52 protein-coding genes (1 of these 52 running past the window's edge) are annotated in these 57,671 nt (G+C 53.2%); 7 read left to right on the plus strand and 45 right to left on the minus strand.

All coding sequences use genetic code 11. The features are described 5' to 3' along the window. Positions 1-87 precede the first annotated feature (87 nt). The 8 genes from DFP90_RS20630 to DFP90_RS20665 all read right to left on the minus strand — a co-directional run bounded on the left by DFP90_RS20630 (position 88) and on the right by DFP90_RS20665 (position 10,520). Entirely contained in the window at positions 88-330 is a 243-nt protein-coding gene (locus DFP90_RS20630) for a type 2 periplasmic-binding domain-containing protein (protein ID WP_147301077.1), read from the minus strand. Between the two features lie 170 nt (positions 331-500). Then, positions 501-1,829: a glycerate kinase type-2 family protein gene (locus tag DFP90_RS20635; RefSeq protein WP_115939052.1), complete on the minus strand. Its 1,329-nt coding sequence runs from the start codon at positions 1,827-1,829 to the stop codon at positions 501-503. Positions 1,830-1,880: 51 nt separating this feature from the next. Beyond that, complete coding sequence (locus DFP90_RS20640; protein WP_218044768.1) at positions 1,881-4,634, minus strand: phosphoenolpyruvate carboxylase; 2,754 nt, start codon at positions 4,632-4,634, stop codon at positions 1,881-1,883. Between the two features lie 143 nt (positions 4,635-4,777). Further along, positions 4,778-5,677 (minus strand): succinate--CoA ligase subunit alpha, encoded by a 900-nt coding sequence (sucD, locus tag DFP90_RS20645; RefSeq protein ID WP_115939054.1) that lies wholly within the window; start codon positions 5,675-5,677, stop codon positions 4,778-4,780. Between the two features lie 25 nt (positions 5,678-5,702). Next, positions 5,703-6,878 (minus strand): malate--CoA ligase subunit beta, encoded by a 1,176-nt coding sequence (locus DFP90_RS20650; protein ID WP_115939056.1) that lies wholly within the window; start codon positions 6,876-6,878, stop codon positions 5,703-5,705. Positions 6,879-6,910: 32 nt separating this feature from the next. After that, entirely contained in the window at positions 6,911-7,855 is a 945-nt protein-coding gene (locus tag DFP90_RS20655) for an HpcH/HpaI aldolase/citrate lyase family protein (RefSeq protein ID WP_115939058.1), read from the minus strand. A gap of 103 nt (positions 7,856-7,958) precedes the next feature. After that, a complete protein-coding gene (locus DFP90_RS20660) occupies positions 7,959-9,155 on the minus strand; it encodes an aminotransferase class V-fold PLP-dependent enzyme (protein WP_115939060.1) in 1,197 nt (398 codons plus the stop codon). 516 nt (positions 9,156-9,671) lie between these two features. Next, on the minus strand, positions 9,672-10,520 hold the full coding sequence (locus tag DFP90_RS20665) for a LysR substrate-binding domain-containing protein (RefSeq protein ID WP_115939062.1): 849 nt from the start codon (positions 10,518-10,520) through the stop codon (positions 9,672-9,674). A 141-nt stretch (positions 10,521-10,661) separates the two neighbouring features. Here DFP90_RS20665 and dddP point away from each other — a divergent pair, with 141 nt between their 5' ends. Then, complete coding sequence (gene dddP / locus DFP90_RS20670) at positions 10,662-12,008, plus strand: dimethylsulfonioproprionate lyase DddP (RefSeq protein ID WP_115939064.1); 1,347 nt, start codon at positions 10,662-10,664, stop codon at positions 12,006-12,008. Between the two features lie 3 nt (positions 12,009-12,011). Here the strand turns inward: dddP and speE are convergent, their stop codons facing one another. The 12 genes from speE to glpD form a co-directional block, all read right to left on the minus strand. Next, positions 12,012-12,824: a polyamine aminopropyltransferase gene (speE, locus tag DFP90_RS20675; protein ID WP_115939066.1), complete on the minus strand. Its 813-nt coding sequence runs from the start codon at positions 12,822-12,824 to the stop codon at positions 12,012-12,014. 3 nt (positions 12,825-12,827) lie between these two features. Beyond that, the gene (locus DFP90_RS20680) at positions 12,828-14,000 is read right to left on the minus strand and encodes a type III PLP-dependent enzyme domain-containing protein (RefSeq protein ID WP_115939068.1); all 1,173 of its coding nucleotides are present in this window, start codon (positions 13,998-14,000) and stop codon (positions 12,828-12,830) included. Positions 14,001-14,055: 55 nt separating this feature from the next. Then, positions 14,056-14,304 carry a hypothetical protein gene (locus DFP90_RS20685; RefSeq protein ID WP_147301079.1) on the minus strand — a complete coding sequence of 83 codons (249 nt, stop codon included), beginning with the start codon at positions 14,302-14,304 and terminating at the stop codon, positions 14,056-14,058. Between the two features lie 233 nt (positions 14,305-14,537). Then, on the minus strand, positions 14,538-15,665 hold the full coding sequence (locus DFP90_RS20690) for a hypothetical protein (protein WP_147301080.1): 1,128 nt from the start codon (positions 15,663-15,665) through the stop codon (positions 14,538-14,540). Positions 15,666-15,675: 10 nt separating this feature from the next. After that, positions 15,676-16,137, minus strand: a complete 462-nt coding sequence (locus tag DFP90_RS20695; RefSeq protein ID WP_115939074.1) for a methylglyoxal synthase — start codon at positions 16,135-16,137, stop codon at positions 15,676-15,678. Positions 16,138-16,310: 173 nt separating this feature from the next. Next, positions 16,311-18,047 carry an ABC transporter substrate-binding protein gene (locus DFP90_RS20700; RefSeq protein ID WP_115939076.1) on the minus strand — a complete coding sequence of 579 codons (1,737 nt, stop codon included), beginning with the start codon at positions 18,045-18,047 and terminating at the stop codon, positions 16,311-16,313. A 193-nt stretch (positions 18,048-18,240) separates the two neighbouring features. Beyond that, complete coding sequence (locus DFP90_RS20705; RefSeq protein WP_115939078.1) at positions 18,241-18,522, minus strand: DUF2160 domain-containing protein; 282 nt, start codon at positions 18,520-18,522, stop codon at positions 18,241-18,243. 3 nt (positions 18,523-18,525) lie between these two features. Next, positions 18,526-19,326 carry a carbohydrate ABC transporter permease gene (locus DFP90_RS20710; RefSeq protein ID WP_115939080.1) on the minus strand — a complete coding sequence of 267 codons (801 nt, stop codon included), beginning with the start codon at positions 19,324-19,326 and terminating at the stop codon, positions 18,526-18,528. Then, positions 19,323-20,186 (minus strand): carbohydrate ABC transporter permease, encoded by an 864-nt coding sequence (locus DFP90_RS20715; RefSeq protein ID WP_115939082.1) that lies wholly within the window; start codon positions 20,184-20,186, stop codon positions 19,323-19,325. The genes DFP90_RS20710 and DFP90_RS20715 overlap by 4 nt, the downstream gene beginning before the upstream one ends. 4 nt (positions 20,187-20,190) lie before the next feature. Beyond that, entirely contained in the window at positions 20,191-21,261 is a 1,071-nt protein-coding gene (locus DFP90_RS20720) for an ABC transporter ATP-binding protein (protein WP_115939084.1), read from the minus strand. A 2-nt stretch (positions 21,262-21,263) separates the two neighbouring features. Continuing rightward, entirely contained in the window at positions 21,264-22,361 is a 1,098-nt protein-coding gene (locus tag DFP90_RS20725; RefSeq protein ID WP_115939086.1) for an ABC transporter ATP-binding protein, read from the minus strand. Next, complete coding sequence (gene glpD, locus DFP90_RS20730; RefSeq protein ID WP_115939088.1) at positions 22,358-23,905, minus strand: glycerol-3-phosphate dehydrogenase; 1,548 nt, start codon at positions 23,903-23,905, stop codon at positions 22,358-22,360. The genes DFP90_RS20725 and glpD overlap by 4 nt, the downstream gene beginning before the upstream one ends. A gap of 417 nt (positions 23,906-24,322) precedes the next feature. On the opposite strand from glpD, the gene glpK reads away from it, so the two are divergent. Further along, positions 24,323-25,804 carry a glycerol kinase GlpK gene (gene glpK / locus DFP90_RS20735; RefSeq protein WP_115939090.1) on the plus strand — a complete coding sequence of 494 codons (1,482 nt, stop codon included), beginning with the start codon at positions 24,323-24,325 and terminating at the stop codon, positions 25,802-25,804. A gap of 7 nt (positions 25,805-25,811) precedes the next feature. Here glpK and DFP90_RS20740 read toward each other — a convergent pair whose 3' ends face one another. Beyond that, positions 25,812-26,711: a LysR family transcriptional regulator gene (locus DFP90_RS20740; RefSeq protein ID WP_115939092.1), complete on the minus strand. Its 900-nt coding sequence runs from the start codon at positions 26,709-26,711 to the stop codon at positions 25,812-25,814. 109 nt (positions 26,712-26,820) lie between these two features. On the opposite strand from DFP90_RS20740, the gene DFP90_RS20745 reads away from it, so the two are divergent. Continuing rightward, the gene (locus DFP90_RS20745) at positions 26,821-27,423 is read left to right on the plus strand and encodes a short chain dehydrogenase (protein ID WP_115939094.1); all 603 of its coding nucleotides are present in this window, start codon (positions 26,821-26,823) and stop codon (positions 27,421-27,423) included. Positions 27,424-27,522: 99 nt separating this feature from the next. On the opposite strand, the gene DFP90_RS20750 is transcribed toward DFP90_RS20745, so the two are convergent. From DFP90_RS20750 to DFP90_RS20765, 4 genes are read right to left on the minus strand one after another with little or no spacing between them, the layout of a single operon-like run. Next, positions 27,523-29,130, minus strand: a complete 1,608-nt coding sequence (locus DFP90_RS20750; RefSeq protein WP_115939096.1) for a GMC family oxidoreductase — start codon at positions 29,128-29,130, stop codon at positions 27,523-27,525. Positions 29,131-29,141: 11 nt separating this feature from the next. Further along, positions 29,142-30,326 (minus strand): mandelate racemase/muconate lactonizing enzyme family protein, encoded by a 1,185-nt coding sequence (locus DFP90_RS20755; protein WP_115939098.1) that lies wholly within the window; start codon positions 30,324-30,326, stop codon positions 29,142-29,144. A gap of 26 nt (positions 30,327-30,352) precedes the next feature. After that, positions 30,353-31,846 carry an aldehyde dehydrogenase family protein gene (locus tag DFP90_RS20760; RefSeq protein WP_115939100.1) on the minus strand — a complete coding sequence of 498 codons (1,494 nt, stop codon included), beginning with the start codon at positions 31,844-31,846 and terminating at the stop codon, positions 30,353-30,355. Positions 31,847-31,880: 34 nt separating this feature from the next. Next, positions 31,881-32,996 (minus strand): mandelate racemase/muconate lactonizing enzyme family protein, encoded by a 1,116-nt coding sequence (locus tag DFP90_RS20765; RefSeq protein WP_115939102.1) that lies wholly within the window; start codon positions 32,994-32,996, stop codon positions 31,881-31,883. A gap of 136 nt (positions 32,997-33,132) precedes the next feature. Between DFP90_RS20765 and DFP90_RS23240 the strand changes: the two genes are divergently transcribed. The 3 genes from DFP90_RS23240 (at position 33,133) to DFP90_RS20780 (ending at position 36,882) form a co-directional block, all read left to right on the plus strand. Then, positions 33,133-33,996, plus strand: a complete 864-nt coding sequence (locus tag DFP90_RS23240) for a LysR substrate-binding domain-containing protein (RefSeq protein ID WP_281269709.1) — start codon at positions 33,133-33,135, stop codon at positions 33,994-33,996. 113 nt (positions 33,997-34,109) lie between these two features. Beyond that, complete coding sequence (locus DFP90_RS20775; RefSeq protein WP_147301081.1) at positions 34,110-35,363, plus strand: O-antigen ligase family protein; 1,254 nt, start codon at positions 34,110-34,112, stop codon at positions 35,361-35,363. A gap of 133 nt (positions 35,364-35,496) precedes the next feature. After that, positions 35,497-36,882, plus strand: a complete 1,386-nt coding sequence (locus DFP90_RS20780) for a hypothetical protein (protein WP_147301082.1) — start codon at positions 35,497-35,499, stop codon at positions 36,880-36,882. 56 nt (positions 36,883-36,938) lie between these two features. Here DFP90_RS20780 and asnB read toward each other — a convergent pair whose 3' ends face one another. Beyond that, positions 36,939-38,873: an asparagine synthase (glutamine-hydrolyzing) gene (gene asnB, locus DFP90_RS20785; protein ID WP_115939110.1), complete on the minus strand. Its 1,935-nt coding sequence runs from the start codon at positions 38,871-38,873 to the stop codon at positions 36,939-36,941. Positions 38,874-38,896: 23 nt separating this feature from the next. Beyond that, positions 38,897-40,099 (minus strand): glycosyltransferase, encoded by a 1,203-nt coding sequence (locus DFP90_RS20790; RefSeq protein WP_115939112.1) that lies wholly within the window; start codon positions 40,097-40,099, stop codon positions 38,897-38,899. A gap of 305 nt (positions 40,100-40,404) precedes the next feature. On the opposite strand from DFP90_RS20790, the gene DFP90_RS20795 reads away from it, so the two are divergent. Continuing rightward, the gene (locus DFP90_RS20795; protein ID WP_115939114.1) at positions 40,405-41,568 is read left to right on the plus strand and encodes a hypothetical protein; all 1,164 of its coding nucleotides are present in this window, start codon (positions 40,405-40,407) and stop codon (positions 41,566-41,568) included. A gap of 52 nt (positions 41,569-41,620) precedes the next feature. Here the strand turns inward: DFP90_RS20795 and DFP90_RS20800 are convergent, their stop codons facing one another. The 18 genes from DFP90_RS20800 to DFP90_RS20885 form a co-directional block, all read right to left on the minus strand. Beyond that, positions 41,621-42,649 carry a glycosyltransferase family 2 protein gene (locus DFP90_RS20800; RefSeq protein WP_115939116.1) on the minus strand — a complete coding sequence of 343 codons (1,029 nt, stop codon included), beginning with the start codon at positions 42,647-42,649 and terminating at the stop codon, positions 41,621-41,623. Continuing rightward, positions 42,646-43,779 (minus strand): glycosyltransferase family 4 protein, encoded by a 1,134-nt coding sequence (locus tag DFP90_RS20805; RefSeq protein ID WP_115939118.1) that lies wholly within the window; start codon positions 43,777-43,779, stop codon positions 42,646-42,648. The genes DFP90_RS20800 and DFP90_RS20805 overlap by 4 nt, the downstream gene beginning before the upstream one ends. Beyond that, positions 43,772-44,536 carry a class I SAM-dependent methyltransferase gene (locus tag DFP90_RS20810; RefSeq protein WP_115939120.1) on the minus strand — a complete coding sequence of 255 codons (765 nt, stop codon included), beginning with the start codon at positions 44,534-44,536 and terminating at the stop codon, positions 43,772-43,774. Before DFP90_RS20810 ends, DFP90_RS20805 begins: the two co-directional genes overlap by 8 nt. A gap of 18 nt (positions 44,537-44,554) precedes the next feature. Further along, positions 44,555-45,574, minus strand: coding sequence for a glycosyltransferase (locus tag DFP90_RS20815; RefSeq protein WP_115939122.1), 1,020 nt, complete (start codon positions 45,572-45,574; stop codon positions 44,555-44,557). A 16-nt stretch (positions 45,575-45,590) separates the two neighbouring features. Continuing rightward, a complete protein-coding gene (locus DFP90_RS20820) occupies positions 45,591-46,733 on the minus strand; it encodes a glycosyltransferase family protein (protein WP_115939124.1) in 1,143 nt (380 codons plus the stop codon). A gap of 10 nt (positions 46,734-46,743) precedes the next feature. After that, positions 46,744-47,964 (minus strand): class I SAM-dependent methyltransferase, encoded by a 1,221-nt coding sequence (locus DFP90_RS20825; RefSeq protein ID WP_115939126.1) that lies wholly within the window; start codon positions 47,962-47,964, stop codon positions 46,744-46,746. A gap of 123 nt (positions 47,965-48,087) precedes the next feature. Beyond that, on the minus strand, positions 48,088-48,657 hold the full coding sequence (locus tag DFP90_RS20830; protein ID WP_115939128.1) for a GNAT family N-acetyltransferase: 570 nt from the start codon (positions 48,655-48,657) through the stop codon (positions 48,088-48,090). Between the two features lie 15 nt (positions 48,658-48,672). Then, positions 48,673-49,620, minus strand: a complete 948-nt coding sequence (locus DFP90_RS20835; RefSeq protein ID WP_115939130.1) for a hypothetical protein — start codon at positions 49,618-49,620, stop codon at positions 48,673-48,675. A 14-nt stretch (positions 49,621-49,634) separates the two neighbouring features. Further along, positions 49,635-50,345 (minus strand): acylneuraminate cytidylyltransferase family protein, encoded by a 711-nt coding sequence (locus DFP90_RS20840; protein WP_115939132.1) that lies wholly within the window; start codon positions 50,343-50,345, stop codon positions 49,635-49,637. Between the two features lie 2 nt (positions 50,346-50,347). Beyond that, a complete protein-coding gene (locus DFP90_RS20845; RefSeq protein ID WP_115939134.1) occupies positions 50,348-51,070 on the minus strand; it encodes a hypothetical protein in 723 nt (240 codons plus the stop codon). Then, complete coding sequence (locus tag DFP90_RS20850) at positions 51,057-51,863, minus strand: SDR family oxidoreductase (protein WP_115939137.1); 807 nt, start codon at positions 51,861-51,863, stop codon at positions 51,057-51,059. The genes DFP90_RS20845 and DFP90_RS20850 overlap by 14 nt, the downstream gene beginning before the upstream one ends. Before the next feature lie 5 nt (positions 51,864-51,868). Further along, positions 51,869-52,933: a phosphotransferase enzyme family protein gene (locus DFP90_RS20855; protein WP_115939139.1), complete on the minus strand. Its 1,065-nt coding sequence runs from the start codon at positions 52,931-52,933 to the stop codon at positions 51,869-51,871. After that, positions 52,933-53,499: a 3'-5' exoribonuclease gene (locus DFP90_RS20860; RefSeq protein ID WP_115939141.1), complete on the minus strand. Its 567-nt coding sequence runs from the start codon at positions 53,497-53,499 to the stop codon at positions 52,933-52,935. The genes DFP90_RS20855 and DFP90_RS20860 overlap by 1 nt, the downstream gene beginning before the upstream one ends. 10 nt (positions 53,500-53,509) lie before the next feature. Next, a complete protein-coding gene (locus DFP90_RS20865; RefSeq protein ID WP_115939143.1) occupies positions 53,510-54,640 on the minus strand; it encodes an N-acetyl sugar amidotransferase in 1,131 nt (376 codons plus the stop codon). A 39-nt stretch (positions 54,641-54,679) separates the two neighbouring features. Then, positions 54,680-55,486: an imidazole glycerol phosphate synthase subunit HisF gene (gene hisF / locus DFP90_RS20870; RefSeq protein ID WP_115939145.1), complete on the minus strand. Its 807-nt coding sequence runs from the start codon at positions 55,484-55,486 to the stop codon at positions 54,680-54,682. 2 nt (positions 55,487-55,488) lie between these two features. Next, positions 55,489-56,109: an imidazole glycerol phosphate synthase subunit HisH gene (hisH, locus tag DFP90_RS20875; protein WP_115939147.1), complete on the minus strand. Its 621-nt coding sequence runs from the start codon at positions 56,107-56,109 to the stop codon at positions 55,489-55,491. A 202-nt stretch (positions 56,110-56,311) separates the two neighbouring features. Continuing rightward, complete coding sequence (locus DFP90_RS20880; protein ID WP_115939149.1) at positions 56,312-57,367, minus strand: N-acetylneuraminate synthase family protein; 1,056 nt, start codon at positions 57,365-57,367, stop codon at positions 56,312-56,314. After that, positions 57,364-57,671 carry the 3' portion of a glycosyltransferase family 2 protein gene (locus DFP90_RS20885; protein ID WP_115939151.1) on the minus strand. Its footprint extends 358 nt past the window's final position, so the window shows 308 of its 666 coding nt (coding positions 359-666); the start codon falls outside the window, past its right edge; its stop codon occupies positions 57,364-57,366. Before DFP90_RS20885 ends, DFP90_RS20880 begins: the two co-directional genes overlap by 4 nt.

Raw genomic sequence — 57,671 nt, forward strand, 5'->3', positions numbered from 1 at the left:
TCGTGTGTTTTGATGGTTTGGTTCGCACCGTCATCAAAACCGGTAACTCTCACTCCTTCAAGGAAGCGGTGTCAGATCAGATCGCAACTACTTCAGATTATAGGCCAGTTGCCCGGATGCGTAATTCGCGGCCGCACCTTCCGTCATCAACAAAATATTATAGCCGTTCGATGGTTGACGCATGAATATCCGGATCGCCTCCATCCCGCCGTCAGCGGGGCGATTGACTATAGTGACATCCAAACCTGATGTGGCCTTGATCGCACGCGCCATTTGACGGGCCAGTTGATCTGAACCGCCACCGGCACCAAAAGCCACAATGATTCGCACCGGTTCACTGGGGTAAACCGCCTCGGTCGAGAATAATTGGCCGGATGCCCTAGAACCAGAAACCGGCACTAGGGAAAAAAAGCACAGAAGAATGACCAAGAGCGGCCGAACCATGGGTTTGTCAACTCTATCTATGTTTGATCCCCCGCAGCCTTATTATCCCCGGTCTTTCAGAAAATTACCAGTACCTGTAAATCTGCTACATTGGTACCGGTGCCACCGGTATTAACCAGATCTCCGCTGGCTTTCAGCCCATGATAGGAATCATTGTCATCCAGGATGGCAATCGCGTCCAATCCCTGCTCCGACAAGCGCTGCAACGTGCCCGGATCGACAATGCCGCCCGCGGCATCGGTCGGCCCATCCCGGCCGTCTGTACCCCCGCTGAGGAAACACCAGCGCGGCTCCAGCCCTTTTGCCGCCGCCGCAAAAGCCAGGGCAAATTCCTGATTGCGCCCGCCCCGGCCCGTGCCTTTCAAGACCACCGTGGTCTCGCCACCAGCAAGAACCGCCATCGGCCTGTCGCCGACCTGATCCATCAAGCTGGCGGCTTCCTTGGCCAAGATGCCCGCTTCCTCGCGCGCATTGCCTTCCAGGGCGTCGCTATAGAGCCGAACCTCCAGGTCCAAAGCCGCCGCCTTTTCCATCATGGCATCGACACTCAGCCGGTTGCTGCCGACCAGCATGGTCCGGGCCTGATGGAAAATCGCATCATCCCCTTTTGGCGTTTCCGGGATCTTACCAGCCACCCCCTCTTCAATCCGGGATCGGACGGAGGCTGGAACCTTGTCCCAGATTTCATAGGTTTCCAGGATCGCTTTGACATCGTCAAAATGGGTAGGGTCCGGCACAGTAGGGCCACTGGCGATCGCGCTCAGGTCATCGCCGATCACATCACTGAGCACCAACGCCTTAAGGTTGGCAGGTGCCGCCATCCGGGTCAATTGCCCACCCTTGAAGCAGGATAGATGCTTGCGCACCGCATTGATCTGTACAATATCCGCGCCACAGGCCAGCAGCAGATCTGTGGTAGCAATTTTTTCCTCAAGCGTTACCGGTTCCGCCGGATACGGCACCAATGCGGACCCGCCACCGCTGACCAGGGTCAGAACCAGATCCCCCTCTTCGGCTTGCGCCAGAAGAGTCTCGATCCGTTTGGCCGCCGCCAGGCCGCGCGCATCCGGCAATGGATGGCTTGATCCCATGACCTCGCATCCGGACATTTCCCGGACGTTTTCATCATTGGTGACCACCAGGGCGGGTGAGACAACCTTTTCCGCAGGCAGGATCTCCAGAGCCGCTTCAGCCATGGCACAGGCAGCCTTGCCGAAAGACACTACGAAAATCCTTTTCCAGTCACCGCTTTCCCCGGCGACTGACAGCACCCCACCTTCCAGAAAAAGGCCCCGGCGCACCGCGTGGGCCGGATCGGCCGCAGCCACGCCCGCCTGGAAGATTTCAAGCGCTTTTGCGCGCATCCCGGAGATATCCGCTGCCATAATCTTTGCCACCCTTAATACTCAACTGTTCAACCCGCTCAAGATAGCGGTTTATCCAGTCCAGCCAAGCCCGGAAGCGACACAGTTTATCGAAAGAAGCAGGCTCACCAACTCTTTGCTATTGCTCTCGCCTTTGGAAGCCCCGTCCCGGAAACGCCGGACCATCTCGATCTGATGGAAACCGGCTTCTCTGAGAAACGGCAGCCTGCGATCCAGTTTGACCCGATATTCGGGAAATCGGTCCGCCAACGCCGGCTCACCAGTGACCGCCAGGATCGCCTCCAGTGTCCGCTCATATTCTTCGCGAATAAGCTGGAATAATTCCGCTCGCACCGCCTCATCCGGCACCAGCCCGGAATAGGCCTTTGCGATCTCCAGATCGACCAGACAAAGCGATCGCTCAACCTCATCAATAACCAAGCGGAACAGCGGCATTTTTTCAAACATGTCGCGCAGCAGGGAGAGCCCCGCATCACCGCGAATCTTGATGAATTGCTGCAGCCCGCTGCCGACCCCGAACCAGACCGGCACCAGATGGCGATTCTGACTCCAGGCAAAAACCCAAGGGATGGCGCGCAGATCATCAAGCGAGGCAACGCCGCGCCGCCTGGCAGGACGGGAGCCAATATTCATCAGGCCCAGTTCCTCCACCGGGCTGGCCTCCTGGTAATAGCTGACCAAGCCCGGATGTTCCGCCAGTTTGCGATAGGCGACATAGGCCGTTCCCGCGATCGCCTCCATGGCGTCGTCAAAGCTGGTATTGTCGGTGCGTTCTTCTACCACGGGCTTGCGCAGGCTATGGTCCAGCACACTTGCCGCCAGCATTTCCATCTGATGTTGCGCCGTGCCCCGGTTGGCATATTTGGACGAGACCGCCTCACCCTGTTCAGTAATCCGCAGCCTGCCCTGGACAGTGCCTGCCGGCTGGGCAGCGACCGCCCGGATGGTTGGTGCGCCGCCACGGCTGACCGATCCGCCTCGGCCATGGAAAAAGCTGATTTTCACACCGGCCTTTTCGCCGGCGCGGGTCAGTTTGGTCTGTGCCTTGTTCAATTCCCAGTTACAAGTAAAAAAGCCGCCATCCTTGTTTGAGTCCGAATAGCCGATCATCACTTCCTGGACACGGTTGCGCGCACGCAGGGATCGGCGCACCAGCGGAATCGACAACAACTCGTTCATTATGCCCGGCGCCTGCTGCAGATCCTCGATGGTTTCAAACAGCGGCACGATATGACAGGTGCAGGCCTCCACCCCTTCCATATCGGAAAACAGGCCGCCATATTTCGCCAGAAGATACACACCCAGAATATCCGCCACCGATTGGGTCATGGACAGGATAACCGATCCGATCTGACCCTTGGATCCTCGATGGCTCACCCGGCCCAACAGGGTGAACAGGCTGAGCGTTCGGGCTGTCATCTCCGACAGATTATCGAAACTGTAGGGGGAGACCATCGGCGCGCTCAGTTCCGCCAGCAGCCAGGCCTTCCATTCGTCACTGTCTGCTTCGGGCGCAATCGCCCCTCCTGTGCGCCGCTGCCAGATCTCTGCAAGCGTTTCGTTGATCACCCCGGAATTTTCCCGGATATCAAGGGCTGTGGTATGAAAACCAAAGGCATCCACCTGACGGCGCAAGGGCCGGATCAAGGTCCGGTTCAGGGTGACACAGCCCACATCCTGCATGCCCTTTTCCAATACCCGCAAATCCTGGGCAAATTCATCCGCATCTTTGTAGGGCATCACATCATCGTCGCCCCTGGCATTCAGCATGCTCTCGACACGGCGTTTCATGGCCGTGGCATATTGCCGGAACAACTCGCCCGGGTTGCGCGCCACGATCATGTCTCCACTGCCGCACAGATCAAGAAGGCGCTCCAGATCCCTCTTAAAATCATCCGGAAATTCAATACCATGCGCCGCGATGCTCAATCGGGCGGTCAATAAGGATAACTCATGATCATACCGGATCAGAGCCAGTTTCTTATTGCTGGCAAAGGTGTTGCTGGTGACTTCCGTCGTCACAAAGGGGTTGCCATCGCGGTCACCACCAATCCAGGAACCAAAGCGCATGATCGGCGGGATCTTGAAATTGAAGTCAGGATAATGACAGCTCAAGGCCCAGTCCAACCGATCCATCAGTTCCGGCACTTGATCGAACAGCACTTCTTCAAAGAAATGCTGGCCCCAGGCCACCTCCTGATCCACGGTCGGTTTCTCCAGCCGGATTTCCCCGGTCAGCCAGAGCAAATCAATCTCAGCGCGCAATTTGTTGGTCAGGCGGTCTTTTTCCCGCGGAGTCCAGCGTGGTGATTCCAAATCCACAAGACGGCGGTATATGCGCCGATGGATCTCAAGAACCGTCACCCTCTTGGCTTCGGTCGGATGCGCTGTCAGAACCGCACAGATATCCATGTCATTGAGCAACTGCTGGATCTGTTCCGCAGGAATGCCTTCGCGCGCCGCATCAGCAATCACCTGGGCAAAGGATCCCCTGGCATGTTCCGCGCCATAAAGTGTCTCATCATGCCTGCGGCCGTGCATCGCGGCATTTTCCTCAGCGATTGCCAGCAGTTGGAACCAGGTGCCCAGCGCCTGGAGGCCGCGCAGGATGTTGTGCGGGTTGGGATCGCTCAATTCCCCCCCTTGCAGCAACGGCAGTATTTCTGGCTGGCGTTCGGCCAGTACCTCGCAAAAGAGGGTGAATAACAGATCGATGGTTTCACCGGTATAGCTGTCAGGGCTTGGGTCTGTCGGGGCCAGCGCCAAGATATTCGCCTGCTCTGTCCGTTTGATAGTGGCCGTCATGTCACACATCCCCATCAGATATCGATACTGTTTCAAATTCAAAAAAGACCCGGCCGGACATTGGGAACGAGGGATAGGGTCGTCCGGCCGGGTTTCAAAATGCCCGACGGAACCGGGTCAAGGGGTTCCGTCAGGCCTTACCATCACGCAACCTTGGCGATGCCTCCCAGGGCAGCCGCCATCGAGGAGCCAAGCTCCGACGGGTTGGGCGCGACAGAAACGCCTGCTTCACGAAGGATTTCCACCTTCTCCGCAGCAGATTCGCCAAAGGCGGACACAATGGCACCCGCATGGCCCATGCGGCGGCCTTTCGGCGCGGTCAGGCCCGCGATATAGGCCACCACCGGCTTTTTCATGTGATCGCGGATAAATTCAGCGGCTTCCGCTTCCTGCGGACCACCAATTTCACCGATCATCATGACCGCCTCGGTCTCCGGGTCTTGTTCGAAATGCGTCAGGATATCCATGAAGGAGGAACCATTGACCGGATCCCCACCGATACCGACGGAGGTGGAAACACCGATTCCCAGCGCTTTCATCTGGGAGGCGGCTTCATAGCCCAGCGTGCCGGAGCGCGCGACGATTCCGATGGAGCCTTTTTCATAGATATGTCCCGGCATGATACCGATCATCGCCTTGCCCGGGCTGATGGTGCCGGCACAGTTCGGACCGGTCAGGATCATGCGGTTTTCTTCCCGGTAACGACGCATATAACGTTTCACCGTGATCATATCCTGGGCCGGGATGCCGTCGGTGATGCAGACCGAATAACGGATACCCGCATCGGCCGATTCCATGATCGCATCCGCTGCATAGGGCGGCGGCACAAAGATCCCACAGGCTTGCGCGCCGGTGGCTTCAACCGCTTCCTTGACGGTATTGAAAACCGGTTTGCCCAGATGGGTGGTCCCGCCTTTGCCAGGGGTCACCCCACCAACAACATTGGTGCCATATTCCATCATTTCCTGGGCATGGAAGGTCCCGATCCGGCCGGTATAGCCCTGAACGATAACCGGGGTGTTTTCGTCAATCAGAATAGACATGTCTCAACTCTCCTCTTCGCTCAGATCAGGCGGCTTTGGTATCGCGCCAGGCCCCGACTACACGGTCGGCGGCTTCGGCCAGGGTATCGGCAGTCAGGATCGGCAGACCGCTTTCCTCAAGGATACGGCGTCCCTCTTCCACATTGGTGCCCGCCAGACGGACCACCAAAGGCACAGTGATATCAGTGTTTTTCACCGCCTGGACCACCCCTTCAGCCACCCAGTCACAGCGGTTGATGCCGGCGAAGATATTGACCAGGATCGCTTCCACGCCTTCATCGGCCAGAACCGCCTTGAAGGCCTTGGTGACACGCTCAGGCGACGCGCCGCCGCCGATATCGAGGAAGTTCGCGGGTTCACCACCTACATGCTTGATCATGTCCATGGTTGCCATGGCCAGGCCCGCGCCATTGATGATGCAGCCAATATTGCCATCCAGGCCGACATAGGAAAGCCCCCGGTCTGCCGCATAGGATTCACGCGGATCCTCCTGGGATTTATCACGCAGCTCCGCAATTTGCGGACGGCGGTAAAGGGCGTTTTCGTCAAAGCTCATCTTGGCGTCCAGCGCCACAATGTCTTTTTCCTTGGTGATCACCAGCGGGTTGATCTCCACCATGGTAGCATCGAGCTCTCGGAATGCCCGATAGCAACCAAGGATGGTCTCGGACGCTTTGGCGATCTGCCCCGGCTCCAGGCCCAGACCGAAAGCGATCTCGCGCGCCTGGAAAGGCTGCATGCCAACAGCAGGTTCGACAGAGGCCCGGACAATGCTTTCCGGGTTGGAGGCGGAGATTTCCTCAATCTCCATGCCGCCCGCAGCGGAGGCGACAACCATCACCCGCTCGGTTTTCCGATCCAGCACAAAGCCCAGGTAAATCTCCTGGTCGATATTGGTCGCTTCCTCCACATAAAGGCGGTAGACAACCTTGCCCTGGGCGCCGGTCTGATGGGTCACCAGGCGTTTGCCCAGCAGGTCGTCGGCCGCTTCCCAGATCTCCTTATCATTTTCGCAAACCCGGATACCGCCGGCCTTGCCCCGGGCACCGGAATGAATCTGGGCCTTCACCACCCATTTGTCGCCGCCGATTTCCCGGGCGCGGTAGGTTGCCTGTTCCGGGCTGTAAGCGAGGCCGCCACGCGGGATCGGCACGCCGAAGTCGGACAGCAGCTCTTTAGCCTGATACTCATGAATATCCATGGATCTAATCCTTTCCCTATTGCCGAAAACGCTTAGGCCGCGCGGCCGTGAATGATGTTGTCGACATTGACCACATTTTCCGCCATGCGGGCGGATGCGGCGTCGATCATCTTGCCGTCCAATTGGGCAGCGCCTTTGCCCTGGGCGGCGGCTTCATCGAGGGCTTTCAGGATATTTTTGGCACGCTCGACTTCCTTGGCCGGTGGGGAATAAACCTCGTTGGCCAGCTCAATCTGGGAAGGATGGATTGCCCATTTCCCTTCCAGACCCAGCGCCGCGCCACGGCGCGCCGCATCCAGATAGCCTTCCGGATCATTGAAATCACCAAACGGCCCATCGATGGCACGCAGGCCATAGGCACGGCAGGCGATGGTCATGCGGCAAAGTCCTGCATGCCACTGGTCGCCTGGATAATCCGGGTTCAATCCGCCGATATTGGTGGTGCGGGCGCGAAGGCTGGCGGCATAGTCGGCAACGCCGAAATGCATGGCCTCCAGTCGCGGGCTGGCCTGCGCGATGGCTTCCACATTGGCCATGCCAAGCGCGGTTTCGATCAAAGCTTCCAGGCCCACCTTATGCTGGATGCCTTTCGCCTGTTCGATCTGGTTGCAGAGCGCTTCGACCATATAGAGATCGGCCGGCACCCCCACTTTCGGCACCAGGATCGTATCAAGACGATGCCCTGCCTGCTCCATCACATCCACCACATCGCGATACATGTAATGGGTATCGAGACCGTTGATGCGAACAGAAATGGTCTTGCCCTTGGCACGCCAGTCAATATCGTTCAGCGCCTGGATGATGTTCTTCCGGGCCTGTTCCTTATCCGAGGGCGCAACCGCATCCTCGATATCCAGGAACACATAATCGGCGGCGCAATCGGCGGCCTTGTCAATCATTGTCGGGTTGGAACCCGGCACCGCCAGCTCGGACCGCTGAAGGCGGGTTTTCACCGGGGGATAAATCGTATGGCTCATGTCAGACTTCTCCTGTTCGGAGAGGCCGCAGCAGCCTCTCCGTCATAAGATTTTCCTGGCGTTTGAACGCCTTATCTATGCTTGTTGTTTCTCTGGATTGCCGCTATTCCGCCGCCGCGGCCAAGGCCTGGCCCCGGGTGGTACGGTAATAATCAACCGCCTGGGCAACACCGCTGCCAGCTTCGACCGGGATGCCGAGATCCCGCAGGGTCATCTCGACACCGCCCAGAACACCCAGCAGCATGGTTTCATTCAGACTGCCCAGATGGCCAATGCGGAACACCTTGCCCGCCACTTTGGACAGGCCGACACCCAGTGAGATGTTGTATTCGTAATAGGCATGACGCACGACTTCAGCGCTATCAAAACCTTCAGGCACACAAATGGCGCTCACCGTATCGGAATACCATTTCGGTTCTTTGGCACAAAGATCCAGTCCCCAGCCTTCTGTCACCGCGCGCCGAACACCTTCGGCCATGCGATTATGACGGGCAAAGACATTGTCCAGCCCTTCGCCCAAAAGGGTGTCAACTGACGCCCGCAGGCCACGTAGCAGGGTGGTTGCCGGGGTATAGGGGAAATAACCCTGGGCATTGGTCTTGATCATATCCTCGAAATCGAAGAAGCAACGGGTATGCTGAGCCGTATGGCGTGCTTCCAGGGCTTTCTGGCTGACCGCAACAATGGCAAGACCGGTCGGCAGCATGAAGCCCTTCTGGGAACCGCTGACCGCCAGGTCGACCCCCCATTCATCCATGCAAAAATCGATGGAGGCAATGGAACTCACGCCATCCACATAGAGCATGGCCGGGTGATCAGCCGCATCCAGCGCCTTGCGGATCCCGGCGATATCGCTGGTGACACCGGTCGCCGTTTCGTTATGGCAGGCAAAAACCGCCTTGATCTCTTTATTCGTGTCCGCTTCCAGGCGTTTGGCAAATTCCTCGACCGGAACCCCCTCACCCCATTCGACGTCTATACAGTCAACATCCAGTTTGAACCGTTCCAGCATATCCACCCAGAGATGGGAGAACTGGCCAAAGCGGCTGATCAGAACCTTGTCGCCGGGCGACAGGGTGTTGGTGATGGCTGCTTCCCAGCCGCCGGTGCCGGAGCCCGGGAACAAGAAGACCTGACCGGTCTCTGTCTTGAAGATCTTCTTCAGATCCTGGAACAGCGGCAGCGTGAATTCCGGAAAATCCGGCGCCCGCATATCTTCCATGGAAAGATCGACCGCAGACCGGATATGATCCGGAATATTTGTCGGTCCAGGAATAAACAGCGCATTACGACCCGCCATAAGTCGTATCCTCCCTCAGTATCATGTCGGACATCCGGATCAACGGGATATGAACGGCAATGATGACAAGCCCCACGCTGCATCTAGCCTGCACGGCCCCACGCCATGCCCATATCTTTTATCCATTCACCCGGACCGCCTTCGCACAGGCGCCTTGCCCTCGGTTCACAACCACTGGATGCATGATGCATCTTCAGCAATTTGATAATGACGATAGAGGGGCATGAAAAATTCCCCCGACACGACCAAATGCAATTCAAATGCGACCTCAGAAATGATCTTATATTACAAGCTGCGACATTTTGACCTAAGCATATTTCAATATATTGCCGATTTTGCGTCAAAAAGTCGAAAACGGGAGTCGTTCACAGGATCAAGCATGCCGCAAAGAGATAACAACTATGGAGATAAGTTGTATAGGGAAGTGGCGACAAAATAAGACGGCACCTTGCGTTGCGCCGATGCTGCAACGCGCCATCGCAACGCAGCAATTCTGTCGCGTGAAAACAAATGCCGCTATTCAGTCTGATAAAGGTTAAACAACAGGGTTTCGACCTCACCAACAAAATCAGGCGCATCCGGTCGCCGGATCAAGCGGATTTCCGTCATGCCGAGCGTTGGCAAGTTCCAGGCGGCATCGGCCTTTTGCAATTGGGGCGGCACCGTGCCTTCGGCCATGACCGTGAGCGCCAGCCCCGCTTCAACTGCGGCCAGAACCCCGCGGCCGCTCTCCGACGACATGATGATGCGCCATTCCATCCCGCGCCGCTCGAGGGTTTCCAACGTGTTTTGCCGATAGACACATCCCTGCGGATAAAGTGCCACTGGCAGTGGCTGACCCGGCTGAAACTCAAACCCCGCCGAACAGGTCCAGATCAATTGCCGACGGGAAATCAAGGTACCGCGCTTAAACCCGTCCGGCGGTGTTATCACCGCCAGGTCCAGTTTGCCCGCATCTACCATGTCGACCAGATCAACGCTTTTGCAGCAGACAACCTCGAACTCTAGCTGCGGCATGCTTTCACGCTGAAGGTTCAAAACCGCTGCCAGCCGCGCGCCGGCGTAATCTTCCGCCACCCCCAAACGAGCCGTTTTCAGGGATTGCGGCTGCAGGGCAATCCTCGCCTCATCATGCATGCGCAGAATCCGGCGCGCCATCGGCAACAGTTGCTGTCCTGCGGCGGTTAGCGCAAGCTTGTGATAATTTCGGGCAAAGAGAGGCCCACCGGCCCGGTCTTCAAGCGTCTTGATGCGTTGCGACACGGCCCCTTGCGTAATGTTCAAACGCCGGGCGGCACCGCTGAAAGATCCTTCTACGGCCGCCATGGAAAAAGACCGGAGAAGCGGAATATCCAAATCGCTCACAGTTATTAGGCTTTCTATTAGCAAGCATCAATTATTGTAGTTTTACAGCGATCACGAAAAAACTCAAATTTGATAAAACAGTATTCCTTGGCACCAGCATACGGACCAGGGAAACAACAAGTAGATCAGGGACATCTATAAATGGATACTATCGGCACCGCCTCCCTTAGCAGTTCCAACCGGAAGATTGATCCGACGCGCCGGCCTGCCCGGCCATTGAAGGGCGACGGCACGCCCAATGATAATGACCGGGTGGAGATCGGGCCAACCGCCCTTGCCTTTAGCGAATGGGAGGCGCTTGGCCTTGCGCTGCCCAACCTGCCGGAACTGCGAGAATACCGACTGGGCCGGATCCGTGAGCAGCTGCGCCTGAGGGATTATGGCGGGATCCTTTTGTTTGATCCGCTCAATATCCGCTATGCCACCGACAGTTCCAACATGCAGCTCTGGGTCACCCACAATGCCTGCCGCGCCTGTTTCATCCCGACGGAAGGCCCGGTCATCCTATGGGATTTCCATAATTGCGAGCATCTGTCCGAGTTCCTGCCGCTGGTCGACGAGGTCCGCCATGGGGCCTCGTTTTTCTATTTTGAATCGGGCGACAAGCTGGAGCAGCATGCTAGTGAATTTGCTCATCAGATTGATGAGCTGATGCGCAAACATGCCGGACGCAACCGCAAGCTGGCCGTGGACAAGATGGAGATTGTCGGCATTCGCGCCTTTGACTCTCTGGGTATCGACATTTGCGAAGGCCAGGCGGTCACCGAACATGCCCGTGCCATCAAGAATGAAAACGAATTGAACGCCATGCGTTGTGCCATTGCTGCCTGCGAGGCTGGCATGGATGATATGCGGCGTGTCATGCGGCCCGGCGTCACGGAAAACGAGATGTGGGCCGCCCTGCATCACGGCAATATCATCCGGGGCGGCGAATGGATCGAAACCAGACTGCTGGCATCAGGCCCCCGCACAAATCCATGGTTCCATGAATGTGGCCCGCGAGTGATCCAGAATGGTGATATCGTCGCCTTCGATACCGATCTGATCGGCCCTTATGGGTATTGCGCGGATATTTCACGCACCTGGCTGTGCGGGGATGGCAAACCGACCGCGGAACAAAAAACCCTCTATCAAATGGCCCATGACCATATCATGTCCAACATGGCGCTGCTGGCCCCTGGCGTCAGCTTCCGGGAATTAATGGAACGGGGACACCGCCTGCCCACGGAATATCGCAACAACCGATATGGCGTCATGTTCCACGGTGTGGGCCTGTGTGATGAATATCCGTCACTTCGCTATCCGGAAGATTGGGACAGTTGCGGCTATGACGGCGTTTTAAAACCCGGCATGACGCTTTGTGTCGAAGCCTATATCGGCGTCGATGGCGGTCGCGAGGGGGTTAAACTGGAAGACCAAGTGGTGATCACGGAGACTGGATATGAAAACCTGACCCGCTATCCGTTTGAGAAGGATTTCCTGGATTAAGGATCAGACTTTCGGAAAGGGCAGCAGGAAGGACGCCATTCGACTGTTATCGGAATAATAGCGGGTTTCAAAATCACAAGGTCTGGGCGTGACCGCTTTCAGATCGATTGCGTCGCTGCCCCAGGCAAAGGCATGAAGCCCGCCTAAATAACTGGGCACCGCCGCCTGATAATAGCCATGATATGAAAACAACTCCGCCAGATCCACGCCGATCTGGCGACCGAAATCCTTCTGATACATCGGGCAGCCGGCCTGGGCCACCAGAACGCCCCCCCGGGCCAGGACCGCCTTGCAGCCCTGGTAAAATTCAGACGTGAATAGCGGCTCACTTGGGCCCGCCGGATCTGTGCTGTCCACGATGATCACATCAAAGCGATCTTCAGTCTTTGCAATAAAATCAACCGCATCGCCAATCGCCAGCCGGGCTTTTTCATGCCGGAAAGCCCCCTGGACCATGTCCGGCATGTGTCTTTCGCACAGCTCGATCAGCCCACCATCCAGCTCCGCCAGGACAGCTTCCCGGATATTTTCATGACGCACAGCCTCGCGCAGGCAGGTTCCGTCCCCGCCCCCGACGATCAAAACCCGTTTCGGGTCCGGATGGGACAGGACCGGCACATGCACCATCATTTCCGAATAGATCGGCTCGTCCAGCTCGGTCACCTGCACCGCGCCATCTAGCACCATGACACGGCCCAGCAGGTCATTTCGAAAGAACCGTAAGGTTTGATACTCTGTCCGGCCCGCGTAAATATCCTCATCCACGCGAATCGATTGCGCGACCTCGCCATGCAGCTCTTCTTGAAACCAACCCATGGGTCACGCCACCTGAACGGCGGCCTCCGGACGCACCCAGAAAGGATCACTTTCCAGGCACATGAAAGTGTCTGAGAAGAAACCGTTAAACCGTGTGCGATAGGCATTGGAATAGGCGCCGATCATGCCGACTTCCAGATAATCACCCGTTTCAATATCGTCCGGCAGCAAAAACGGCCCCGGGCAGCTGTCCACATTGTCACAGGTCGGGCCGAACATGCGGTATTCACGCAGATCGCCGCCGCGAACCGTACCGTCGGAACGCATGACACGCAGCGGAAAATGCGCGCCCAGATATTTCAACTCAGACAGACCGCCAAAGACACCGTCATTCAGAAACAGGTCGCCATCCCGGCGCAGATCGATGCGCGTGACAATGGACTGACCTTCCGCACAGAGCGCCCGGCCCGGCTCACACCAATATTCCGGCTCACCCGCAAACTGCAGATCAGCAATCGTTTGCTTGATCTCGGAGACAAAAACCTCAAACACAGGTTCCTGACCAGTATAGCTGACCGGGAATCCGCCGCCGCAATCGATCACTTCATATTCAACACCGGCCGCCTGCTCGATATCCTTGGCAAGGGTGAGTGCGCGCCGAAAAGCCATCGGGTTCAAACAATGGGAGCCCACATGGAAACAGACACCACAGCGGAAGCCGGCCTCTTTGATTTCCTGCAGCAGATGCGCGGCACGCTCAGGGGTCGCACCAAATTTGCCTCCCAGATCCATGGTCGCCATCTGGCGCGGCAGATCGAGGCGCACCATCAGGCGCACATCCGCCCGGTCAGTGGGCGCGATCAGCTCAATGAATTTCTTCAACTCATTCTCATGATCGAGCGAATAGTTGCGCAGGCCGAACTCATTATAAGACCGATCGATGGAATCGTAGGATTTAACCGGGTTCATGAAATAGCAGCTGGCATCTTCAAAACGGCTGGTGACCACTTCGATCTCATGCACGGAAGCGGTGTCGAAATGGCGGATGCCACCGTCATACAGAGCCTGCAGGATCCGGTTATCCTCGTTGCATTTGACCGCATAGAGAACCTTCCCCGGAAACGCCTTGTTCAAACGGGCGGCCTTCGCGCTCAGCAGATGCGGATAAACGAAGTGAACGGGATGATCGAAATTATTGTCGGCAACCAACTGGCCGACATGGTCCAAAACACTCATGGCATATTTTCCTAATAAAGAGAGACGTTAACTTCCAGTGAGGAAAGTCAACGAATTACAGGATCGCCATTTTGCGCGAGAGCAGGGCCATATCGCCCTGACGGTCGTAAAAATCCTCCGGCCCGTAAAAGGCGGCAATCGCCATACGGCCATCAGGAATCCGAGGTTCCATTTTTTTCAGGACCGGGATGCGGTCAGCACGGATCGCATAATCCACAAATCGGGAAAAAATTTTCAATCTGGTTTGAAAAGCATGGCCTTTTTCGGCCCAGGCTTTGAGGCCAGCAAACAGAATTCGCAACATCGCATTCATTCCATCAACCAGTCCCGGGCCCATCCCGGCTTGAGTGAGAGCGCCGAAATATACGGAATCTAAACCTGGGTCTACAGAAAAATGAGACCTCTTAGAAAAAAGTTCATTTCCCGTAAAAAGAACACATATTTTTTCACATTATTTCAATAATATAAGCCAAAAACGCCCACTTCAACAGAAAACTCGCACCTCTCAAACAAACGAAGGAAAAGGGCATGTGAAACTTAGTCGGCGGCCACAACCTTGTTACCTTCAGCATAGATGACGCAATCCGGCTGCCCGCACAGCTTCATCGCCTCTCGGAATGCATAATTCCGGTAATGGTAGGGATACATTCCGAAGCTGCCTGTGCTGGGACTGTAGGCGAAGAATTTATAATTATATGTCCCACGCCTGATCAGAGGAATTGACTGGTATGAACCATGGAAAATCTCTCTCGCCCGGCCTTCCAGCACTATTGCCGTTTGGGCGAACTTCTCCCGGTCAACTTCCCCCCTGTCATATTGATCATGGTTAATCAGATTCTTTTGCTTGCTCAGCTCCAATTCGCAGCTGCCCGCCCCACCCTGTGATAGGAACTCACTCAAACAATCATAATAGTTGTTGGCTAGATAAGCGTGACTGAACGCAAAATGCCCTTTTGCCCAGCGTGGAGAATCGAGTGTGGCATGCACTATACCGTTCCGCGTGAATATTTCTGAATATTGATCACAGCGTCCCGCAACCTCCCAAGGATCATCATTGAAGCATGCTGTCAAAACACTGGCATGGACAATCCTGTTCGCCAGTTTCCCTGTCTCGTTCAGTGTTCGATCAAATGATCTGTTCTTTTTGCCATCAACTGTTATAGCCGGACCAAATTTATTCACGCTGGCCAGGATGACTGTATCGATGATCCCTTCGGTATCCATTGCTGCCGCTTGCAGCGCAATCCAGCCGCCATACGCGCTTCCTCCGAGGATTATCTTCTTATAATCGTTCCGGCGCTTCCATTTTCCGATTTCATCTAGAACCGCTCTGGCCAGTGCCTCATCAAAACGGCGCCCCGGTTCCAATTGGGCAATCTGATATCGGTGCAAATTATAACCGTTTTCTTGGACAAATCTGGACAGAAACACCCCTTCAATACCCTGTCCTTCCGATCCTTTCGGGTCCAGTTTTGCCCGGCCAATCAAATTGAAAACGCCCCCGCTGGCCTCATTCAGCCCGACAATCATCTCAATGCCGCCAGGCTCGAGCGCCTTGGTCACATCCGGATGCGGATCGTTTGATGACAGGCAGGACGCCAATAGTAACAAACTGCCTCCAAGGGCAATAATATGTTTCATCTGTACCAAACCAGCACCATTCAATTAGGAAGAATCATGAAAGCTTGCGATCAGTATAGCTCCTGAAGCGATCCAATCGATCAGGACGGGCGTTATGATGCTCATCGCTATTAAACAGCGGACTCATGATCAGGAAATCTGCGGAAGCCCGGTTGCAGGCCAGCGGCACATCATAGACGGTGGAGAGGCGAATCAAGGCCTTCACATCGACATCATGGGGCTGGGGTGTCATCGGATCCTGGAAAAAGACCAGCATCTGCAGCTTGCCATCGGCAATCATGCCGCCAAGCTGTTGATCCCCGCCCAAAGGCCCGCTTTTCATCGCTTGGATATTCAGGGACGGATTGGCCTCTTTCAAGACCCGCGCCGTTGTGCCGGTCGCAAAGAGGGCGTGCGGCGCCAGTTTCTCCAGATGGGTTTTCACCCAATGGGCCAGTTCCGGTTTTACCGCATCATGAGCCACCAACCCGATATTCAATTTCCGTCCATCTGACATTGATCTACCTATCCTTACATCTGCCAAGCAGCCTATTGGATTTTCATGACATTTCATAGAGCATCCAAAAAATTCGGGCGGATCCAAAATTCATGGATCCGCCCGTTTTTAGTCTGGAAATCTTGCCGCGAAGCAACCGGCCGGATTTCCTTGTTCATTCACGTTGAGCGTGATCAGCCCTGTTTCCAGCGCTCGATCAGCTCTTCGTAAGGAACGGTTTCGCCCTGCGGCTTCTCGTTTTCCAGCTTCGCTTTCGCGCCGCCTTTGCCGAGCCACTCGCTGGCGTCTTTTTCAGCGTTCAGACGCGGGCCACAACCGCCGTAAACGTTGGCAGCTTCATCAGCAGCCTGCATACGGGACATGACCTGATCCATTTCACCCGCCAGACGGTCCATGGCTTCCTGCGGGGTGAAGGAACCGGAGTTCACGTCACCAATCTGCTGCCACCAGATCTGGGCCAGTTTCGGATAATCCGGAACGTTGACACCGGTCGGGGACCACATCACACGATCCGGGGAACGATAGAACTCAACCAGGCCGCCCAGTTTCGGCGCACGCTCGGTGAAGCTCTCATGGTTCACGGTGGATTCACGGATGAAGGTCAGGCCTTCATGGCTTTTCTCAACGTCAACGGTCTTGGAGACCACGAACTGAGCATAGAGCCAGGCTGCTTTTGCGCGGTCAGCCGGGGTGGATTTCAGGATGGTCCAGGAACCGGCATCCTGATAGCCGAGCTTCTGACCTTCTTCCCAATACGGGCCCTTCGGAGAGGGTGCCATCCGCCACAGCGGGTAACCTTCCTCATCCACGGTATTGTTGCCTTCGGATTTCGGCGCCACCATGGACTGGGTGAAGGCGGTGTACCAGAAGATCTGCTGGGCTACGTTACCCTGAGCCAGAGCCGGCAGGGACTGGTAGAAGTCATAGCTGGCAGCGCCCGGAGGTGCATATTTGCGCAGCCATTCATCCCATTTGCGGATCGCGTAAACAGCCGCCGGACCGTTCGCAGCACCACCACGGGTAACGGAAGCGCCCGCCGGGTTACAGGACCCCTCTTCCATGCGGATGCCCCACTCGTCGATCGGCTTGCCGTTCGGCAGGCCTTTGGAACCGGCACCGGCCATGGACAGCCAGGCATCGGTCATGCGCCAGCCGAGATCCGGCGCGCGCTTGCCATAATCCATATGACCATAAACGCGGACACCATCGATTTCCTTCACATGCTCGGAGAAGAATTCGGCGATATCCTCATAAGCGGACCAGTTAACCGGCACGCCCAGCTCATAGCCATAGATTTCTTTAAACTTGGCTTTCAGGTCAGGCTTGTCGAACCAGTCTTTGCGGTACCAATACAGGTTCGCAAACTGTTGGTCAGGCAGCTGATAAAGCTTGCCATCCGGACCGGTGGTGAAGGATTTGCCGATGAAGTCATCGATATCCAGGTTCGGGTTGGTAACGTCCTTGCCGTCACCTTCCATGTAATCGGACAGGTTCACCGCCAGCTGCAGGCGGGAATGGGTGCCGATCAGATCGGAATCGTTGATATAGGCATCATACAGGTTACGCTTGGTCTGCATCTGGGTCTGAACGGCCTGGACGACTTCGCCCTCGCCGAGCAGCTGATGGTTGACCTTAATCCCGGTGATTTCCTCGAATGCCTTGGTCAGGACCTTGGATTCATAGGTATGGGTCGGGATGGTTTCGGAGAGCACGTTGATTTCCATGCCCTTGAACGGTTCTGCCGCGTTGACGAACCATTCCATTTCCTTCATCTGCTCGTCCTTTGACAGGGTCGAGCGTTTGAATTCTTCGTTAATCCATTTTTCCGCTTCGGCCATGCCGGCAAAAGCGGGAAGCGCCCCTGCGACAATACCGATCGCGGCTACAGACGCGATTAAAGACTTTTTCATTATAAGTCCTCCCAGTTCACTAGGTTACCTCCGGATCGGAGATCGGGTTCCAACCACTGAAACCCTCAGCGAGACACGACAAGCCAGCCCCTTTGTTCAGGCGGGCGGGTCCTGGCGTGGGTTTCACCTTTCTTCCTGTATCGCACTTATTTTCTAGGCTTTCGGAAGATCGGCGATTCGTGTGCGGCCCTCCTCAGACCCAGCGGAATACCGCCAGGCCGAAGAGAACAGCGATAATGGTCGCACCCCAGAGCGGCGCGGAAACGAGGCCCAGCCAAGCCAGATGGATATAAGCCGAGCCAAGCAAAGAGATGAACAGGCGGTCACCGCGTGTGGTGTCCAGGCCCAAGATGCCCTTGCGGGGCGCGCCGCCAGGCCGGGCGAATTCCCAGACCGTCATCACGGTCAGCGCGCAAGCAATAAAGCCGAAGAACAGACCTGTATGCCAGGTCCAGGCCATCCAAGATAAATCCATGGGTTAAACCCTCCCCATTGCAAAGCCTTTGGCGATATGGTTCCGCACGAACCAGATCACGATGGCACCAGGCACGATGGTCAAGACACCAGCCGCCGCCAGCAGGCCCAATTCATAGCCGGAGCTGCTGGCCGTTTTGGTCATGATGGCGGCGATCGGTTTTGCTTCCACGGTTGTCAGGGTTTTTGCCAAGAGCAGCTCAACCCATGAGAACATGAAGCAGAAGAAGGCCGTTACCCCGATCCCGCTCGAAATCAGCGGCATGAAGATCTTCACGAAAAACTTCGGAAAGCTGTAGCCGTCGATATAGGCGGTTTCGTCAATTTCCTTCGGAACACCGGACATGAACCCTTCAAGGATCCAGACCGCCAGCGGGATGTTGAACAGGCAATGCGCCAGGGCAACAGCCAGATGGGTGTCAAACAGCCCCATGGCGGAATAGAGCTGCAGGAACGGCAGGGCGAAAACCGCCGGTGGCGCCATACGGTTGGTTAGCAGCCAGAAAAACAGATGCTTGTCGCCCAGGAACCGATAACGCGAAAACGCATAGGCCGCCGGCAATGCAAAGGAAACCGAGATGACCGTGTTCAACGCCACATAGGCAATCGAGTTGATATAGCCTGAATACCAGGTGCTGTCGGTCAGGATTTTCACATATGATTCAACCGTGAATTCCGACGGCCACAAGCTGAAACCGCCCAGGATCTCATTCGTGGTTTTGAAGGACATGCTGACCAACCAGTAAATCGGCAGCATCAGGAATAGGATATAGAGGGTCGGGACGAGCCAGCGATACCGGTTCATTCTTTTTCTCCCTGCATCGTCAATGTGTAGAAGAGCCAGCAGACCAGGAGTGTCATCAGGAAGTAGATGATGCTCATGGAGGCTGCGATGCCGAGGTTGAACTCTCCCAGGCCCGCTTTCACCAAATCGATTGAAAGCAAGGTGGTGGAGTTACCCGGACCGCCACCGGTCAGAACGAACGGCTCGGTATAGATCATGAAGCTGTCCATGAAGCGCAGCAGGAAAGCGATGGTCAGCACATGCTTGAGTTTGGGGAGCTGGATATAGCGGAACACGGACCAGCGGGAAGCCGCATCAATACGGGCCGCCTGATAATAGGCGTCATCGATCGAACGCAAGCCCGCATAGGCCAGCAACACCACCAGCGACGTCCAATGCCAGACATCCATCAGGACCATGGTGATCCAGGCGGAAATGGGCTGGCTGGTGAAATTGTAGTCTATGCCCATCGCGTTGATCGTGTAGCCCAGAAGGCCGATATCGGGCAGCGCGAAAATGTTCCACATGGCACCGACAACGTTCCACGGAATCAACAGCGGCAGCGCCATAAGAACCAGACAGACAGAAGCCCACACACCGCTGCGCGGCATGGCAAGCGCGATACCAACCCCAAGCGGGATCTCGATCGCCAGAATGATGAAGGTATAGCTGAACTGGCGGAAAAGCGCGTTATGAAAACGCTCGGATTCCAGCACCTCACGGAACCAGCGGGCCCCTTCAAAGAAAAATACGTTATTGCCGAACGTGTCCTGAACCGAATAGTTCACAACCGTCATCAACGGCACGACAGCATTCATGGCCACGATCAACAAGACCGGCAGGACCATGAACCAGGCTTTGTTATTCCAGGTTTTATTCATCGGTTCAGGCCCCCAGTTCCACACGCCAGTCGTTGGCGTAAACATTGATACCCTTGGGGTCGAACGCGATTTTCGCATCGGTCGGAACAGATTCATCCTCACCGATCACTATTGCGATATTGCGTCCTTCCAACTGGGCACGGACGATCTTTTGCCGTCCGACATCTTCGACCTTGTTCACGGTCACGGGCATACCTTTGGCGTCAAGCCGGATGAATTCCGGGCGCACGCCAAGCTCAACCTTGTCCCCGGCCTTGACCTTCGCGGCCCCCGGCAGACTAACCGTCTGGCCGCCCAGTTTCGCCGAAGCGCCATCCAGTTCAATCGGCATGACATTCATGCCCGGCGAGCCGATGAAATAGCCGACAAAGGTGTGGCTGGGTTTGATGAACAATTCTTCCGGCGTACCAAGCTGGACGATCTGACCATCATACATGACAACCACCTTGTCCGCGAAGGTCAGAGCTTCGGTCTGGTCATGGGTGACATAGACCATGGTATGTTCGAACTGACGGTGCAGCAGCTTCAGCTTGGACCGAAGATGCCATTTCATATGCGGGTCAATCACGGTAAGCGGTTCATCAAAGAGAATCGCATTCACGTCATTACGCACCAGGCCACGGCCCAGAGAAATGGTCTGTTTCGCATCCGCGGTCAGGCCGCGTGCGCGGGTCATCAGCGCATCGTTCAGATCAAGATGGCTTGCGATTTCACGCACCCTGGCATCCACTTCGGCTTCCGGCACATGCCGGTTGCGCAACGGGAAGGCCAGATTGTCATAGACCGTCATGGTGTCGTAGATCACCGGAAACTGGAAAACCTGCGCGATATTACGATCCTGCGGCTGCAGGTCGGTCATATCCTTGCCATCAAAAAGGACTTGGCCTTCTGACGGTCGCAACAGACCGGAGATGATATTCAACAAGGTGGTCTTGCCGCATCCCGACGGCCCCAGCAGCGCATAGGCGCCGCCATCGTCCCAGGTATGGTTCATCCGGGTCAGCGCATAATCATTATCGCTTTTCGGATTGGGCAGGTAGGAATGGGCGAGATTGCTAAGATCAATGCGTGCCATGATTAAGCCGCCCCCTTCATTTTAGCGCGGTTGGGAGCCGCCACAAGGTTGCCGCCGCGTTCAAAGATATAAAGCCGCTTGGGATCCATATAAAATGTCATGGTCTCACCAAGACGCGGATCATGCACACCCTCTTCCTGGATAACCCAGGAGACATCATTGTAATGGACATGGACAAAGGTTTCGGAACCGGTGATTTCTGCCAGCTCCACCTGCCCCTGCATGGCGATGGAATGCGCGCCTTCCGGTGCCACCGTCAGATGATTGGCACGAATGCCGACGGTGTATTTCCCATTGCTGAGGCCTGCGAGATGGCCCTCAAGCGCAATCTTCTGGCCACTGCCGAGAAACAGCGTGCCGTTTTCCGCTTCCGCATCCACATAGTTGATCGGCGGGTCGGAGAAAATGGTGCCGGTCTGAACACAAGCCGGATTGTGGTAAACCTCGGCTGCCGGCCCGAACTGCATCAGGCGCCCCTCATGCATTACGGCTGTTTTGCCGCCCAGCAACAGGGCTTCCATCGGTTCCGTGGTCGCGTAAACAACGATGGTATTGCGGTCCTTGAACAGCCGCGGGATTTCATCGCGCAATTCCTCACGCAGTTTGTAATCCAAGTTGACCAGCGGTTCGTCCAGCAACAAAAGCGACGAATCCTTAACCATGGCGCGCGCCATGGCGGTCCGCTGCTGCTGGCCGCCGGACAGTTCCAGCGGCAGCCGGTCCAGCAGATGTTCGATATGCATCAGTTCGGCAGTTTCCCGAACGCGCTTATCGATCTCGCTGTTTTCCATTTTCGAAAGTTTCAAGGGGGATGCAATATTATCGAAAACCGTCATGGACGGATAATTGATGAATTGCTGATAGACCATAGCCACATTGCGCTGCTGTACCGGAATGCCTGTAACATCCTGGCCGTCAACAAGAACACGGCCTTCGGTCGGGCGTTCCAGCCCGGCCATCAGCCGCATCAACGTGGTTTTTCCTGCCAGGGTACGCCCCAGCAGAACATTTAAGCTTCCCGGTTCCAAAGTCAGGGAGACGTCCCCGATATGAACTTCGCCGCTTACGGTCTTGGTTGCATTTTCCAAGGCCAATGTCATTGCGCCGATACCTTCCTACTATCTGTTAGTGGCGCACCCGTATCCAGACCCGCAAACCAATCTTCAATATTTTTTATTGTTTTTTCAGATAGATGCAGACCAAGCTTGGACCGGCGCCAAAGAATATCCTCGGCCGTGCGCGCCCATTCCTGTTCAACAAGATAGGACATTTCTGCCCCATATATGTTTTCACCCAGATCGTCCCCCAGCCCTGCCAGCGAAGTGGCATCGCCCAATATGTTTTTGAGACAAGTACCGTAATTTCGGGCATAGCGATATGCAAGCTGATCCGGCAGCCAGGGGTAACTTTTTTTCACTTCCGCAAGGAATTTGTCAAAATTCGCACCTGGGATATCACCACCCGGCAAAGCGGCCGACGCGGTCCAGGGGCGGTCATCCACTGACAGGAAACCACAAAGTTTCTGCAGCGCATGCTCCGCAAGCTTGCGATAAGTGGTGATTTTGCCGCCAAAGATATTCAAAAGCGGCGCCTCACCGTCCCCGCCGTCCGTTTTCAGGACATAATCGCGGGTCACCTTGGAGGCATCCTGGGATCCGTCAGAATAGAGCGGACGCACCCCGGAATAGGTCCAGACCACATCGGTAGGTGTAATCTGCTTTTCGAAATAACTGTTGGACAATTCGCAAAGATAGCTGACCTCATCCTCGGAGATCGCCACATGCGCCGGATCGCCTTCATAATTCACGTCCGTCGTGCCGATCAGCGTGAAATCCCCTTCATAGGGAATGGCGAAGACAATGCGCCCGTCCGGATTCTGGAAAATATAGCAGCGGTCGTGATCAAACAGCTTTGGCACCACGATATGGGAGCCCTTAACCATCCGGATATCTTTTTCCGAGGATTTGGTCTCCACACGATCACCAAGAATGGAGGTGCACCATGGCCCCGCCGCATTCACCAAAGTTCGGGCCGCGATAGTATCCTCTCGACCTGTTGCCAAGTCCCGGACGGTGACCTCCCAATGATCGCCCATGCGCACCGCACGGACACACTCCGTGCGCACCCGGATGTCAGCACCGCGATCCCGGGCGTCCATGGCGTTCAATACCACCAGCCTGGCATCCTGAACCCAGCAATCCGAATATTCGAAGGCCTTGACCATATCCGGTTTCAGCGGCCGGCCAACCGCGTGGGTCTTGAGATTGACCCCGTTTGACGCCGGCAGCAGTTTCCGACCGCCCAGATGGTCATACAAAAACAGCCCCATGCGAATCAGCCAAGTCGGCCGCAGCCCCTTAACATGGGGCAGAATGAAGCGCAGAGGCCAAATGATATGCGGGGCAGCGCGCAACAGAACTTCACGTTCCTTCAATGCTTCACGCACCAGCCTAAACTCGTAATGCTCCAGATAGCGCAAGCCACCATGGATCAATTTCGTACTCGCGGAAGATGTCCCGCAGGCCAGGTCTTTCTGTTCGCACAAAAAGACGGAAAGGCCACGTCCTGCGGCGTCCCGGGCAATTCCTGCTCCGTTGATCCCGCCACCAATGATGGCGATGTCGTATGGGGCCGTTCCAGTCAAACCTGACTACTCCAATATCTCTAGTTTATGTCCAGACTTGCTTCCCTCTTGCGGAAAGCCAAAATTTTCGTTTCCGAATAAAACAGCGATTCATTTTCGTTTCAATCGAAAATTAGCCATAAACCTGAAATAGTCGAAAAATGCTGCAATGCAAAACAGAAAAGTTATTCTATATATTTGTTTTTAAATGTTTTTATAATTTCCGCAAAAACCAAGAATACCGCTTCGCACCATCGGTAAAACACCTGGAATATACGAAAATCACTATTTTCATTTCCGATACAATCTTTCAAATCGGAACCAGCATTCTTGACAGATCCCCCTCCTCTACGCTTATTGATCCCAGAGAAAATCAAGCAATTATGCGCCCGACGGCATCAAACAGCCCGTTTCAGGCGACCGAACAGGAGAGTTTTCATGTCGCAAGACCGTCTTATTCTTGCCATTGATCAGGGCACAACCAGCAGCCGGGCCATTGTCTTTGACGAATCAGGCAGCATCCGCGCGGTTGCCCAGCAGGAATTCCCGCAGCATTTCCCAAATGACGGCTGGGTCGAACATGATCCGGAGGATATATGGGACAGCACTTTGGAGGTTTGCCGGGCCGCGCTTTCCAAAGTCAATATCGAAAAAGTGGTTTCGGTCGGCATCACCAACCAGCGCGAAACCACCGTGGTCTGGGACCGCGCAACTGGCAAGGCCATCTATAACGCCATCGTCTGGCAGGATCGCAGGACAGCCGCCATCTGCGCGGGCCTGCGCGATGCCGGACATAGTGAAACCGTTACCGAACGTTCCGGTCTGCTGCTCGACCCCTATTTCTCCGGCACCAAAGCAGCCTGGATTCTCGACAATGTGGAAGGCGCGCGGGCAAAAGCGGAAGCAGGTGAATTGGCCTTTGGAACGATCGACAGTTTCCTGCTCTGGCGCCTGACCGGCGGCCAGGTCCATGCCACTGACGCCACCAACGCATCACGCACCAATCTCTATAATATCCATACGGCCCAATGGGATCCGAAACTTCTGGAAATATTCAATGTTCCAGAGGCCATTCTGCCGACCGTCCAGGATTGCGCATCGGATTTCGGTCAAACTGAAGCCAGCCTGTTTGGCCGCAGCCTGCCCATCGGTGGCATCGCCGGTGACCAGCAGGCCGCCGCGATCGGCCAATGCTGTTTCGAACCGGGTATGATTAAAAGCACCTATGGCACCGGCTGTTTCGTCATTTTGAATACGGGGGAAAAGGCTGTTCGATCCAACAACCGCCTTCTGACAACGGTGGGATACCGCCTGGATGGCAAGACCACCTATGCCATTGAGGGGGCGATCTTTGTTGCCGGCGCGGCGGTTCAATGGCTGCGCGACGGGCTTGGCCTGATCAAATCCGCCTCGGAAACCGAAGATCTGGTGAAATCCACCGATGGCAATCATGGCGTCTACCTGGTCCCCGCCTTCACCGGCCTTGGCGCCCCCTACTGGGATCCCGATGCCAGAGGGGCCATTTTCGGCCTGACCCGGGATACCGGACCGAAGGAATTTGTCCGGGCGGCACTGGAATCGGTCTGCTACCAGACCTTCGACCTTTTTGAGGCCATGGCGGAAGACGGCGTACGCCCCAAGGCCCTGCGCGTGGACGGCGGCATGGTCAGCAATGACTGGGTCACGCAATATCTCTCCGATATTTTGAATATCGAAGTTGACCGCCCGGTCATCACCGAAACAACCGCCTTGGGAGCAGCCTACCTGGCCGGGCTGCAAGCCGGCATTTTTGAAAGCCTGGAAGATATCGCCTCGAAATGGGGCTGCGAGCGCAGCTTCTTACCCAACATGGAAGATTCGGACCGAAACCGCCTGACCGCCAACTGGCGCGACGCCGTTTCCAGGATACGGAAAAACTGACGCCTGCTTACTCTACGGCGGATTCCAGCCGTTTTGACAGAGCAGGACGCAGATAGGCGGCAACAGCCGACAGTTTTTCCGGCAGAGGCGACTGGTAGGGATAGGCCATCAAAATCGGCCATTCCCCGCCCTGCCAGGGCTCGAGACATCTCTTTCCCCGCCCTTCCAGCATGGCCAGGCAATAGTCCGGCGCAAGCGCAACCCCATCATTGCGCAAAGCGACATCCACCAACAGGGCATAGTCCGAAATGAACGCCGCCCCCTCCGGTTCCAGATCCACGGTTTGCTGCCCATTGGACACACTGAGCACACCGTCACGCATGGAATAGGGGTTGATATAGAGCGGCCGGGCATGAAGATCCGCCAAGGAGGCCGCATGCCCCTCCGCCTCTATTGCCGGGCCTCCCACAAAAACCTCCCGTGCCGCGCCCAAAGGATGTGCGATTAAACTCTCATCGACCGGAGATCCTGCCCGGATGGCCATATCAATGCCCTTCCCCGCCAGATCGAGATTCTCATTTGACGGAAGGATGTGAAACCGAACCTCCGGAAATGCTCTCTCCAACCCGGGCATTTCTGGCGCCAAAAGATATGCGCACAGGCTGAGCGGAGCAGTGATCACAAACTTGCCGGCCACGCCCAGATCGAGTGTTTGCGCCTGTCGCGCAAGCCTGATCGCAGAATGATAATGCTGGACTGCCTGCTCATGAAAACGGGTGCCGGCATCAGTTAAAACCAAACGGCGCGTTGAACGGTGCAGCAACCGGATCCCCAACCGCCCTTCCAACTCTCCCAGCTTTCTACTGACATGAGCCTTGGAGCATCCCAGCGCCTTTGCCGCCGCCGTAAAGCTTCCCGCCTCACAGATTGCCGCAAAACAAAGTATCTCTTCCTGTATAGCCAACATCTTATTGTTACCAAATAGAAACAGTACATTACAAATAGGGCTATAAACCCTTTTCGTCAAAGAGATTATATAGTTTTGGAAACAAAATTCCTGATTTGAGGATCATATAATGAGCAAAAAAATCGTTGTCGTCGGCGCAAGCGGTACCCTGGGCCGGGCCATCACCGGAAATCTTGAGAAAGACCATGAGGTCATTCGTGCCGGGCGCTCCGGGTCGGATCTGATCCTGGACGCATCCAACCTGGAACAGCTGCAAACCGCGTTTTCGGAGCTGGGATCCATAGATGCGCTGGTTTCCTGCATCGGCACCGTGCCGTTCACCCCTTTTATGGACACAGCCCCAGAGGATTTCAATCAGGGCCTGCTCAATAAATTCGGCCATCAGGCCAACCTTGTCCGGGCCGCCCTGCCCCGGCTCTCCGCCGGCGGATCAATTACACTGACCAGCGGCATCCTGGCTGATGAGCCTCTGGTCAGGGCCAGTTGCGCCGCCTCCGCCAATATGGCGCTACACGGATTTACAATGGCGATTGCCGCCGAACAGCTCGGCAAGGCCCGGATCAATTGCATCAGCCCTTCGGTTGTCGAAGATTCCGTTGAAAAATATGGTTCCTTTTTTGACGGCTTTCCCGTGACAATGATGCCAGACCTGATTACAGCCTATCGCAGAAGCATCTTTGGGCCCATTACGGGCAAAGTGATACGCTGTTGATCCGTTTTTGCAAAAAAAAGGCCGCTGAAAAGCGGCCTTATTCTTTCCTCCAGGAATTCCAATCGTTCCCATAGGGATCGACGCAGGCTTTAGTGACCTTCAACAACCGCTCAAAATCTCTTCGGCGGCTTTCTGTCCCACCATGATCGTGGGAGCGTTTGTGTTGCCCGATGTGACGGTTGGAAAAACAGACGCATCCACGATCCGCAGGCGCTCCAGGCCGTGCACCCTGAGCTTGCTGTCCACCACGCTGGATTGTGGATCAGGCCCCATCATGCAGGTGCTGACCGGGTGGAAAATGCTGCCGGATCTCTCGCGGAAGTCCTGAACGATTTCTTCATCATTCATGGTCGAGACATCCGGGCCTTCCGCCGCCTTCACCAATTTTTGGATGGTCGGTGTCCCGGCCATGCGCTGGATCAGGCGCCCGCCTGCAATGACATCCTCGATATCCTGGTTGGTCGAGAGATAGTTTGGATGAATGGCCGGTTTGTCGACCGGATTGCCGGACCGGATTTCCAGATGGCCGCGGCTGCTGGGCCGGCAGGGCTGGAAAGACATGATGAATCCAGGATACGGGTCCGGATGCATCAGGCGCCGTTCCCCGGAAGTTTCGGTTCTGTAGGAAATCGGATTGAAATACAGCTGCAAATTGGGACGCTTCTGCTTTTCATCGCTTTTCACAAAGCCGCCGCCCTGGTTGACGCTCAGGCTCAGCGGGCCGCTTCTGGTCAGCACATAGCGCATGCCCAGCAACAGTTTTCCCCACCAGGGCGTCAGCTGATTATTCAAGGTTGGAACCGTTGCCCGGTAAAAATAGCTGATCCCCAAATGATCCTGCAGGTTCGCCCCGACATTTTTTTGATCCAGGACCACCTCGATGCCGTGTTTCCGCAACAGATCCGAAGGACCGACACCGGAGAGCTGCAACAATTTCGGGGAATTGATCGCGCCGCCGGAGACAATCACCTCCCGGCGGGCCGCCGCCTTGAACCGAACACCCCCCTGAACATATTCAACACCCGTCGCCATCTTGCCGTCCAACAGCACCCGGGTGACCTCGGCATTACTCTCCAGTTTTACATTGCCGCGTTTCATGGCCGGACGCAAAAAGGCATCGGCAGCAGAACATCGAACACCGTTTTTCGTATTAATTTGATAAAATCCAATGCCTTCCGGATCATCAATCATGCTGTCTGAGACCGGCAGCCCCATCTCGCGCGCGGCCGCTTTATAATGCTCCTTCAAGGGATGCATATCCCGATAAACATCGCTGACATAGAGCGGGCCGCCCCCATGGCTATTCCCGTCACGATCAACAAAGGTTTCCGAGCGTTTGAAATAGGGCAGCACATCCTGCCAGCCCCAGCCGGGATTGCCCATATCGCGCCAATCATTAAAATCGGAGGGCAGTCCGCGCACATAACACATGGCATTAATCGAACTGGAGCCACCGATTACCCTGCCGCGCGGCCAATAGCTGGTCCGTCCGGCAAGACCGTCAACCGGCTCGGTTTCATATTTCCAATTGACCTTTTCATCGTAGAAAAGCTTGCCGTAACCGATCGGCATCTTGATGAAGAATTTTCGGTCGGATCCGCCTGCCTCCAAGACCAGAACCTTGTTTCTGCCATCTGCGCTCAACCGGTCGGCCAGCACGCAGCCAGCCGACCCGGCCCCGATCACAATAAAGTCGAACTCTTCCATTCAACAGATCCTCACAAAGGCTGATCAGCCATGGACAGGTGCAGATCCAGCCCATCATACGGGTATTTTTCAATCACAGCTTCATCCAATTCCACGCCCAGGCCCGGCGCGGTCGGCGGAATGATGTAACCGTCTTCCCATTGGACCGTTTTCTTGAGGATTTCGGCATGGAAACCGCCCCAGGTCTGGATGCTTTCCTGGATCAGGAAGTTGGGGCTGCAGGCAGAAACCTGGATATCCGCCGCACCGCTGATCGGGCCGCAATACATATGGGGCGCGATTTGCACATAGTGGGCTTCGGCCATGCTGGCGATCTTCTTGCCCTCCAGGATGCCGCCTACCCGGCCGATGGCCATTTGCAGGATGGCAGCGGCCTGGGTTTCCAGCACCCGCTGGAAATCATATTTGGTCGCCAGCCGCTCGCCAGTTGCCACAGGAATGCTGGTCTGGCGGGCGACCCGGGCCATTTCATTGGCATTTTCCGGCGGGGTCGGTTCCTCAAACCAGAGCGGGTCGTATTTCTCCAGACGCTGGGCCAGGCGGATCGCACCGGCGGCCGTCATCTGGCCATGGGTGCCAAACAGCAGATCCGCTTTGTTGCCGACCGCCTCGCGGATCGCCTTGGTCATTTTTTCGGAATGATCCAGCATCTCCAGCTTGATCTGGCGCGGATCAAAGGCTGAATAGCCGCCAACCGGATCAAACTTCACCGCCGTAAAGCCCAGATCCACATATTCGGCCGCCCGTTCCGCTGCCATCTGAGGATCGGAATAGGCATCAGCCCTGTCCCCTTCATGGGGATAAAGATAGGTGTAACAGCGCAGTTTTTCGTGAACCTGCCCCCCCAGAAGCTCATAAACCGGCTTGTCCAATTCCTTGCCGACAATATCCCAGCAGGCCATTTCCAGGCCGCTGATCACCCCCATCAGGGAAAGGTCGGGATGCTGGGTATAGTTGGCCCCGTAAATACGCCGCCACATGCGTTCGATCTTGAACGGATCCTCACCAATCAGAAAGCGCTGGGCGGTATCCTCAATCATCTGGGTCACCACATGGGGACCGAAGGGCACCCCATAAACCTCGCCATAGCCTTCAACGCCGCTGTCTGTGGTCAGCTTCACAAACACCCAATAAAGCCCGCCGAAATGCGGCGGCGGCGTTCCGACCACCCAGGTCTTGATATCAGTGATCTTCATTTCCCATCTCCCGAAATATTTTCTTTTTAAATACGGGCAGTTACTGCCTTTATCTTACAATAAGCCTCAAGACCGGCCAGACCTTTTTCGCGACCAAATCCAGAGAGTTTGTTGCCGCCGAAAGGCACTTCCACGCCGCCTGCATAATATTCATTGATATAGAGCTGGCCTGCATCGATATCCCGGGCCAGCCGCAGCGCCTTGGTGATATCGGCGGTATAGATGGCCGCCGCCAGGCCGAAATCAGTGCCATTGGCATATTCAAGAGCCTGTTCCACGCCATCCGTCACCTGGACAGAGAGAACCGGACCAAAAATTTCTTCCTGGATCACGCGATCCTGATGCTCGACATTGTCGAGAATGGTGGGTCTGAAGAACCAGCCTTTTCCGCTTTCCAGGTCCGTGGCACGCTCGCCGCCTGCGGCAACCGTCACCCCGCGCGACCGCGCATCCTCCACATAGCCCGCAATCTTATCCAACTGCATGGCGGAATTGATCGCGCCCACATCCGGCTGCCGCAGGCCGTGGCCGACGGTCAGCTCATCGGCCCGCTTGGCGAGCTTTTCGAGAAACTCAGCATGGATCGACCGTTCAATGACCAGGCGGGAACCGGCCGAACAAATCTGGCCCGCATTGGAATAGATCGCCCAAATCATGTCCTCGACCGTCCTGTCGAGGTCACAATCAGCCAAAACGATGGCCGGGGATTTGCCACCCAGTTCCAGGGTCACGCTGGCGATATTCTTAGCTGCCGCCTCCATCACCCGACTGCCGGTGCCGACGGAACCGGTAAAAGTGATATGGCGGACACGCGGGTCTGAAACCAATGGCGCCCCTGCCTCGACGCCGGTGCCGGTCACAACATTCAAAACACCGTTCGGAAGGCCCGCCTTCTGGAACAATTCCGCAATCATCAGCGCGGTCAGCGGTGTTGTTTCCGCTGGCTTGACCACGGCCGTGCAGCCCGCTGCCAATGCCGGCGCAATGCCGCGGATCATGGTCGAGGTGGGATAGTTCCAGGGAATGATATGGGCCGTCACGCCAACCGGCTCGATCATAGTCCAGGACATATAGTCCGGCCCCAGCGGGATGGTGTCCCCCTGCAGCTTGTCCGCCGCACCGGCATAATAGTCCAGCAGGCGCGCACTGCCGCGCACATCCCCCAGCGCCTCGCTGACTGTTTTGCCGGAATCCAGCGTTTCTACCACCGCCAGCCGTTCTTCATTCTCGCGCATCAACCGGGCTGCACGACGCAGGATATTGGCCCGTTCTACCGGTGCCGCCTTCCGCCAGACCTCTTTAAAGGCTTTGTCGGAACCGGCAACCGCCTCTTCCACCTCCGCCGCGCCACCGGCAGCAAATTCGGCAAAAGCCTCACCCGTGCCCGGATCCAGGGTTTCCATCCTGTTGCCCGTCGCCGCCGCGCGCCATTGGCCATTGATGAACATATCGCCTGGAAGGCCTTCAATCCGGCCGGTTTCCAGGGCTTCAGCCCGCAGGCGGTTCAAAAGGTCGCTCATGTCTTTATCCTTACTCTCTTCGGGAAAAACCCGGTCAGTCCAGTTCGCTGATCTGATAGTCGGCAGCCGCGAGCCAATCCTCGCTGACCTCTACGCCCCAGCCCGGCCCTTCCGGGATCTGCACCTTGCCATCCCTGGCCACCAGCACAGGATCAAAAAGGCCTTCCTGCCAGGGATAATAACCCTCATTGGGCTCGATCGAGAATTCCACATAAGGCCCTGCATTCGGAATGGCCCCCATCATGTGAAGGGTGAAGACGGTGACCATGGAAAGGTTGGCTGAATGGGGGGTGCAGGGCAAACCTGCAGCCGCCCCCATTCCTGCCACGCGCAGGGTGCGCGACAGACCGCCCAGGTAGCAGATATCGGGCTGGATCACATCCACCACCTTTGAATTGATCATGTATTTCCACAGGGGAATGGAGTTGTCCTGTTCACCGCCAGTGACATCGAGGTTGAGCGCAGCGGTCACTTCCCGGGTCCAGTCCAGTTCCCAATAGGGGCAAGGCTCCTCAAAATGGACAACGCCGTGATCTTCCAGCATGCGGCCGACTTCAATTGCCTTTTTGGGCGTGTAACAGCTGTTGGCATCCACCAGCAGGGTCGCATCATCGCCAAGCGCCGCCCTCACCTGTTTGACCACGGCCTCGGTCCGGCCCGGCCATTCATCCTGGTCATGGCCGCATTCGGAACCGACACGGAATTTAAAGGCGTCATAACCATGCGCATCCCGCAATTCCGCCATGCGGCGCGCTTCATCCTCCGGGGTGATGTCCCGGCGCATGCTGGAGGCATAAACCCGGAAAGGGCGTGCCGTGCCGCCCAACAGTTCGACCACAGGCTTGCCCTTGCGCTTGCCATGCAGATCCCAGAGGGCTGTATCCAGGCCACAGAGCGCCCGGCACATGACAGAGCCGGAGAATTTATGTTCTTTTTCAGAGACGAAATCGATCAAGCCACCAATATCATCATTGGTCTCCCCCGCACTTTTGCCAAGGGCGTGCGGTGCCACCAGCCGATGAAACGCATGCGCGGAAACATCCGCTGTATAGGGGGAAATCTGTCCCCAGCCCGTCTCTCCGTCGGTGGTGGTCACACGCACCAGGGAAACAAACTCATTGGTGAAAGTTTCAAGGCTTTTGATGTTCATGACGGTTCGATAACTCGCTGTTTGGACGTCTGACCGGCATTCTTGAAGACTCTTTACGACAAAAACAAACGAAGTATTATAGCGCTTAGACACCAAAAAATTTGAAAGAACCTCCTTGTCCTACCAGCTCCCCCCCTTGAATTGGCTTCGTGCCTTTGAAGCGGCAGCCCGCCATCTCAGCTTCACCGCCGCTGCGGGTGAGCTGAATCTCACACCTGCCGCAGTCAGCCATCAGGTCCGTTCTCTGGAAGAACATTTGGAATACCAACTCTTTGAACGCCTGCCGCGCAGCCTGATGCTGACCGACATGGGCAGAGCCTATCTTCCCTCGGTGCGCAAGGCTTTCGGGGACTTATCCGTGTCGACCATGGGGCTTTTTGGTGTCAAAGGAGACTTATCTGTTTCCGTCCGCTCCACTGTATCCTTCGGAGTTATGTGGCTTGCGCCGCGTTTGAAGGGGTTCTTCGATCGATACCCTGAGATCGATGTCCGCCTGAGCACATCCAATTGGGCGGATTCACAGCCGCCGGACAGAACCGATGTCGACATCCGATATGGCGATGGTCGCTGGGGCCAAGGAGAAATAAAGCTCACACATGATGAAACGGTGATTCCATTATGCGCGCCCATGATCGCCCCGCAGATTAATACCCCTCAAGACCTAGCTTTATTTCCTCATATTCACATCATGGGCGTGGAAGATTCCTGGGATCATTTCCTGAAACACGAAAAAGTCGATCTCTCAGATAGCCAGAAAATGATCCGTGTCGACAATTCCATGTCAGCCATGGAAATGTCTGCCGCTGGAGCTGGCATATCGCTGGTTTTCAAAAGTCTGGCGCAGCCTTACATCAATTCTGGCCGCTTGGTTGTGCCTCAGCAGATGTTCTACCCTTCCCGTCAGTCACAATATATCGTATTACCCGACGGCCCCGCCAACGCCCGACCCGAAGTACAGTTGTTCATCAACTGGCTGCAGGAAGAAGCGTCTGGGGCATAACCAGGGCTAAACAACGATCAGGCATAGGAAACCGTTTGAGTTCTTAAAATCGGGGTGCTATCGAGGCCGTTCTGAAAAACGCACCCGTGATCGCTAGTCAAGTGGATAGAAGTTTGGAACGATTTGAAACAGCCAAGGCAGTGCTCTTGGGAATTTCCATTCCCATGGCTGCCTTTGGTCCCGCGCCGCTGGCGGTCACGTTGGGTTTGGCGGTTCTGTTGGTTCTGCGGGACTTCATCCGAGAAAAGAGATATTTGGATCTAGCCGAAGCGGCACGCGCGCCCCTGGGGCTAAGCCTTCTTCTCTTGTTGGGTTGGTGCCTTCTAGGGGCTCTGTTTTCCTCTGAAAAAACCTTTTCATTGATCACCTTGTTGAGAACCGCACTCAGCGTGTTGCTATGCCATGTTATCTTTCAGCAGCTTCGGGACAAACAAGCTTTCTTTAATCTGGCGGTAAAAACCCTTCTGGTCAGTTCCGCGATCGTCATTGGTTACATTTTTATCGTTCAATATCTGTATCCAGAAGCCCTGGAAATATATGCCCAATTTCGCAGCAGTGACACAAAAGTGCGCTGGGCTTTCAAAGCCTTCTCATCTGTGGCCGCTTGCCTGATCCCTATCTTCCTTTGGTTTTCCATAACAAAACAGGGATATTGGCGCATCTGCGCACTAATTCTGTTGCCTTTGGCCATAGCCATCATCTGGCGCAATGGCATCAACACCAGCCGCTCCGCCTTATTTGGACTAGCTGGCAGCATTGTGTTCCTCGCCCTCTGCTTTATCTTGCAACATTTTTCCAAGCGCCGGTTTTACGTGATTTTCACCGGCATCCTCATCACTGTTAGCCTGTTTTCAGCCTGGCTTCTCTCCGCCATGCCACATTATCCGTTCGATGGCATGGCGCTCGTGGACATTGCCCTGCCCTTTCCCGATCCCCATAGACAGGTAATTTGGGCGAGAACAGCAGAAATCATCATGGATCACCCCTTTATGGGTATTGGCCTGAATACGATCAATCTGCTGCCGCAGGCTCAGGAGACTGTGACGTTAAAATTCGCACCGGGCATGGTTAAGACAATCGAATTCATCCCCTCCCATCCGCATAACTGGATTCTGGAAATTGCTGTTGAGGCCGGCCTTGTGGGGCTGGCAATCACCTTCGCCTGTTTTACGATATTGATCGGCAATCTCTTACATGCAATCCGGGTGGGGCAAAACACTGCTTGGGTGCCGCTGGGTTTGATCGGTGTTTTCAGCATCAGTTCCATGACCAATTTTTCAATCTGGACCAGTTGGTGGCAGGCGATTTTCTTCGTTTTACTGGCCTTGTGCCTTGCCGCTGTCTACCATCATCAGGAAACCAATTGATCCGATGTTTCGCCTTATCCGTTTCACTGATCCTGTTTAACTTTCGCCCACAGACAATGCGGATCCTTCCTCTTAGCTTTCCATCCGCACCATCAGAAGCAATTGATCAATGATGTCTTTTCCTGTTCCGCGCATGATTAAGAAATTCGGCTATCTCAGTATATCGCCGCTGTTGGTCCTGGCAGGCGGCCTGTATTTTGGGATCCTTCCGCAGTTGAGCCCGGACTCAAACAGTTACATGAATTTCTCCGGCGCTAGAACCGCGGGCTACCCGATCTTCCTCAAATTTTTTGAGCTTTTGGGCGGTCTCTCCGCCGTGGTGATCGCGCAATATGGTATCGCCGCCATAGCAGGGATTTATTTAAGCCAAGCCATAAAGTCCTTTTCCGGCAGCCGGCTAATCGCCGCTGCTGCCGCGGCCCTGGCGATCGGCAATCCGGTTTGTCTAAAATTCCACAATCAAATCCTGACAGAATCGCTGTTCTACAGCCTGCTCCTGATCATCCTAGGCTCATTGGTTGCCATTTTTTCGCACCAAAAACGAAGCTCAATCTGGGTATTTTCATTGGCGATTGGCGCTTCGTTATTTGTTCGGCCCACGGCTTTTGCCTATCTGCCATTAATGGTCATTTTATTGGGGTTGGGATGGGATGGTCTAAAGGGCCGGCGCCGCGCTTTTATTGCCACAGCTATTTTTTTTCCTGTGTTGTTTCTGTTCGGCGATCATGCCTCCTTCCGGATTGTGCATGGCGATCAGCCGCGGGGATCGCTGGCCCCACTTCATCTGTTTGCCAAAGCGAGTATGATTGATAGCAACACCCAAAACCCTTTTGCCAGGGACAATCCGAGATGGGCGCTCTGGCAGGAAATGGAAGATGGCTATGCCCCCACACGCCAGTTTGTTCAACAGGCACCCTCACTGACCTCGAGGGCCTTCATGAGCCCTTTTTTCGAGGTGTTCGCCCAATATCAGTTTGCCCGGGCAGAGATCAATCTTTCCGCGCAACAAGCAGGCACCACGCCACATGAGATAATGGTAGATGTCGCCAGAAAACGGCTCGCAGCCAATCCAAGCGGATATCTCGGCAATGCCGCCCTGAATTACTATGCGCTTTGGACAATTTTCAAAGGCAGCTACCCGACACAGGTCGAAGAATTAAAGACCTATTTCGCGGAAACCCCCGTGCCCGAATCCAAAGGCAAGAAAACCGTTTTCCCACTCGCAGATCAACCGTCGAAAATATCAATCATCGCGCGGCCTGTTCTATGGGGTTTCTGGTTTTTGACCACTGTGATTTGTATTATCGGACTATATCTACTGTGGCGCCGTCAGTTAACACCGCTCTGGCGAGTCCAGATACTCCTGAGCCTGATGATACATGGCAATTTTGCCCTGATCGCCCTGACCGGCGTTGGGATACCGCGCTACACGATGACAATGTGGCCAGCCATGGCAGTCATCGCCGTGCTGTCCCTGATCCCTGTTTGGAAATTTCTGTCTGAGGTACGCCGTCGCTAGAAAAAACCAAAGATCTATCAGGAACAATCGCGTTAAACGGTCGGCACCTTAATAGGTCAGCGGTTGGCATCCGCCCAGGCATGCAGCATCAGCACATCCCAAAGGTGATACTGCCAGTTTCGTCGGCCGCTTTTATGTTCCTGCCAAAGCGTTCTGACGGGTTCAGCACGAAGGAAACCATGCCGGTTGAATGTTTCTTCCGACAATAAATCTTCCGCCCATTCAGCAAGCGGCCCGCGCAACCAACTGTCAATCGGCACGCCAAAACCCATTTTGGGGCGCTCCACCAGCGATTTTGGAACATATTTGTATAACAGCTGTTTCAACAGCCATTTTCCACCACCGTCCCGAATTTTCATATGGTGGGGCAAAGTCCAGGCAAATTCGACAATCCGGTGATCAAGGATCGGGACCCTCGCTTCCAGAGATACAGCCATGCTGGCCCTGTCCACCTTGGTGAGAATATCATCGGGCAGATATGTAACGGTATCGAGATATTGCATCCGCTGGGTAAAGTCGGGAATGCGTCCTGCCAGTCCAACATCCCAAATAATCCCCTTCGGCTCTTCCGCATCAAAAACCACATCTTCCGGCTCCATCCAGTGACTGATCAGACGCCGGTAAAAGCCATCTTGGTCCGTATTCAGGACCGCAGCCAGCTTATGCATTTTGTCGCCTGGCTGCGCTGGCCGCCTTTCCACGGGAACCAGACGGAACAGTTGATCCCAGAATCGCGGCGGAAGCGCTTTGATCCCGGCACCTGCCATCGCCTTGATCGGCCCCGGCACTGCCGCCAGTCTCCCCCCGATGCGCATGGCCTGAAAATAGCGATTATAGCCAGCAAACAACTCATCCCCGCCATCTCCGGACAAAGCGACCGTCACATGCTCGCGGGTCATGGCCGAAACTAAATAGGTTGGTATTTGGGAACTATCGGAAAATGGCTCGTCATAGAAATAAGGCAGCTTGGGAATAACAGCCATGGCCTCTTCCGGACTGACATAAAGCTCCGTGTGATCCGTGCCAAGATGCCTAGCGATCGTTTTTGCGTGCTCGGCCTCGTTATATCCTGTCTCGTTAAATCCAATCGAAAAACTGCGCACCGGCTTGTCACTAATTTTCTGCATCAGCGCCACCACAGTAGAGCTGTCGATCCCTCCTGACAGAAATGCGCCGAGCGGCACATCAGCGATCATTCGGGTTCGGATCGCCTCTTCCAGCAGATTCTCCAGCCTGCTCAGCGCTTCTTCATCGCCGCCTTCAAATTTGTTTTCTCGGCCATTGGCAACCACCTGATCCATTGACCAGTAAGTGTCAATCTTGGGTTCACGGCTGTCTTCGGAAACCCTCAGAATCTGACCCGGCAGCAGTTTGCCAATCCCTTGATAAATGCTGTGCGGGCCGGGAATGTAATTGTGGCGCATATAGCTGGCGATGGCATCCCTGTTAATGTCCTGAGGACAATCAGGATGCGCACGCAAAGCTTTAAGTTCCGAACCAAAGATCAACCGACCTGTCTGATCCTGGTGCCAATATAGCGGCTTGATACCCAGACGGTCCCGCACCAGCCACAAGCATTTCTCCCGACGGTCCCAAAGGGCGAAGGCAAACATGCCCACCAGTTTTTTGACCGTTGCATCAATTCCGTAAAGCGCGCAGCTTTCCAGAATCACTTCTGTGTCCGAATGGCCTTTGAAAACAATCCCTGCCTGTTCCAGGCCAGGCCGGATTTCATGTGAGTTATAGACCTCGCCATTGTAACAAATCACATAATTCCCACAATGAGAGACCATGGGTTGATGCCCGGCTTCGCTGAGATCCACAATCGCCAGGCGCCGGTGCGATAGTGCCAGGCCGGCATCCTCATCAACCCAGACTGCTCCGCCATCCGGGCCACGATGCAAGATTGCATCCCCCATCTTCCGGGCGAGATCCCGCAATGCCGATCCGGCTCCTGTACGGCTATCAAAAATACCGGCTATACCACACATGGGTGCACCCTTCTGAACTGGGGTTATGCTTTTTCAATTATATTGAAGGCGGGATGATGGGAAAGCGGCTGTTTGTCCATCAATATCCGATAGAGCAGCTCATATTGCTCCACACAAGTCTCAATACTGTAACTTGATCGTGCCTTATCACCTGCGGCACTGCCAAGCATCTGTCTCAAATCCGCGTCGTTGGCCAGTTTTTCTATCGCCGCAGAGAGGCTAACCGGGTTTCTGGAGGGTACGATCAGCCCATTGACCCCATCTTCCACAGCCTCTGTGTTGCCCCCTACATCCGTTGCGATAATGCCAACCGACGCAACCATTGCCTCAAGCAATGCATTGGAAAAGCCCTCTTCATGAGACGGCAGTACAAAAATATCAGAAGCGGCCAGCAATCTTGACACTGGTGAAAAAGATCCCAGGAACTTCACCCGGTCAAGGATCCCCAAATCGGCCGCACGTTTCTCAAGGGCCGCTCCATGGCCGTCATCCCGCCCGGCCAAAAGCAGGCACCAACTCCGGCGGATTTGCGCTTGGCCCAACGCCTCCAACAGATCCATATGGCCCTTATAGGGAATCAAATTCGCAACCGTGGTCAAGACAAGCGTGTCATCGGATATACCCAATTCACGCCGCAGATCCATGCCTGTATTGTCCGGAACCCTGGAAGCGTCGACACCATTATAGATCAGACCGACCTGACGCGATGGCGCATCCTCATCTTTGACAAGCTGTCGGACAACCGCCGCAGAATTTCCCAATAAAGCATGCATCCGCCGATGTAAGAACATCTCCAGAGGACGGGAAAATCTCCGTGAATTCATATAGTGATTGAGACTCCGGCGGCTCATGATCCGTTTCGCGCGGCATGTCAGCAATCCAATGGGTCCGCCAAGCCAATAGCTGGCCGGCAGGAAAAAATGCATGATCGTCGGCTGTTTGGTCACACAATAGAGCGCCAGTTGGACAGCGGTTGTTAGATGACGCAAAAGGCGGATGGGGGCAACCGGTGGCTTCTCTATATTCAATTCAAACCACGGCCTGATCAACTTGACACCCCTGGCCTCGAATTCAGGCGCCAGGCTACCTGAGAAAGCCAGTATGAAAACACGGACATCATGCCCTTTTTGCACAAGCTCCGGTAGGACTTGCAGAAGATGTGTCTCACAGCCACCGCGCTCCAGGCTGCCAATAACTGTCAGCACCATGTCTTTTTTTTGCGCCATACCGACTTACAAGACCCCCTTCATCCAATCAGGCAATGTCCGAATTCGGACCGCAACCCAAGGGTCTCTTGTAATCAAGAAATCAGTAAATTCAAGCGCAACCCAACACAGCGACCAACAGTCGACGAGGTTGAGGTCTAAAAACACCAGCTTGGAGCCAGCCGGTCATTTCAGACCGCCAACGATTAAGCAGTTGCAAATAAGTTGAGTTTTTCCGTATCTTCAGCGGTCAAATTCTGTCGGGCCGTACGGGCAGCACCTGATACAAAACGGCCGACATCCAAAGCAATAAAACGGTATCGTATATGTCCAGCCTATCAATCGACAGGACGAATCACTGGCCAATCTTCGCACTGATTATCTGTGCCCTAGCCACCTTCAAGATTCAAATTGAAGGTTTGGTGAATATCAACTTGTCCCTGTTCGAACCTATGCTGGCTGCTCTGGTTCTGCGCGCTTTCCTGCGCAGCGGAATCTTGGTTTTCAAAAAAACGGTCTTCTTTGCTGTCCTAGCTGCATCTCTGCTGGTTTTACATGCTTTTTGGACAGAGCCCTCCGCCACAGAATTTTACTCTTATTGGCTCAAGGGCTATCTTAAAAACCTGTTCATCATATTTGATTTATGCGGCCTGCATATCGTCCTGAAAGACCTTATCAAAAATGACAAAACAATCGAGGGCAAACAGGGTCTGACCCGTTTCCTACTGCCCTTTTATCTGGTTATCGGACTTATCTCCATCACCCTGTTTCATGATGAGATAACGGCAAGAACCATATTTGTGGCCAATATGGTTTTCCTGCATTTCCTCAATCTGCTGTATCGGAACTATGCCAGTCGGAGTGAAAAATACCTTATGCTGGCCTTAATGGTCTTCGCCTCCCTGTATGTCCTCAGCAAGGTCGGTGTCATCGTCGTTTTCTTTCTGATCATCGCCGACGTGCTCACCAGTTCCCATCCGACCATAAAACGATACAGAATTCCGGCGATCCTAACTTTTTTCCTGAGTTTGATCCTGATTGTTAGCTTACTTCACCATTTGGAAATCCAGGGCCGGTCCCTCGACAGTGTCACCCGCTCTTTCGACGTGCGCATGGCATTATGGACAGCAGCCCTGCAGGCCACGGCAGATACCTTCCCCAAAGGCATCGGCGCCGGTCTGTGGCGCCCCTACCTTCAGGTGGTATCGCCTGTCATGTTTGACGAAAACCACCATTACGTCCACTCAACCATACTCTCCTATACAACAGAGCTTGGCCTACTCGGCATTCTCATTCTTGGCGGCATTGGCTTTTTGTTTGCCCGCGCCTTGCTCGGCCTCCAGAGGGTTGGTTGTGCGGTCGCCCTCCTTGCCTGCACCCTGCCTTTCTTGCTGCTGCATGATATTCAGGGGATGCGCATGTTCCTGATTGCCCTAATGCTGGGGCTGGCCATCGACATCAGGCCTTCCGCTCTTCAACGCAGCCAGTAACCGTTCCCGGGCCGGCAATTGGGCCGTCAAGATCCAGGCAGGAACCGTTCAATCATCGTGCCAGACGGAGGAACACCAATCTGGCAAAATTGCGGGCAAAGATCTCCGGATACCGCCCGATCGTTACCGCCAGCAACCGGATCCAACCGGGCTCAAACGGCGGTACCACCCCCATACGGATGACCCTGTCGATCACGAATGATCTGATATAGCGTGTTTCCCTGTGCCCGAAACGTTTGACGATCCGATCAAGAATAGCCAGCGCACAAAAACAGGCGGACACACGAACCGGCCCTAGCTTGCCCGCCTCTTCACGGCCCGCCAAAAAAACAGTATCAATTTGCCGGAAAACATCAGCATCCCATTCTCCGCCCAGCAGGAAAGCGGCATAGTCGCGCTGGATTATTATGCTGTTTTCAATCTGCCGACCGCGCTTGCGGATGGAAATAGACTGGTCATGAAGCCGTTGCTTCAGCACATGCTCTGCAAGATTGGCGGCTTTGCCCGCTTTAAGGCATTCTTTCCAGAATGCCCAGTCCTGAGTGGTATCAAATGCCACATCGTATTTTAAGCCATCCCGGCTGAACAGGGATCGCCGGAACATGACGGCCGGATGAGAGAACGGATTTTGAAAAAGGTTGATCTGCCGGACATCCCTGTCTTCCAGCACATGCCCCGTCTCGCCGACGAACTTGCCATCGGGCGCGATGTGGATAACCTGCCCGCCGACAAGAACATGATCCTGATGCCGATCCAAAAAGGCAGCCTGTGCCTCAAATCGGGACGGCAGGGCGATATCATCCGCATCCATACGGGCAATATAGTCACCTTCGGCAAGGCCAATCGCCTTGTTCAGGCTCGCGGCAAGACCGATATTTGCAGAATTATTAATCAGTCGTATTTCCGGGAAACGCGCGGCGTAATCCGCCAGGATCTCAGCACTTTGATCTGTAGAGGCGTCATCTACAACAATAATCTCACTGGCCTTGAGGGTCTGATGAAGGACACTGTCTAGCGCTTCGGCCAGAAAATCGCCTGTGTTATAGACACTTAGAACGACAGAGACAGTCGCATCCTTCATGTCCGGCCCGCCTTCTGACTAACCTGGCCAAATAACGACTGTTCCATCTTCGCTATCGCCTGGACCGAAAAACGGGAAAGTGCCCAGTCCCTTGCTTTTTTTCCAAGCGACTCCGACTGCTTCCGATCCAGACCGCTAATGCGTTGAAGGCCGTGTCTCAATCCCACCAGGCTGCTATCTGCAAGTATACCGGTTTCCCCGTCCACAATTTGTTCCCGGATCCCCGGGCTGTCGGCGCCAAAGACAGGCATGCCAAAAGACATGGTTTCCAGCAGTGATTTTGGATGACCTTCATAATGAGAAGGCAGGACAAACCAGTCCGCATCAGACAAATATTCCCGCAATTTTTCCTGGGCGACGCGGCCGACAAACTGGCAATTAATGTCAAACTTTTGCGCGGTCGCCTTCAATACCCTTTCCAGAGGCCCCTCACCGATCAATGTCAGGCGCACAGGCATTCCCGCGCAAGCTTCAATGAAGGTTTCAAGATTCTTTTGTTCAGTAAAACGGCCATAAAAGGCCAGCCGCAAAAGCTCAGGTTGCCGTTTCGCCTTGAAAGGTGGACTCCAGCTTTCAGGGACAATGTAATTTGGTACAATGGTCACTTTCTCCGGTGCCAGCCCGTGCCGATCCGCTGCACGCTTCGCCAGCTCCGCCGTTGTGAAAACGGCATGAGCGCCCGCTTGAAGATTTACAAACTCATATCGGCAGGCAGCCAAAGCCTCTCGACTATCCGTCCCATATTCCGCGACCCTGTGCTCATAATGGCCATAGCCCTGGCGTACGATCAGGGGGATCTTCCAGGCGCGCGCACATCGCCTGGCTATATGTGCGCCGTAAAGCTGATTGGTTTTCAAAACGGTGGCAGCGCGCCCCACACGCGCATGCAGCCAGGGGATGAGCGCGGCATACAGCCTGAAATGCAGATGATATTCGTTGCAAAGGACTTCAACAAAATCAAAACTTTTGGCTATTTCAAGATCTTCCGGCCCGCCATAGCTGACAATGCGAACTTTCCATCCAGCTTGGGCATGCTCATGGTAAAGCGCCAGTTCGCGTTCCAGAATGCCCGCATCCTTCCAGGACTTCAGCGAGCTGCCGTAAGTCAGGAAAAGAACAAGTTCAGGCATCTGAACCGCCCGCAGGCTCGGCAACGACCCATATCTCGCCCCAACGGATTTCAGCCTTCAATATCCGCAGGCCACTTTCCTCCAGTTCCGCCATCAATTCCGGCGGCCGGTGCTCAATGAAATGCGTGACATCACTTCGATACTCAACAGCGAGTTCATCTTTCAGCGGTACTCGCCAGTCGCGCTCGTAATTTGGCACCCGGATAATGAATTTCTCGGGTTGGTGCTGTTGGCATAGAGAGCGGAGAAAAGCCGGTCGTTCCTCAATATGTTCCAGGACATTAGACAGGACCACAGTCCGGTAACCGCCCGCGCCAATCTTCCCTTTCGTGGCATCAGCACAAAAATACGACAAATTGCCACCCTGATGCGTGGCATTGGCAATATCAATACGCTCCTGGCTGATATCCACGCCCACCACCTGGGTATCTATTCTCTCTGAGATGGCTGCCGCCAAATATCCGGTATGGCAGCCAACATCCAAAATTGGCCCCCCGGCGGCAGCGGCCAGTTCGGCAAAGTGATCCACATAACCTGTCAGGCGATGTTTGACATGATGTCCATGACCATACTTAACCGCCCATTGGCCGCACATTCCGTATATATAGTTATCCATTTTCAGGAGAAAACGCAGAGTTTCAACCGGCTCCTGCCCTTGCGCCCTTAGAGAAACGGCCAGTTTCAATAGCTGTTCGAACCTTGCCTGGGGGATCAACCTTAAGATTGCGGCAATGCCTGTTTTCAAGACAGATCTCATTTTTAGGGGATCCAATTTTTAAATGGCTTGCCGCAAGTCGAGTCCTTGCCCATTGCCAGACGACATAACATGCTCTTGGTAAACCCGTTTCAGGACGTCTTCATACTGAGGCCCAACAAGCGAGATTCGATAGGGGTTGTGTTCCAGACGCTCAACCATATCGTGATAATTCTTTTTAATGCTTTCAAGGCAATGAAAGAAATTCCCCTCATATGCGACACCATTTTCTCCGACATTTTCTGGACTGGATCCAGAAGGGTGGAATATCACCGGCAAACCGCAATTCATTCCTTCAAGAATAGTATTCGAACATGTTTCTTCACGTCCTAAAAACAACAGCACGTGGTTTGAGCGGTAGAATTCAGCTAGCTTTCGGTGAGGTAACGGCCGATTGGTGGGAATATTTTCAAACATCACCCCTTCGGGTAAACGGCCAACAAATGTCACCTGCACATCAATGCGTCCTGCAATTTCTTTATCAATTTTTTGATAAAGTTCAAATCCCTTTGCGGGGTCGCAAGACCAGGAAACCGCAAGCACCTTAAGCGGATTTTTCCCATCCCAATAGTTTCTTTTTTCATGTTTTAGGCCGAACCAACGTGGATGGAACAGATTAAATATATTCTCATCCACACCATTGCGAATCACTGTGGCCTCACCACTGAACCCCTCCTGAGTAAAGAAATCGCGGCTGTACTGGCTCTGAAATATCGAGTGTTTTACGTATGGCGAAAATGCAATCTGTCGTCGGTCTCCTTCAACAACACCATCACGCATTGCCCGGATTTCCGGAGAGCCGCTCACCACCATACCAGTTTTTCTGTGGATGATTGGAATACCACGATCATAAATCTTCTTAACTGTTTCAAGATTGAGTTCAAGCGTCAGCGCGTTCAATAATGCGATATCAAAGTCTTCGTTAATCTTGTTTGTAACTATATGGCCATGTTTCTCAAGCCAGCGGCCAAGGGCCACCAGGAAACTATTCGCCCCCCCCCAGGGCCCGCGAATGACTTTGCGATTAATAAAGATCTTCATAGAAACAAAACCCACATTAAATAAAACGTCTCTCAATCAGTCTTAGTACTCTGCTTGCAATAGATGGCTGTGGTGGAGACCTGTATTGTTTAAGCTCACTTTCCGCGCTTGGAACACATGAAATTTCCACAGGAAGACTTGGGGCTGAACAATCAAGAGCGTCTAAAAAACCCTCCAGTGCCTTTTCGCGTACAAGTTCCACTTTTCGAGCCAAAGCTCTACCCATATCCGTCCGCTTTTCAGCAGATTGTGCCAATTCCATCAACCCCCGATACCAACCATGTGGTGTACCAGCCAGAACTCCCTCAACCCCATCTTCGATTAACTGGCATGTAGATGGTGTAAAATCCGAGACAACCGGAATGCCGAATTTTCCAAAAACACTGATACGCCCAGCATTTGCACTGGCTTTGTATCGGGTGAAGAAATCAAAAGGTTCATAATTAACATTTAAGCCTGGCACTTCAGCCCGGCGCAGCATTTTTTGCATATCCCGAACAGGCAGAAGATTAGGTACTATTCCGATATCCACCCGCCTCAAGACCTCTTCATAGACATTCGGATGCCACTGAACATGCTCAGTAGCTACCAATTTTTCGTCCGGTATACCTTTAGTCACACGACCTAGTTTATCGATATTATATATGAGCACCAGGCGACATCGATAGTTTCGCGCAAATGCTTCAATTGCCGGCGAGACATGCTGGCCCATGCCTTCAAGGTGAACTTTGTTACCATGATATCCAATGATGATTTCATCATTCTCTACATGTTTCACCAATCGTTCTTCCATTTCGGGGAACATTGGAAAAACCAGCACATTGTTATTCAGCCGGTAGAACGCATCCCTTTGCTCCACAGAGCTGACCAAAAGCAAGTCTCCCGCCCGTGCAGCATCGATATAGGTCTGGCTGGATTGTTTGGGGTCCGCTATGACAATCTTGAGATCCGGGTTCTGCCCCCTAGCCTTCTCAATATCCGCTTCTACCCCCATAAAAACAGCGACATCATATTGATCGTAATGATCCCAGTCGCCATGTACGGCGACATGCCCCAACGATTTCAACCTTGCCGCTAAGTCAAAGATACAAACCTGGCTTCCCATGTTATTCACATGAGTATTTAAAACAAACCGCTTCTTTTCAGTAACAACAGTCATGGGTCAATTATTATTTTTGTGCTGAGAATGTGATATCCTTGGCAAGCAGATCCGCCAAAGAAACATCCGGATAATGTCGGTTCACATGGGAGAGTATTTTGCGATCGAGCATGCCCGCGCGTGCGCTATCCCCAATGCTTTCACTCCAGCTTTGAATAGAAAACCCAGCATCAGCGAGTGAACGCTGTAACGAGCGAATAGTAATACTCCGATTGAGAGCATTGCTGTTCCAGGATAGTGCAGCGTCAGCCTCATGCGATCGAAATTCCCTAATATAGCGCTCGTAATCTTTTTCGCTCAATGCCGCATGCAACCATGGAGCATCAAGAATACCCAGCGCATGCGCCCCATTCTCAGACCAGAAATGGTTCAAACTGTGCAACATCCAGCCCCCAGGTCTCAAAAGGCGGTGCATCTCGGAAAACGCCTTATCCAAATCCTGGATATGCTCCAGACAACTGATCGAAACGATCATGTCAAAGCTACAATCCGGCAATGCTGGGCATTCTGTAACATCCCCTGTCACAAATTCAACACCGGCATCCGCGTTCGCCGAGACCATGCTCCGAACACGGGTGACTTGGGAGTAATTTCGGTCAGAACCATAATTATTGTCTAATCCGGTCACCCTATGCCCCAAACGCCTGTAAGCAAGCGTAGAAAGACCAAAACCGCACCCCACGTCCAGGATGCGCTGTGATTTTCCGGCAAGATCAGGAAGATGCGCGCCAATCCGTTCTCGCGCAGCATTCGTCAACTGCACCACCATGTTTTCATAATGACTTGCCGGTATCCGCGGAACCGCTTCCCCCAGATCATTAAGCGTTCCTTCAACAAAGAGATCTTCATGCTCTCTTAATATCGGTAGCGCAAAGTCACGGATATCATCAAGAGAGGCCGTAATGGTTCTCGTGCCGATCAATTGGTTGAACCGCTCAAGAATTTCATCTGGCAATTTGCGGCTGTTCTTAACAAAGCTTACATTATCCAGCGACTCTGCCCATCTCCAACCTGGTTTCACAGCATATCGATAATCATCATACACAGGAAACCGATTTCCATCACTGTCCTCAAACTCGCCAAAGCTCTTTCCCTTCGGCAATTCAACTCGGCTCAGAAGTCGGATATTTGCTTGTTCAAAAGGCAGACCATTTCTTGATCGGCGGATTTCGAGACCAACACGCCTTAATCCATCTTTCGCAAACTTTTTTGCTTGAGTAACTACAGACAAAGCAGACACATTCCCTATTCAAACGTTTTTGTTTCGAGATAGTTTGTTGATCTAGTCTACTTGAATAGACAAACCTCGGGCCTTCAAGAGCCATCAGCTATCGTTCATTTTCCTCCATTCGCATCAGGCATCAGGCACAAACTCTTCAGGAAACAAGCCGAATAAGATTCGATCAGTATATTTTCCATTAATCATTGCATGTTGGCGTAAGACGCCCTCTTGATGAAAGCCCAAGCTTTTGAAGCAGCGGCACATTGCCATATTGGTCTCATTCGTGCTCGCACATAGCCTACGTAGCGACAGTCGTTCGAAAGCATAACGTGCAGCCAGTGAAACGGCCTTCTTAGACAGCCCTTTCCCAATAAAATCCTGGTGACCGATCATGATTCCGACTTCCGCTTGACGCATTCGCCAATCAATCCCCAACAGCCGTAAAGTTCCAATAAAAACGCCTGTTTCTTTATGAATAATTGCAAAAAACGCATCATTTTTGCTGATAAAAAGGTTCCGAACGTATTCTTCAACCTTATTAAATTGAAGCGGCATTAGATATTCAATTCGATTGATACCAGAGACAACGTCGGGATTTCTCAACCACGAAAAATATGTTGGGTCAAACAGGTGTTTTTCTTGAAATTCTTCAAGAATGATTGAACTGCCCTCGATCGTAAGGCCTTGAATGTCTTCTGTCATTTTTGAACCTCTTCCCTACTGCGGACGGCTATCCGAATGTCTTCCATCATATACCGACAAGACCTGGGATAGGAGCGATTTAGGATTATAGACTTGTATCTCGACGCCATTCACCTGAAATTCCGCGTTCCATCTGGAAATCAGATCGAGAATTCCTGCTGTCGCGGTGCTGTGAGCCTCGTCAAATCGCTGCCCCCTATCCGTAACCGCAGATATTTCCTGCTTGCCTGTTACGTAGTCTGTATAGATTGTCTCATCGTCACGAAGCCAGAAGTATCTCGAATCATAAAGATCAACCCCAACAAGGACTATTCTTTTCCACTCCATACAGTAGGCAAATGAGATCGCATCGCAAAGAGTTCCGACACCGTGGCAAACATAGTCAGGCTGATTTGGGTCTGGAGATGAACTTTCCTTCAGTGTTTTAAACTGAAAGATCTTTGTACCTTTCGCAAAATACCCATCACCAACCAGCGTATTTCCAAAAAAAGCACGGAAATCATGCTGCACAACAAATGTTGTATTCCGATACTCATCTTTTCCATCAATCAGAGAAATGAACTCTTCGGATATCTCCGCAGCGATCTCCGGATCTGTCACCCCTTCACGCCAGCCTCGGATCAAATGATAATCAGACCGCACCCAATCCTGCCTGACGAAATGGTTAAAGCCCATCGTGTCATGCATTGCGATCCTGCGCCATTCTTCAGCAGAAATATCGTTTAAGGAATATCCAGAACCGAAAATAAAAATCGTTTCCGATTTTTTACTTTGCTTGATTTCTTCATGGGAAAGGTTTCGATACCGAGACTTCCGGAACTTAGATTTCGTATGGGCGCGTAGCAAATATGCATTCAGTTGGACATAATTTCCGAAACCGTGTTCCCGAATTCGCGCCACCGCCCCAAATGCGTTTTGCACAAATCTAGTACGAACAACAGGCCTCAAGATATCTCTAATCATCTGCCAAGAAATCCTCACACCAGACCTGGATTGTTCAAATACACTTCAGCCAGCAGAAAATCTTTGAGATTATCAATATCTAACCCGTTACGTGCATCAGTGAGATAAGCAAAGGTCTTGTCAGTCAGGAAAGACTGTTCTTTCCGGAAATGCTCCCATTCCGACAAACAAACTGAGCCTGACAGTTGGAAAAACTGCGGCAACTCCTGACGGTTCTTTGTTCGGATAGCAGGATCAATAAAGTCGCGCATGCTTTGGCTTTCAGGTAAGGCATTCGCCTGCCAAGGATGATGATCACATTCGCGAACAGTAAAAATCGCCTTGGCGTCATCATTTTCCACCAAAGCCTCAAGACAAGCATCCACTTCTGCGGCATCGCGAAGCGGTGTGGTTGGTACGAGCACCATCACATAATCATATGCTCCCTCCTCAGCCTCGACCCAATCCATAGCATGTAGAATGGCGTCTTCCTGTTTGGATAGATCTCCGGCAAGAGATTCCGGACGGATAAATGGGGCTTCTGCGCCATATGCAACGGCAGTATCAACGATGTCTTGGGAATCGGAACTAACTATGATACGGTCAACATAGTGCGAATCACGGGCTGCTTCGATCGTATAGGCGATTAAAGGCTTCCCCATCAATGGCTTGATGTTTTTGCCTGGCAGCCCCTTAGAACCACCACGCGCCGTAATCACCACTAGTACCTTTTTATTTTCAATCATTTTCACGCCATATGTTGCGCAATGAACCTGTCCAGCTGATCCTTGCAATCGGGCCTGTAACCTGCGGTTTCCTGGAATTCAGCAACAGCAGTGAAATAATCACCGAACGGTTTGGAGAGCCTGTATGCCATGGGGGCCACAAATTGCTTTGCCAAGGCGACATAGCTCGATTTAACCGAGGGATCTTCGATAATCTGGGCACCAAACAAATTGTCGAGTTTGTCACAACAACGCACTAGCGACAAAGCCGGCCCCCAGCCTTCGATCGCACTGTAAAACCCGGCTAAATACTCTGGGTCTTCTTCATAACGGCGGTCAATTGTGAGCAGCCCGATTGCCGTCTGAATACGTTTTGAGTAGCCCGCATCACGCAAATCAATTTTCGTCAGGCTGGTAATCTCAAAAAGATTGTGCATCAGTGCGATTTCAATGGTCTCGGCACAAGGTTTCGACATCATTTGCGCAACACAGCACGCAACCCGCAACGGATGGCTGAGATATGCGATCATTGAGGGATGATGTTCATTCTCCGGTTCCAACCGATAAACGAATGCGAGCGTATCAGATAGTTTCTTTCTGGACTGATCATCTAGCTTTTTTGCGCCAAAGACCTCAAGTTCATCTCTGATTGGTTTGGGAGGCACAAGCATGGAGCCAAGCTTCCTATCCACTTCTTCTTCAACTGAGCCAAAGGGCAGTGTGATTTGAAAATCAGAAACCGCCATGGGAAGCACCGCCATCAAGGGGGATTGCTGTACCGGTCAGGTAACCAGCCGCTTCAGACGCCATAAAAAGAATCATCTGAGAGAACTCTTCAGGGGAAGCAATATGCTGGATCGGCAGCGTTTTACCGATACGCACACATGCCTCTTCCAGAGTTTCTCCGGTGGTCTCAATTTCCTCACGAATAAAGGAGAACGCTCGTTCGGTCAGCACGCCACCGGTCAAAATCGTGTTAACGGTAATGCCAAACGGCCCTAGATCGCGCGATAGTGTCTTGGAAAGAGCCACCACCCCGGCCCGGGTGACATTTGAGAGGACCATACCGGATTCGGGTTCCTTCGCGGTTAAGGATGTCAAGTTGATGATCCGGCCCCAGTTATTCTTCTTCATGCCAGGCACAACAAGCTTGGCCAGCCGGATCACACTCAACATATTCCGGTTGATGGCACCGTCCCATTGTTCTTCGGTCATTTCAAGCGTATCGCCTGACGGCGGGCCGCCATTATTGTTAACGAGAATGCTAATTTCGTCCGAGAAATGCGAGGCTGTGGAACTAGTCAGTTCCTTGAGAAAAGAAGGATCCCCGATGTCACCCACCATTGCATACAAACGATCTGCACCATGCGGAGACATTTTTTCGATCGCTTCATCTAGCCCGTCTTGGTTTCGCGCGCAAATGGAGACATTGGCGCCCATACGATGGAGGTTCTGGGCAATTCCGAAACCGATCCCTTTGCTGCCTGCGGTTACCAGGGCTGTTTTCCCGGAAAAGTCGATAATCATAGGGCTGTCCATCTGTGTCAGTGATTGGCAAAAATAAATTCAATTTCGTGTAAGGAGACCAGGTGTTTGGGCAATGCAAAATTCTGCCTCAGATCGCCGCGCAACAGCCAGCCAGACAAGATTTCATATATCAAGCTCAATACTTGATAACAAGCGCCAAGCCGGAGCATATGTGCATCAACCCTCTCCGCCGGAAAAGAACTGTTCCAGTTTTCAATCCACATCGCCAATTGTTCACGCGCCTGCTTTCTTCTGTCAGCAACCGGACAGTCCACCAAGCTTTGTCGAATGAGTTTGAGTGCTGCAAATCCATTGGCCGCTAACATTGAATGCGGCTTCACATCTTCAAAATCCAGGATGCAGGCCAGTTTTTCGCCTGAGAAGAGAAGGTTATGCGGATGATAATCCGTATGCATTAGTTTCACATTCCCCCGCAGAATTTCCTTACCATTGATCACCGAATACACCGCCTCCTTCAAGTACTGACGGTTATCAAGGAAAACGGCCGCATTCTCTACCGATGGATCAATGTTTTGATCGGATTCATCTGTACAAAATTCAATCAGTTTATCAAGAAATCCCAACTCCAATCCATGTTCATTGCAAGACTGATCCCTTAAATCGGCAAACGCCTTTGACAGTCGGGAGAATCCAATTGAAGCTGATTTCAGTTGAGCAGCACCTCCAGTATAATAGCAACCTGGAATATACGCATAGCGAACCCAGGTCTTGCCTTCGACAAGATGACTCCAACTTCCGTTATATGCATGAACCGTCCTCGCCGCAGGCAATCCGGCCGAGCGAAGCGCCTCACTCAATTCCGCTTCGTAAGCAAAGCGTGCCCGTCGATCACCGGAACTCGCCTTCAGTATCAATGTTTCTCCGGGCGTTTCGACCCGATAGTTTCTGTTAAATATCCCGGGTGTTCGGATTCTTTTGATGGATGGTAGAACAGATGGCGGAAAGTTGTAGCCATCCTCAAGAACAGAAAGAACAGTCGCGACCTCATCAGAGTCGGGAGAAAGAAGGTCCGCCACAACCGACCTGCAGGAAAGATTATTCGGCGCAAAAAGCTCTGCCATCAAATCAACTTCTGTTTTGGGAACACTCCTTTTCCCATACAGCGCATAAAACACTCCCGAACAACCAGAGCGTCAAACAAAGCCTCATGCCGCTGTCCAGAAACAGAATGTTCGATAAAATTGCCTCGATCCAGATCAGGATCAAGTCCTGCCAAAGCAAATATTGTCGTCAGATCAAAATGTGCAGCATGATTTAAATAGTCCGGCAGACAGTAGAGATTGTGAAAATATTCACGATCCGGATAGGCCTTATGCCATAGCTCGAACAACAGTATCAGATCGTGTGTTTTGCCGAAGGATACAAGGGAGACTGATTGCTTTTTGCGATAGGACTCGAACCAGTCAGCCAGTATTCGAAAACCTTCCTCCTGGCTCACCGATTCCCTCTCATCAATATGGGCTAGGACATTCTCTTCAAGCCATGGCGTAACCTGATTGCGGTCATAATCATTGAAAGAAAGATAGATTTTTTCATCCCCCTCTCCAACTATCCCCAGAGAAACAAGCGTTGTAAATTTGTGCTCGCCGGTGAATTCCGCATCGATGAACGCAAGAACATTTCTCATCGCGCCACCGTCAGTCCCAAAGATTGTCTTTTACCCAATTGCCCATCGAATCCTTGCGCCAGACACGCGGGTCCCTGAACCTGTCCGCAATTTCCCAGAACTCTTCTTCACGCATCTCGACATAATCAAGCCAATAATAGAGATCATCCGAAACGACATCGTCATATTTCCGGACCATCTCCACCCCGGTCTCGCGATCCATATAACCGGTCCGAATATCCTTTGAAGCATGATCCGATGCCCGACCATAACCGAACTTGATGAATTTCAGCAGGTCGTGAATTCCGTTTTCATATCGGTCATCCAGGTTTGAAATATTCCGATAAGTGCGCTCAAACGGTCGACTTGGCATTTTCCAGCCATATTTTTCATGCGCCATTTTTGCGTGAGCGTTCGGATCCCATTTAAAATAGTTACCAATATAAAGTCCCCGGACCCCAACATTTATGATTTCCTCATCAGTTGGATATTTTGCCCAGTTCATATCACGCTCGGTCAACGGGTCCTCCGGATCATCAAGCATATCATACCATTCATAACCGCGAACAGAATGCTCATGACGGACGCGGGCGCTGAATTCAACGAAATCGTCGGGGCCATGCATGCCGGAAAGATCCCAGGCCGTCTCTCCCCAGATGATCAGCGGAATATTGAATTTGACCGCTATCTGAATCGGGGTGGTATAAATCCCACAGTGGGCCTGCCAATTCATATCGCCCATTTTCTTGAAACAGATACGATTGAGCTTTTTGATCACGTCGACACTTGGGCCATATATGATATGATCAGCATCGAAAACATGGCGCATCCTGTCTCGGTTATAGTCGGCCACAGGAAGATAGTTGTTTCCGTGATAGGTCATCAAAAGCGGTTTAAGACCAAACTCGGTAGCCATGATATGCGTTTGATAATAGCTATCCTTGCCACCACTTACAGGGATGAGACAGTCGAAATCGCCACCATTCCTGTTCTTGAGGATCATATCCACGATCCGTTCGAATCGTTTTCTGCGCTGCGCCCAGAAGTCCGGAGTTAGTGCTTCAAATTCTTCAAAAGACCGGCAGCTGGAACAAACACCTTCTTCATCCAAAGACAAATTGACTGCGACTTCTGGATAGACACAACGGGTACAATATTTCATCAAACTAACTCTTCTGAAAGGATGCCGGCTACTATGAGATTAGGCAGAAATCAGGTCCGGTGGGCGCACGTTATACCCATTGTCGTGTAAATATTTTTTTGCGACATGGACGCTTTGATCATAGTAGTGAAAAATATTTGCAGCAGCAACTGCATCCACATTTGTCTCGTCGAGGGCATCCCCGAAATCCCACCAATCTCCGACACCACCAAGAGCGATAACCGGCACCTGAACATTGGTGCTGACGAGGTCAAGCACAGGCAGATCATATCCCATTCTCATTCCATCATGATCAATGGAATTTAACAAAATCTCTCCTGCCCCCAAACTTTCTACTTGCTTCGCCCAGTCCAACGGCTTCAAACTTGTTGTTTCCTGCCCATACCCTGTCATTACAACATGATCGCCATCAACTTTCTTCACATCAATCGACACAACGATACATTGTGAACCAAATTCCTTGGCTGCCTGAGTAATGAACTCCGGCTCGCGGAGAGCCTGGGTATTGATTGAAATTTTGTCTGCGCCGCGTTTCAGTCGATCTTCAATATCTTGAAGCGATCGGATCCGCCCACCAAATGTGAGCGGCATGAAACAAACTTTGGAAATCTCTTCCAAAACTTCCAACGGAGTATTCAGACCTCGCTGTTTTTTATCATCCCGATCACTTCGGTATTTCCCGCCGCGCGAGATATCAAGATAAATAAGTTCGTCGCTTGCCCACGCGCTCAATCGCTGAACCGATGTCACCGGATTACCAAGATCCTGATGCTTGGCAAACAATTTGCTCTGAACAATATATCCGTCTTTGAGGAGCAAAACGGGAATAAGTCTGTTTTTTTTCATATCTACTGCTGGATAGCCAGAAAGTTTTCGATCATTCGACGTCCGGGTTTCTGGCTCTTTTCCGGATGAAACTGAACACCGAGAATATTATCCTTTCCCATTACACAGGGAAAAGTCTCGCCATAAGTGGTGGTTGCCAGCAACTGGCTTTCATCAATATCCTTGAAAACAAAACTATGCACAAAGTAAAAGTCCCGATTATCCTCAAAGGAATTCAAAAGAGGGCACTCGCGCACAATGTCGACATCGTTCCAGCCGATATGCGGCAAACGCACTCCGGAAGCAGAGATTTTACCTACGGTGCCCGACAGCCACCCCAATCCATCTGTTTCACCAAATTCATCACTTTTGTCAGCGAGAATTTGAAACCCGACGCATATGCCAAGGAACGGCTTGCCTTTGCCGCAGACCTCCTCCTCAATCAACTCCATCGGCAACGTGGAGTTAATCTTGGCCATAGCTGCACTAAAGGCCCCAACCCCCGGCAGAAACAAATGCGACGCATTCCGAATATCATCGGGGGCGTTGGAAATCACTACGTCATCAGAAATACTCTGGACCATATTATAGACAGATCGAACATTTCCGGACCCATAATCCAATATGCATACGCGCGAAGACATCGTAAGAATCAACAACCTTGTGAAAATGCGAGGGGTGACGCAAACAGCATCCGAAGGGTATTCGGCATTTCACTGTTTTGCATATTTTTTTGCGCCAAAACAATCAAAAATGCAAGAGCGTTAACCCTATGGATTACTTCCCCTGCCAGGCTCTCAGAATACTTTAATCGGCCCTGAACCCACTCCTAAAAACTCATGGAGTTTACAAGAAATCATCCCATTGAAGCACTTTGTCCTCCACCAGATCATGTTTGGCCCTCGCCCCAACGATGACTTCGTAGAATCGAGGCTCAATGCCGGTTCCCGGTCGTTTCACCTCTAGATCCTGTTCCCGAACAATTTCACCGGCTTTCATTTCCCGATTGATAACCAGGCTGCGCCGCGCCTGTTTGCGTGATTCCGTCTCACACTCCAAAAGAGGCTTGCCGCCTTCACCCAACAGCATATCGGCGTAGTCACACTGCTCCCTGAAGGCCTTAAAATCATCCGGGTCCAACGCATGATAATGATCATTACCCGGTTTGCTTTTGTCCAAGGTGTAATGTGTTTCAATGATTCTGGCACCTCTGGACCAAGCTAAAGTCAGAGCGAGCCCTCCATGACTGGGCGGAACATGGTCGCTATATCCAGTCACATATCGTGGAAAGGTTTCTTTTAGAAAATCAATGCCACGCAGATTGGCATCCTTGGGATCCGTCGGATAGGACAGCACGCAATGCAGCAGACAAATATCGGTACACCCTTCCGCTTCGATTACCTCGATCGCTTCATATATCTCAACGATCTTCGCAGCCCCCACCGACAGAATCATCGGCTTACCCTTAGACGCGCAGCGTCGAAGAAGCGGGAAGTTTGTTACATCCGCAGACGCAATCTTAAACGCCGGCATCAGACACGCCAGTTCATCCGCAAAATCCAGATCAAACGGGGTGCTCAAAAAATCGATCCCGACATCACTGGCAACCTGGGCCAAAACTTCATACTGTTTAATATCGAAATGGTCATATTTCGAAAACAACTGAAACTGGCTGGTGGTGGATTCCTTTGAGAGATCCCAATAGGAAGGACTGAATTTTGATGCAAGTTTGCCGGATTTGTAACTCTGAAACTTGATGGCATCGACACCAGCTTCCGCAGCGGCAACAACCATATCCCGCGCAATGCCTAGATCACATTCGTGATTGACGCCCGCCTCTGCAATCAGATACGGCCGATTTCTGGAGAGGGTAAGTCCCCCAAACTGAATATCCTGTCTCATTGGCCCTTTTGCTTTCTTCTGCTCTCCTTGATAGCAGACAGCTTTTGCCTGAACTCGCACATAAGGTCGGCATTTTTTGTAATATTGTGATGGTGCTTGGTATAGCGATATAGCGGCAAGTGAACATTGCCGATTTCAAACTTCTCCTCGTAACGGATGCGTAACTCCTCATCTTCACATAATAGCATCCGTTCATCATAAAGACCTACGTCAATTAGATTTTCTTTGCGGAACATAATACCGCAGGCGATGGGATCTTTCATTGCGGAATAGCGTTCAAGATGCTGCTCATCCTCATCAACCT

This window comes from Aestuariispira insulae, assembly GCF_003385955.1.
GTDB lineage: Bacteria > Pseudomonadota > Alphaproteobacteria > UBA8366 > Aestuariispiraceae > Aestuariispira > Aestuariispira insulae.

Excerpts from the sequence above, each read along its gene's own strand:
- DFP90_RS20635 (WP_115939052.1), bottom strand. The coding sequence starts at position 1,829 with ATGGCAGCGGATATCTCCGGGATGCGCGCAAAAGCGCTTGAAATCTTC.
- DFP90_RS20640 (WP_218044768.1), bottom strand. The coding sequence starts at position 4,634 with ATGACGGCCACTATCAAACGGACAGAGCAGGCGAATATCTTGGCGCTG.
- sucD (WP_115939054.1), bottom strand. The coding sequence starts at position 5,677 with ATGTCTATTCTGATTGACGAAAACACCCCGGTTATCGTTCAGGGCTAT.
- DFP90_RS20650 (WP_115939056.1), bottom strand. The coding sequence starts at position 6,878 with ATGGATATTCATGAGTATCAGGCTAAAGAGCTGCTGTCCGACTTCGGC.
- DFP90_RS20655 (WP_115939058.1), bottom strand. The coding sequence starts at position 7,855 with ATGAGCCATACGATTTATCCCCCGGTGAAAACCCGCCTTCAGCGGTCC.
- DFP90_RS20660 (WP_115939060.1), bottom strand. The coding sequence starts at position 9,155 with ATGGCGGGTCGTAATGCGCTGTTTATTCCTGGACCGACAAATATTCCG.
- dddP (WP_115939064.1), top strand. The coding sequence starts at position 10,662 with ATGGATACTATCGGCACCGCCTCCCTTAGCAGTTCCAACCGGAAGATT.
- speE (WP_115939066.1), bottom strand. The coding sequence starts at position 12,824 with ATGGGTTGGTTTCAAGAAGAGCTGCATGGCGAGGTCGCGCAATCGATT.
- DFP90_RS20680 (WP_115939068.1), bottom strand. The coding sequence starts at position 14,000 with ATGAGTGTTTTGGACCATGTCGGCCAGTTGGTTGCCGACAATAATTTC.
- DFP90_RS20685 (WP_147301079.1), bottom strand. The coding sequence starts at position 14,304 with ATGTTGCGAATTCTGTTTGCTGGCCTCAAAGCCTGGGCCGAAAAAGGC.
- DFP90_RS20695 (WP_115939074.1), bottom strand. The coding sequence starts at position 16,137 with ATGTCAGATGGACGGAAATTGAATATCGGGTTGGTGGCTCATGATGCG.
- DFP90_RS20700 (WP_115939076.1), bottom strand. The coding sequence starts at position 18,047 with ATGAAAAAGTCTTTAATCGCGTCTGTAGCCGCGATCGGTATTGTCGCA.
- DFP90_RS20705 (WP_115939078.1), bottom strand. The coding sequence starts at position 18,522 with ATGGATTTATCTTGGATGGCCTGGACCTGGCATACAGGTCTGTTCTTC.
- DFP90_RS20710 (WP_115939080.1), bottom strand. The coding sequence starts at position 19,326 with ATGAACCGGTATCGCTGGCTCGTCCCGACCCTCTATATCCTATTCCTG.
- DFP90_RS20715 (WP_115939082.1), bottom strand. The coding sequence starts at position 20,186 with ATGAATAAAACCTGGAATAACAAAGCCTGGTTCATGGTCCTGCCGGTC.
- DFP90_RS20720 (WP_115939084.1), bottom strand. The coding sequence starts at position 21,261 with ATGGCACGCATTGATCTTAGCAATCTCGCCCATTCCTACCTGCCCAAT.
- DFP90_RS20725 (WP_115939086.1), bottom strand. The coding sequence starts at position 22,361 with ATGACATTGGCCTTGGAAAATGCAACCAAGACCGTAAGCGGCGAAGTT.
- glpK (WP_115939090.1), top strand. The coding sequence starts at position 24,323 with ATGTCGCAAGACCGTCTTATTCTTGCCATTGATCAGGGCACAACCAGC.
- DFP90_RS20740 (WP_115939092.1), bottom strand. The coding sequence starts at position 26,711 with ATGTTGGCTATACAGGAAGAGATACTTTGTTTTGCGGCAATCTGTGAG.
- DFP90_RS20745 (WP_115939094.1), top strand. The coding sequence starts at position 26,821 with ATGAGCAAAAAAATCGTTGTCGTCGGCGCAAGCGGTACCCTGGGCCGG.
- DFP90_RS20750 (WP_115939096.1), bottom strand. The coding sequence starts at position 29,130 with ATGGAAGAGTTCGACTTTATTGTGATCGGGGCCGGGTCGGCTGGCTGC.
- DFP90_RS20755 (WP_115939098.1), bottom strand. The coding sequence starts at position 30,326 with ATGAAGATCACTGATATCAAGACCTGGGTGGTCGGAACGCCGCCGCCG.
- DFP90_RS20760 (WP_115939100.1), bottom strand. The coding sequence starts at position 31,846 with ATGAGCGACCTTTTGAACCGCCTGCGGGCTGAAGCCCTGGAAACCGGC.
- DFP90_RS20765 (WP_115939102.1), bottom strand. The coding sequence starts at position 32,996 with ATGAACATCAAAAGCCTTGAAACTTTCACCAATGAGTTTGTTTCCCTG.
- DFP90_RS20780 (WP_147301082.1), top strand. The coding sequence starts at position 35,497 with ATGATTAAGAAATTCGGCTATCTCAGTATATCGCCGCTGTTGGTCCTG.
- asnB (WP_115939110.1), bottom strand. The coding sequence starts at position 38,873 with ATGTGTGGTATAGCCGGTATTTTTGATAGCCGTACAGGAGCCGGATCG.
- DFP90_RS20790 (WP_115939112.1), bottom strand. The coding sequence starts at position 40,099 with ATGGCGCAAAAAAAAGACATGGTGCTGACAGTTATTGGCAGCCTGGAG.
- DFP90_RS20795 (WP_115939114.1), top strand. The coding sequence starts at position 40,405 with ATGTCCAGCCTATCAATCGACAGGACGAATCACTGGCCAATCTTCGCA.
- DFP90_RS20800 (WP_115939116.1), bottom strand. The coding sequence starts at position 42,649 with ATGAAGGATGCGACTGTCTCTGTCGTTCTAAGTGTCTATAACACAGGC.
- DFP90_RS20805 (WP_115939118.1), bottom strand. The coding sequence starts at position 43,779 with ATGCCTGAACTTGTTCTTTTCCTGACTTACGGCAGCTCGCTGAAGTCC.
- DFP90_RS20810 (WP_115939120.1), bottom strand. The coding sequence starts at position 44,536 with ATGAGATCTGTCTTGAAAACAGGCATTGCCGCAATCTTAAGGTTGATC.
- DFP90_RS20815 (WP_115939122.1), bottom strand. The coding sequence starts at position 45,574 with ATGAAGATCTTTATTAATCGCAAAGTCATTCGCGGGCCCTGGGGGGGG.
- DFP90_RS20820 (WP_115939124.1), bottom strand. The coding sequence starts at position 46,733 with ATGACTGTTGTTACTGAAAAGAAGCGGTTTGTTTTAAATACTCATGTG.
- DFP90_RS20830 (WP_115939128.1), bottom strand. The coding sequence starts at position 48,657 with ATGACAGAAGACATTCAAGGCCTTACGATCGAGGGCAGTTCAATCATT.
- DFP90_RS20835 (WP_115939130.1), bottom strand. The coding sequence starts at position 49,620 with ATGATTAGAGATATCTTGAGGCCTGTTGTTCGTACTAGATTTGTGCAA.
- DFP90_RS20840 (WP_115939132.1), bottom strand. The coding sequence starts at position 50,345 with ATGATTGAAAATAAAAAGGTACTAGTGGTGATTACGGCGCGTGGTGGT.
- DFP90_RS20845 (WP_115939134.1), bottom strand. The coding sequence starts at position 51,070 with ATGGCGGTTTCTGATTTTCAAATCACACTGCCCTTTGGCTCAGTTGAA.
- DFP90_RS20850 (WP_115939137.1), bottom strand. The coding sequence starts at position 51,863 with ATGGACAGCCCTATGATTATCGACTTTTCCGGGAAAACAGCCCTGGTA.
- DFP90_RS20855 (WP_115939139.1), bottom strand. The coding sequence starts at position 52,933 with ATGGCAGAGCTTTTTGCGCCGAATAATCTTTCCTGCAGGTCGGTTGTG.
- DFP90_RS20860 (WP_115939141.1), bottom strand. The coding sequence starts at position 53,499 with ATGAGAAATGTTCTTGCGTTCATCGATGCGGAATTCACCGGCGAGCAC.
- DFP90_RS20865 (WP_115939143.1), bottom strand. The coding sequence starts at position 54,640 with ATGAAATATTGTACCCGTTGTGTCTATCCAGAAGTCGCAGTCAATTTG.
- hisF (WP_115939145.1), bottom strand. The coding sequence starts at position 55,486 with ATGAAAAAAAACAGACTTATTCCCGTTTTGCTCCTCAAAGACGGATAT.
- hisH (WP_115939147.1), bottom strand. The coding sequence starts at position 56,109 with ATGTCTTCGCGCGTATGCATATTGGATTATGGGTCCGGAAATGTTCGA.
- DFP90_RS20880 (WP_115939149.1), bottom strand. The coding sequence starts at position 57,367 with ATGAGACAGGATATTCAGTTTGGGGGACTTACCCTCTCCAGAAATCGG.